The 57,671-nt window shown below is 31.6% G+C and carries 50 protein-coding genes and 1 pseudogene (2 of these 51 only partly in view); 13 read left to right on the plus strand and 38 right to left on the minus strand.

The genetic code is table 11. The features are described 5' to 3' along the window. On the minus strand, positions 1 to 638 hold the 5' portion of the coding sequence (locus CLCY_RS06620; protein ID WP_048570332.1) for a hypothetical protein. 55 nt of this gene lie to the left of the window's left edge; 638 of the gene's 693 nt are visible here — the first part of the coding sequence; the start codon lies at positions 636 to 638; its stop codon lies off the left edge, out of view. A gap of 157 nt (positions 639 to 795) precedes the next feature. Here CLCY_RS06620 and CLCY_RS06625 point away from each other — a divergent pair, with 157 nt between their 5' ends. After that, positions 796 to 1,644 carry a DegV family protein gene (locus CLCY_RS06625; RefSeq protein WP_048570333.1) on the plus strand — a complete coding sequence of 283 codons (849 nt, stop codon included), beginning with the start codon at positions 796 to 798 and terminating at the stop codon, positions 1,642 to 1,644. Between the two features lie 75 nt (positions 1,645 to 1,719). Here the strand turns inward: CLCY_RS06625 and CLCY_RS06630 are convergent, their stop codons facing one another. From CLCY_RS06630 to CLCY_RS06650, 5 genes are all read right to left on the minus strand, one after another. Continuing rightward, positions 1,720 to 2,010, minus strand: coding sequence for a hypothetical protein (locus CLCY_RS06630; RefSeq protein ID WP_048570334.1), 291 nt, complete (start codon positions 2,008 to 2,010; stop codon positions 1,720 to 1,722). Positions 2,011 to 2,036: 26 nt separating this feature from the next. Further along, positions 2,037 to 4,130 carry a sensor histidine kinase gene (locus CLCY_RS13330; protein WP_053083283.1) on the minus strand — a complete coding sequence of 698 codons (2,094 nt, stop codon included), beginning with the start codon at positions 4,128 to 4,130 and terminating at the stop codon, positions 2,037 to 2,039. Positions 4,131 to 4,478: 348 nt separating this feature from the next. After that, entirely contained in the window at positions 4,479 to 6,572 is a 2,094-nt protein-coding gene (locus CLCY_RS13335; protein WP_053083284.1) for a sensor histidine kinase, read from the minus strand. Between the two features lie 283 nt (positions 6,573 to 6,855). Next, on the minus strand, positions 6,856 to 7,710 hold the full coding sequence (locus tag CLCY_RS06645) for an N-acetylmuramoyl-L-alanine amidase (RefSeq protein ID WP_053083285.1): 855 nt from the start codon (positions 7,708 to 7,710) through the stop codon (positions 6,856 to 6,858). 4 nt (positions 7,711 to 7,714) lie between these two features. After that, complete coding sequence (locus tag CLCY_RS06650) at positions 7,715 to 8,395, minus strand: YARHG domain-containing protein (protein ID WP_048570335.1); 681 nt, start codon at positions 8,393 to 8,395, stop codon at positions 7,715 to 7,717. A 233-nt stretch (positions 8,396 to 8,628) separates the two neighbouring features. Between CLCY_RS06650 and CLCY_RS14120 the strand changes: the two genes are divergently transcribed. Together CLCY_RS14120 and CLCY_RS14125 are read left to right on the plus strand one after the other, a co-directional pair. Beyond that, on the plus strand, positions 8,629 to 8,931 hold the full coding sequence (locus CLCY_RS14120) for an ECF transporter S component (protein WP_341372098.1): 303 nt from the start codon (positions 8,629 to 8,631) through the stop codon (positions 8,929 to 8,931). Between the two features lie 11 nt (positions 8,932 to 8,942). Further along, positions 8,943 to 9,194 (plus strand): hypothetical protein, encoded by a 252-nt coding sequence (locus CLCY_RS14125; RefSeq protein ID WP_341372099.1) that lies wholly within the window; start codon positions 8,943 to 8,945, stop codon positions 9,192 to 9,194. Positions 9,195 to 9,285: 91 nt separating this feature from the next. On the opposite strand, the gene CLCY_RS06660 is transcribed toward CLCY_RS14125, so the two are convergent. The 7 genes from CLCY_RS06660 to CLCY_RS06690 form a co-directional block, all read right to left on the minus strand. After that, positions 9,286 to 9,840: a CD3072 family TudS-related putative desulfidase gene (locus CLCY_RS06660; RefSeq protein ID WP_048570336.1), complete on the minus strand. Its 555-nt coding sequence runs from the start codon at positions 9,838 to 9,840 to the stop codon at positions 9,286 to 9,288. Beyond that, positions 9,819 to 11,948, minus strand: coding sequence for a molybdopterin-containing oxidoreductase family protein (locus tag CLCY_RS06665; RefSeq protein WP_048570337.1), 2,130 nt, complete (start codon positions 11,946 to 11,948; stop codon positions 9,819 to 9,821). The genes CLCY_RS06660 and CLCY_RS06665 overlap by 22 nt, the downstream gene beginning before the upstream one ends. A 246-nt stretch (positions 11,949 to 12,194) precedes the next feature. Further along, positions 12,195 to 13,412 (minus strand): alanyl-tRNA editing protein, encoded by a 1,218-nt coding sequence (locus CLCY_RS06670; RefSeq protein WP_048570396.1) that lies wholly within the window; start codon positions 13,410 to 13,412, stop codon positions 12,195 to 12,197. A 131-nt stretch (positions 13,413 to 13,543) separates the two neighbouring features. Beyond that, the gene (locus CLCY_RS06675) at positions 13,544 to 14,380 is read right to left on the minus strand and encodes an MBL fold metallo-hydrolase (protein WP_048570338.1); all 837 of its coding nucleotides are present in this window, start codon (positions 14,378 to 14,380) and stop codon (positions 13,544 to 13,546) included. 82 nt (positions 14,381 to 14,462) lie between these two features. Further along, positions 14,463 to 14,735 carry a hypothetical protein gene (locus CLCY_RS06680; protein ID WP_048570339.1) on the minus strand — a complete coding sequence of 91 codons (273 nt, stop codon included), beginning with the start codon at positions 14,733 to 14,735 and terminating at the stop codon, positions 14,463 to 14,465. A gap of 8 nt (positions 14,736 to 14,743) precedes the next feature. After that, entirely contained in the window at positions 14,744 to 15,121 is a 378-nt protein-coding gene (locus CLCY_RS06685) for an SHOCT-like domain-containing protein (protein WP_048570340.1), read from the minus strand. A gap of 14 nt (positions 15,122 to 15,135) precedes the next feature. Next, positions 15,136 to 15,504, minus strand: a complete 369-nt coding sequence (locus CLCY_RS06690; RefSeq protein ID WP_048570341.1) for a DUF2089 domain-containing protein — start codon at positions 15,502 to 15,504, stop codon at positions 15,136 to 15,138. 272 nt (positions 15,505 to 15,776) lie between these two features. Here CLCY_RS06690 and CLCY_RS06695 point away from each other — a divergent pair, with 272 nt between their 5' ends. Then, on the plus strand, positions 15,777 to 17,072 hold the full coding sequence (locus CLCY_RS06695) for a nucleoside-triphosphatase (protein WP_048570342.1): 1,296 nt from the start codon (positions 15,777 to 15,779) through the stop codon (positions 17,070 to 17,072). 209 nt (positions 17,073 to 17,281) lie between these two features. Here the strand turns inward: CLCY_RS06695 and CLCY_RS06700 are convergent, their stop codons facing one another. Together CLCY_RS06700 and CLCY_RS13340 are read right to left on the minus strand one after the other, a co-directional pair. Then, a complete protein-coding gene (locus CLCY_RS06700) occupies positions 17,282 to 18,367 on the minus strand; it encodes a helix-turn-helix domain-containing protein (RefSeq protein ID WP_048570343.1) in 1,086 nt (361 codons plus the stop codon). Between the two features lie 256 nt (positions 18,368 to 18,623). After that, on the minus strand, positions 18,624 to 19,379 hold the full coding sequence (locus tag CLCY_RS13340; RefSeq protein ID WP_053083286.1) for an alpha-helical endospore appendage domain-containing protein: 756 nt from the start codon (positions 19,377 to 19,379) through the stop codon (positions 18,624 to 18,626). Between the two features lie 304 nt (positions 19,380 to 19,683). Here CLCY_RS13340 and CLCY_RS06710 point away from each other — a divergent pair, with 304 nt between their 5' ends. Then, complete coding sequence (locus CLCY_RS06710) at positions 19,684 to 20,448, plus strand: alpha-helical endospore appendage domain-containing protein (protein WP_048570344.1); 765 nt, start codon at positions 19,684 to 19,686, stop codon at positions 20,446 to 20,448. Positions 20,449 to 20,499: 51 nt separating this feature from the next. Here the strand turns inward: CLCY_RS06710 and CLCY_RS06715 are convergent, their stop codons facing one another. The 3 genes from CLCY_RS06715 to CLCY_RS06725 all read right to left on the minus strand — a co-directional run bounded on the left by CLCY_RS06715 (position 20,500) and on the right by CLCY_RS06725 (position 26,860). Continuing rightward, entirely contained in the window at positions 20,500 to 22,491 is a 1,992-nt protein-coding gene (locus tag CLCY_RS06715; RefSeq protein ID WP_048570345.1) for a methyl-accepting chemotaxis protein, read from the minus strand. Positions 22,492 to 22,767: 276 nt separating this feature from the next. After that, entirely contained in the window at positions 22,768 to 24,618 is a 1,851-nt protein-coding gene (locus tag CLCY_RS06720; protein ID WP_048570346.1) for an ABC transporter ATP-binding protein, read from the minus strand. Next, a complete protein-coding gene (locus CLCY_RS06725; RefSeq protein ID WP_048570347.1) occupies positions 24,611 to 26,860 on the minus strand; it encodes an ABC transporter ATP-binding protein in 2,250 nt (749 codons plus the stop codon). Before CLCY_RS06725 ends, CLCY_RS06720 begins: the two co-directional genes overlap by 8 nt. Before the next feature lie 170 nt (positions 26,861 to 27,030). On the opposite strand from CLCY_RS06725, the gene CLCY_RS06730 reads away from it, so the two are divergent. From CLCY_RS06730 to CLCY_RS06745, 4 genes are all read left to right on the plus strand, one after another. Further along, positions 27,031 to 27,471: a MarR family winged helix-turn-helix transcriptional regulator gene (locus tag CLCY_RS06730; protein ID WP_048570348.1), complete on the plus strand. Its 441-nt coding sequence runs from the start codon at positions 27,031 to 27,033 to the stop codon at positions 27,469 to 27,471. Positions 27,472 to 27,636: 165 nt separating this feature from the next. After that, entirely contained in the window at positions 27,637 to 28,287 is a 651-nt protein-coding gene (locus CLCY_RS06735) for a hypothetical protein (protein WP_048570349.1), read from the plus strand. 192 nt (positions 28,288 to 28,479) lie between these two features. Beyond that, a complete protein-coding gene (gene putP, locus CLCY_RS06740) occupies positions 28,480 to 29,955 on the plus strand; it encodes a sodium/proline symporter PutP (RefSeq protein WP_048570350.1) in 1,476 nt (491 codons plus the stop codon). Positions 29,956 to 30,132: 177 nt separating this feature from the next. Next, positions 30,133 to 30,960, plus strand: coding sequence for an MBL fold metallo-hydrolase (locus CLCY_RS06745; protein ID WP_048570351.1), 828 nt, complete (start codon positions 30,133 to 30,135; stop codon positions 30,958 to 30,960). A gap of 97 nt (positions 30,961 to 31,057) precedes the next feature. Here CLCY_RS06745 and CLCY_RS06750 read toward each other — a convergent pair whose 3' ends face one another. The 4 genes from CLCY_RS06750 to CLCY_RS06765 all read right to left on the minus strand — a co-directional run bounded on the left by CLCY_RS06750 (position 31,058) and on the right by CLCY_RS06765 (position 36,768). After that, positions 31,058 to 32,770, minus strand: coding sequence for a methyl-accepting chemotaxis protein (locus tag CLCY_RS06750; RefSeq protein WP_048570352.1), 1,713 nt, complete (start codon positions 32,768 to 32,770; stop codon positions 31,058 to 31,060). A 338-nt stretch (positions 32,771 to 33,108) separates the two neighbouring features. After that, positions 33,109 to 34,821: a methyl-accepting chemotaxis protein gene (locus CLCY_RS06755; protein WP_048570353.1), complete on the minus strand. Its 1,713-nt coding sequence runs from the start codon at positions 34,819 to 34,821 to the stop codon at positions 33,109 to 33,111. A 306-nt stretch (positions 34,822 to 35,127) separates the two neighbouring features. Beyond that, on the minus strand, positions 35,128 to 35,283 hold the full coding sequence (locus CLCY_RS06760; RefSeq protein ID WP_048570354.1) for a zinc-ribbon domain-containing protein: 156 nt from the start codon (positions 35,281 to 35,283) through the stop codon (positions 35,128 to 35,130). A gap of 189 nt (positions 35,284 to 35,472) precedes the next feature. Then, positions 35,473 to 36,768, minus strand: a complete 1,296-nt coding sequence (locus CLCY_RS06765) for a hemolysin family protein (RefSeq protein WP_048570355.1) — start codon at positions 36,766 to 36,768, stop codon at positions 35,473 to 35,475. 405 nt (positions 36,769 to 37,173) lie between these two features. Here CLCY_RS06765 and CLCY_RS06770 point away from each other — a divergent pair, with 405 nt between their 5' ends. Beyond that, positions 37,174 to 39,942 carry a cation-translocating P-type ATPase gene (locus CLCY_RS06770; protein ID WP_048570356.1) on the plus strand — a complete coding sequence of 923 codons (2,769 nt, stop codon included), beginning with the start codon at positions 37,174 to 37,176 and terminating at the stop codon, positions 39,940 to 39,942. Positions 39,943 to 40,047: 105 nt separating this feature from the next. On the opposite strand, the gene CLCY_RS06775 is transcribed toward CLCY_RS06770, so the two are convergent. From CLCY_RS06775 to CLCY_RS06805, 7 genes are all read right to left on the minus strand, one after another. Beyond that, positions 40,048 to 40,275: a hypothetical protein gene (locus CLCY_RS06775; protein ID WP_048570357.1), complete on the minus strand. Its 228-nt coding sequence runs from the start codon at positions 40,273 to 40,275 to the stop codon at positions 40,048 to 40,050. A 218-nt stretch (positions 40,276 to 40,493) separates the two neighbouring features. Continuing rightward, complete coding sequence (locus CLCY_RS06780; protein WP_242844950.1) at positions 40,494 to 41,876, minus strand: RNA-guided endonuclease TnpB family protein; 1,383 nt, start codon at positions 41,874 to 41,876, stop codon at positions 40,494 to 40,496. Between the two features lie 562 nt (positions 41,877 to 42,438). Beyond that, entirely contained in the window at positions 42,439 to 43,071 is a 633-nt protein-coding gene (locus tag CLCY_RS06785) for a nitroreductase family protein (RefSeq protein WP_048570359.1), read from the minus strand. 1 nt (position 43,072) lies between these two features. Next, entirely contained in the window at positions 43,073 to 43,504 is a 432-nt protein-coding gene (locus tag CLCY_RS06790; protein WP_048570360.1) for a hypothetical protein, read from the minus strand. A 102-nt stretch (positions 43,505 to 43,606) separates the two neighbouring features. Continuing rightward, positions 43,607 to 43,810, minus strand: a complete 204-nt coding sequence (locus CLCY_RS06795; RefSeq protein ID WP_048570361.1) for a heavy-metal-associated domain-containing protein — start codon at positions 43,808 to 43,810, stop codon at positions 43,607 to 43,609. A gap of 19 nt (positions 43,811 to 43,829) precedes the next feature. After that, the gene (locus CLCY_RS06800; RefSeq protein ID WP_048570362.1) at positions 43,830 to 46,256 is read right to left on the minus strand and encodes a heavy metal translocating P-type ATPase; all 2,427 of its coding nucleotides are present in this window, start codon (positions 46,254 to 46,256) and stop codon (positions 43,830 to 43,832) included. A gap of 11 nt (positions 46,257 to 46,267) precedes the next feature. After that, on the minus strand, positions 46,268 to 46,534 hold the full coding sequence (locus tag CLCY_RS06805; protein ID WP_048570363.1) for a metal-sensing transcriptional repressor: 267 nt from the start codon (positions 46,532 to 46,534) through the stop codon (positions 46,268 to 46,270). A 156-nt stretch (positions 46,535 to 46,690) separates the two neighbouring features. Between CLCY_RS06805 and CLCY_RS06810 the strand changes: the two genes are divergently transcribed. Then, a complete protein-coding gene (locus CLCY_RS06810; protein ID WP_048570364.1) occupies positions 46,691 to 47,887 on the plus strand; it encodes a CynX/NimT family MFS transporter in 1,197 nt (398 codons plus the stop codon). A 351-nt stretch (positions 47,888 to 48,238) separates the two neighbouring features. Here CLCY_RS06810 and abc-f read toward each other — a convergent pair whose 3' ends face one another. The 7 genes from abc-f to CLCY_RS06845 form a co-directional block, all read right to left on the minus strand. Continuing rightward, positions 48,239 to 49,879, minus strand: a complete 1,641-nt coding sequence (gene abc-f, locus CLCY_RS06815; protein WP_048570365.1) for a ribosomal protection-like ABC-F family protein — start codon at positions 49,877 to 49,879, stop codon at positions 48,239 to 48,241. 467 nt (positions 49,880 to 50,346) lie between these two features. After that, positions 50,347 to 50,910, minus strand: a complete 564-nt coding sequence (locus tag CLCY_RS06820; RefSeq protein WP_048570366.1) for a cyclase family protein — start codon at positions 50,908 to 50,910, stop codon at positions 50,347 to 50,349. A 55-nt stretch (positions 50,911 to 50,965) separates the two neighbouring features. Then, positions 50,966 to 51,514, minus strand: coding sequence for a TVP38/TMEM64 family protein (locus CLCY_RS06825; protein WP_048570367.1), 549 nt, complete (start codon positions 51,512 to 51,514; stop codon positions 50,966 to 50,968). Positions 51,515 to 51,574: 60 nt separating this feature from the next. After that, entirely contained in the window at positions 51,575 to 52,582 is a 1,008-nt protein-coding gene (locus tag CLCY_RS06830) for a hypothetical protein (RefSeq protein WP_048570368.1), read from the minus strand. 1 nt (position 52,583) lies between these two features. Next, positions 52,584 to 53,645: a threonine-phosphate decarboxylase CobD gene (gene cobD, locus CLCY_RS06835; RefSeq protein WP_048570369.1), complete on the minus strand. Its 1,062-nt coding sequence runs from the start codon at positions 53,643 to 53,645 to the stop codon at positions 52,584 to 52,586. Further along, entirely contained in the window at positions 53,636 to 54,586 is a 951-nt protein-coding gene (gene cbiB, locus CLCY_RS06840) for an adenosylcobinamide-phosphate synthase CbiB (RefSeq protein WP_048570370.1), read from the minus strand. Before cbiB ends, cobD begins: the two co-directional genes overlap by 10 nt. Positions 54,587 to 54,788: 202 nt before the next feature. Beyond that, a complete protein-coding gene (locus CLCY_RS06845; RefSeq protein ID WP_048570371.1) occupies positions 54,789 to 55,274 on the minus strand; it encodes a hypothetical protein in 486 nt (161 codons plus the stop codon). 187 nt (positions 55,275 to 55,461) lie between these two features. Here CLCY_RS06845 and CLCY_RS06850 point away from each other — a divergent pair, with 187 nt between their 5' ends. Next, positions 55,462 to 55,824 carry a hypothetical protein gene (locus CLCY_RS06850; protein WP_048570372.1) on the plus strand — a complete coding sequence of 121 codons (363 nt, stop codon included), beginning with the start codon at positions 55,462 to 55,464 and terminating at the stop codon, positions 55,822 to 55,824. Positions 55,825 to 55,953: 129 nt separating this feature from the next. Here CLCY_RS06850 and tnpA read toward each other — a convergent pair. Beyond that, a pseudogene (tnpA, locus tag CLCY_RS06855) lies at positions 55,954 to 56,421 on the minus strand (IS200/IS605 family transposase); the annotation flags it as partial. A gap of 290 nt (positions 56,422 to 56,711) precedes the next feature. After that, a complete protein-coding gene (locus tag CLCY_RS06860) occupies positions 56,712 to 57,212 on the minus strand; it encodes a hypothetical protein (protein ID WP_048570373.1) in 501 nt (166 codons plus the stop codon). Positions 57,213 to 57,402: 190 nt separating this feature from the next. Here CLCY_RS06860 and CLCY_RS06865 point away from each other — a divergent pair, with 190 nt between their 5' ends. Next, on the plus strand, positions 57,403 to 57,671 hold the 5' portion of the coding sequence (locus CLCY_RS06865) for a hypothetical protein (RefSeq protein ID WP_048570374.1). The gene runs 196 nt beyond the window's last position; 269 of the gene's 465 nt are visible here — the first part of the coding sequence; the start codon lies at positions 57,403 to 57,405; the stop codon falls past the right edge of the window.

Below are 57,671 nucleotides of genomic sequence, written 5' to 3' on the forward strand. Positions count from 1 at the left end.
TGTTCATTAAGAAGTTCATCTAAAGTTTTACCCTTTATCTTTTGAGTTTTAGCTACACTTAAACATGGAATATTATCAGCAAGCATCATGAAAATAGTCCTAAACCCATCAACAAATAAATCCATTGTCTGCTCAGGAGATAAATCCCTTGTCATATCTACAACTTTTAAGAAGCCAACTTTAAAATCTTCTAAAATACTATCCATCTCTATTTTAAGCTTATCAGAACTAATAGGTCTTTTTGGAGGAGTAGAATACTTATCACACTGGAAGGTATTATAGTGAACTCTATATACATCCTTAAATTTATTAGTATGAAAAAGTAATATATCATCAAGGCCTAACCCTTGAACTCCTTCAGTTCTAATCTTTTTCATACATGGAATATTATCAACACTTAATTCAATAAATCCTCGAAGAAGCTGTATATGCATATCAAGTAACTGCTCATCTGTTACATAATCCTTATACCCTTTAGCTCTAGTAAATAAATATCCAATCATTTTCTCAAGACTTAATTTAATATCCTCTAGCTCATTTTGACTAACTTCCCTATACTGAGATAAATTAATTTCAAACTCTTCTATATCTATATAAGCAGCTGGAACAATTAACTTTTTTGGAATACTATAAAACATCCTATACTCCTTTTACATAATGACTTACATAATTATCATATTCATTCAAATTATATTATGTGAAAGAAGAGCCCTTAGATGTTACTTAGTTTTATGTTATATTAATAGTATTTAGTAATATGTTTACAGTTTTAAAAAGAGAATTGGGGGTTATTAAATGCCTGTAAAAATAGTAACTGATAGTACATCCTATATTCCAGAGAGTCTAGCTTTAGAATATGATATACAGGTTGTTTCTTTAAATGTTATTTTAAATGGGGTAGGTCATAGAGAACTTGATTTATCAAATGAAACCTTCTATATAGAAATGGAGAAGGCAAGTGAAATTCCAACCTCATCGCAACCTAATCCATCGGATTTATATAGCATATTTGAAAATATAGTTAAAGACGGAGATATAGCACTTGGAATATTTATATCCTCTAGTATGAGTGGTACATTCTCTAGCGCCCACTTAGTTCGTGATATGATTATAGAAAATTATCCAGATGCACAAACTTATATAATGGATTCCAGAACAAATTGTATGCAAATGGGGTTTATTGCACTTGAATGTGCAAAGGCTGCAAAGAATGGCAAGTCAATTGATGAGATAATATCTATTGGTAATAATGTCCTACATAATAGCAAATTCCTTTTCACACCTGATACACTAGACTACCTAAAAAAAGGTGGAAGAATAGGTGGTGCCGCTGCTTTATTCGGAAATCTTCTTCAAATTAAACCTATACTAACAGTAGTAAACGGGGAAACATCGGTATATTCAAAGGTTAGAACTAAGAAAAAGGCAGTTGAAGCAATTATTAATTCCCTTTTAAAGGATATAGATGGAAAGTCCCTTGGAGGAGTCATAGTTCATCATATTAATTGCTTTGCTGAAGGGGAAAAGATAGCAGCTAAACTTGAAGATATACTAGGAGTAAAGGTAGGCGTTCAGTCTATAGGACCTGTTATTGGACTTCATGTAGGTCCAGGAAGTGTAGGTATTGCATATTTTAAAAAATAAATCTTAATGTAACTTAAAGAATCTTTTACTTAAAAAGCCTGCTAATAAGATTAATACTTATTAGCAGGCTCTTTTTTACTTTTTCTGTTCGAATACGTAATATGTTAAATTATTAAATTCTGTTCTATATAGTTTATAATCACCTAAGGTAAAAATGATTGCTCCAACTGCCTTGCCACGGTTATCTCTTAATTCTAGATTTATCTTATCAGAGATACTAGCAATATTTATACTAACAATATCTGTATATGTAGCACCCTCTTGTACACTATTCATTATAGTAACATAGAAATATCTACTTTTTTTCATGAATTCCTTAATGTCTTGTATCATTTGTTCCATATTTTCAAAACTAGCACCTACCACAATCTACACCTCTTAAAATTAAAATTTTAATTATATATATCTGAAAACTCAATGCTAATTCTCTCTACACTACTTTGATACATTGAATTTTCAAGTCTCTCATCCTCTATATCAGTAATATAAGCTGGAAGCTCTATGATAAATTCACTTCCCTCACCGAATTTACTATTAACAGTTATTGTACCATTATGCATATCTACAAGTGACTTTACAAGTGATAAACCTATTCCACTTCCTTCTTTATTTCTAGCAAGTGTTTTGTCTACTTGTCCAAATCTATCAAATATTAGGTTTAACTTATCCTCTGGAATACCTATACCTGTATCTTTAACCGATATTTGAACCTTGTCACCTTTATCATATAAACTTACTAGAATTTCCCCGTCACTACTAACAAACTTTATAGCATTAGATAGAAGATTAAGTATTATTCTCTCAATTTTATCAGCATCAAAGGCCATTAACTTTTCCTCTATGTCAGTATCAAATATCATCTCTATACCCTTATTTCCCGCATAATCGGCTACGGATAAAGTAATATTCTCAACTACATTTACAATATCCAGGTTCTTTAGGCTAAGCTTTAAATATCCAGAGTCAACCTTTGATTGGTCAATTAAATTATTAACGAGCCTTAATAATCTATAACAGTTTTGCTTCATAGTCTTTAAATATTTACTTAAGTTTTCTTGAAATTCATTTGGAAGTTCCACTTTCTTAGGTAAATTTAATATTTGTATAGCTCCTAAAATAACATTTAAAGGAGTTTTTAGCTCATGGGATATATTTGAAAAGAACTCCATAAGTACTCTATTATACTCCTTTGTTACCTCAATATCCTTCTTTAGCGACTTTACTTCCTTGATATAACTTATATCTCTTACTATAGTTAAAATTGCTGGCTTACCCTTAAATGAAAAGTAAGCTGATCCAGACTCTATATCTAAAACTTCACCATCTGCCCGTATAATCTTCATTTGAACAAATGGTAAACTACATTTCTCATTATAAATCTCCATCGTACGATGACTGACTAATTCTTTATTATCAGTGTGCATAAAGCTAGATGTTGACATACCGATCAAATCATCTGCACTCTCAACTCCTAAAAGCTTTGCAGCTCCTTCATTAGCAAAAATATACCTTCCATCTCTATGTACCATAATAGCATCTCTTGAATACTCAACAAGCATTTCATAGCACTTTTCATTACTAATAAGAACTTCCTCTACATCTCTTCGTTTAAAAGACTCTCTTTTTAACATTTCATTTATAAATTCTAATTCCATCTCTTTAGACTTTAGGTTATTACCCATGACGAAATAGGGCCTTTTCAAACCTATTTCAACTATACCTTTATACATATAGTAGAAAGAAATAACCATCAAAATATGTCCAGTAGTATTAAACCAACTATGTATACTTTTAGAGAAAGCTAGAAGTACTTCTGATATCATACTAATAATACATGTAAGCATTATATACTTAAGTTTAAGATATTCTCTCTTCCTTCTAACCTTAAAACAAAGAATCGCTGTTAAAATATATATACTAGATATAATAACATCACTTATAATCTTAAAAACTGTTACTCCCTTTCCCACAACATAACAGCTTGGAAATATCCTAAAATAATATATAGAAAGAATCAAAGAAATAGCGATTAGTGAATAGATAGAGAAAATTGTGCTAAATTTAAATTTTTTGATAGGCTTATATAGTACTATAACTGAAACTAACATTGTAATTGCCCCAATGTATCTTCCTACAATCCAAGACTGTGTATGTACATCTGGTGATATATATCTTATTATTCCAATTCCTTTAAATGAAGCTGCATGAAATAAATTTACTATTGCTGACCAAAAGAAACCAGAACCTAAAGTTAAAAAATAATTATTACTTGATATGTCATATGTATTTACACACATTATAAATATGAATAACGCAATTACTGAAACGAAAAGCTCCACTATACTATGAAATAGTAAGTAATTCTCTATACTTATAATGACTAACCCAACTATGAAACAAGCTAAAATCCCTTGGCTAAATACTGTCTTACTACTTATAGTAATCGTACTTTTTATATTTTCCCTAGATGTTACTATAGAATTCATTGTGCCCCCCCAAAAGTCATATTACAGTGTTTTACATTAAAACACTATTAACTACCCCAAATACCTTTAATCTCACCTAAATTACATACTCTTAATACCAAATATAACATTTAATGACATCTTCATATTTTAACCTTAAGTATATCGTCTTTAAAATTATGAACTTTATGTTAATACTTACATAATACATGAATATCCATAAAAATTACAACTATAAAATTCCAATAAATATAAAAAGGTGCTTATAATATCATATTTTATCGACATTATGAGCACCTTACTAACCTTTAATAAATATTTTAATTGATCTAAATTTAATTTGTAATTTTATAATTTCTTAACATTCTATTAACTATATATATCTGAAAACTCTATACTAATTCTCTCTACACTACTTTGGTACATTGAATTTTCTAGTCCCTTATCCTCTATATCAGTAATGTAAACAGGAAATTCTATTATAAATTCACTTCCCTCACCAAATTTACTGTTAACAGTAATTGTCCCATTATGCATATCTACAAGTGACCTTACAAGTGAAAGGCCTATTCCGCTTCCCTCCTTATTTCTAGCAAGGGTCTTATCTACTTGTCCAAATCTATCAAATATTAAATTTAGCTTATCCTCTGGAATGCCTATACCAGTATCTTTAACAGAAATTGCAATAGCATCACCTTTATCATATAGGTTTACTATTATTTTACCTCCATTAGAGATAAATTTTATTGAATTAGATAAAAGATTAAGTATTATTCTTTCAATTTTATCTGCATCAAATGCCATTGTTTTTTCCTCTGTATCCGTATCAAAGATCACTTCAATTCCCTTATCATATGCATAATCTGCAACAGACAGTGTAATATTTTCAACTACACTTACTATGTCTAGGTTTTTCAAGTTAAGTTTTAGATATCCTGAATCAAGCTTTGATTGATCTATTAGATTATTTACAAGTCTTAATAATCTATAACAATTCTGTTTCATAGTTTTTAAATATCTACTTAACTTGGCCTCAAATTCATCTGGAAGCTTACTTTTACTAGGTAACCCAAGTATTTGTATTGCCCCAAGTATAACATTTAGTGGTGTTTTTAATTCATGGGATATATTTGAAAAGAATTCCATAAGAACCCTATTATATTCCTTTGTTACTTCTATATCTTTCTTCAAAGATTTTACTTCTTTTATATGACCTATATCCCTTATAATAGTTAAAATGCTAGGTTCACCTTTATATGCAAAATATGATGATCCTGCTTCAACATCTCTAACTTCTCCACTCGCTTGTAAAAGCTTCATTTGAGCAAATGGCATGCTACACTTTTTATTATAAATCTCTCTAATCCGGTGACCTGCTAAATCTCTAGTTTCTGTAGGTGTAAAATCTGATACAGCCATACCAATTAAATCATCGGAATCATTAACTTCAAAAAGCTGTGCGGCACCATCATTAGCAAAAACATATTTATCATTTCTATGTACTAAAATAGCATCCCTTGAATACTTAACAAGCATTTCATAGCATTTCTCATTACTAATAAGAATTTCCTCAACGCCTTTACGCTTACTTGATTCCACTGTTAGCATTTCATTTATAAACTGTAATTCCATATTTTTAGACCTTAAATTATTATCCATACTTAAATAAGGTCTTTTCAAACCTACTTCAACTATACCTTTATACATATAGTAACAAGCAACAGCCTTTAGAATATGTCCTGTTGCGCTTAGCCAATGACTAACACTAATATATATACTGAAAAACAATTCTGATATAACACTAATAAAGCATGATATCATAATATACTTAAGTCTTGTATCCTTTTGCCCTTTTCTCATTTTATAACAAAGAATAGCAGTTACAAAAAATATGCATGATATTATAATTTCACTATAAACTTTAAAATTAGTTAAAGTATTTCTACCGGTAAAGCACTGTGGGAATATCCTAAAATAATATATAGACAATATTAAGAAAACAGAAATTAGTGAGTATACTCCGAAAACTATACCAAAATTTAATCTCTTCATAGGTTTATTTACTAATACAACAGAAATAAGCATTGTAAATGACTCAATATATCTTGCTAAAATCCAGAACTGTGTAGGTATATCTGAAGATGTGTAACTTAATATTCCTACTCCTGGAAACACTATAATATGTAACAAATCCAAAATTGCTACCCAAAAGTATCCAGAACTTAGAACTAAAAAGTAATTATTATTTGAGATGTCATATGTGTTTATACACATGAGAAATACAAATAAGGCTATTATTGAACTAAAAAGCTCAGATGTGCTATGGAATAACAAGTAATTTTGTGTACTTAATATCCCTAAAGCAATTACAAAACAAATTATAAACCCCTGGTCAAATATCCTCTTCCGCTTAATGTTAGCAATATCCTTTAACCTTTCCTTAGATGTTACGATAGAAATCATTGTACGCCCTCCCTATAAGTCTTATTATAATAGAACTTAATCTATTATCTAATCTAAATATCCTTTTCTCATATCTTATAAGCATTATACTATTTATGGCATTATTTGTAACATTGTGTATTACTTGTATAGTTATATCGTCTTAACAATAGTAGACTTTATTATACAACTCTGACTTCTGAGTATAAGTCAACCTATAATAAATTAAAAGCTAGTACTTAATATATTTAATACATTAGTACTAGCCTTAAAAATGCAAAACTTCTTCCTACATAGCTAAAAGTTATTTAGAGTTACTTAGATAGCTTTCAACTCCCATTATAATCCCATTTGTTATTTTATCTTGATAATTTTTATCAGACATTAATCTATCCTCATTAGGATTTGATAGGAATCCCATTTCAACAATAACAGATGGAACCTTACTCCAGTTGAATCCTGTCATATCACTTCTCGGAACTATACCTCTAGATAATGAACCTGTACTTTCTTTCATCTTCTTTTCTATAAATTCAGAAGCCTTCTTACTTTCCTCTTCAATCCCCTTAGCATATTCCCCTGATGGATAGAGAATAGAGAATCCTGTAACAGCTGATGATTCATTTGAATCCGCATGTATCCTAACTACAAGATTTGCATTACTTTCGTTACCTATTTTAGCTCTATCTATATTAGTTAAGGAAACATCGTTTGTAGTTCTTGTCATAACTACATTATATCCTTTAGCTTCAAGCTTACCCTTAAGAATCATAGAAACCTCAAGGTTAAGTTCATACTCTTCCTTCTTAGTTGAAATCCCTGTTGCACCTGATGATACACCAGGCTTTTTTTCATTTGATCCAGGTGCTAATGGCTCTGGAGTAGTTATCTGTTTTCTTTGATGCCCTGGATCTATACAAATAGTATAATTTATATTTTTCTTCTCATTTGTTTGTGCTTTATTCTCTATATTTGTTACAGCATTTATTTCCGTAGCCTCACTTGCTGAAAGCTTTTTACTATTTGCTTTAGCCTTATCAAAGGCAGACATAGAATCTTCTACCTTAACATATTTATCATCCTTTTTAGAATCTAAGTCTTTACTTGAACATGATACTAAGAAAATAGCTAAGAATATAACTATAATAAATTTCTTCACAATACTACTTCCTTTCCAGTGACTTAATTAGCTTTATATTTGCTTTTTCATAGGTATTAAGTCCACTTTCATCTCCAGCAAAGTTAGGGTTTTCTTTGTACCAAGTTTTTGATGCAAAGTACTCTCTATACATTTCTGATTTAAATACATATCCATGTCTTGCAAATATCTCATTTCTTATAAGTGCAAGCTTGTCCTTATCAAAACCTGAAAATTCACCTTCAGTTAGATACTTTGAGCTACTTTCTGGGATTAAGTATCCTTCATCACTATCAATATTTTTCGATTTGTTATCATCACTATATTCCATATTGCTTGGTTTCTTATCTTCATTTACTTTATTTTGAGTAATAGTAGCTGTATTATTTTCACCTTTAGAACCTGAACCTGCTATCAGCTTATAACCTATAAAGCCAGAAGTACATGCTAGAACTAAAACTACCGCAACTATACTTAAAACCTTTATTACCTTACTTCCATCATTCACTTCCTCATAACTGTGAACATTATGTTCCTTATAACTTTGTCCTTTATTACTGCTCATTTTCATAGTAGACTCAATATCTCTATCTGAATACCTTGCTTCTTCTCTCACTTTATCTGAAGTTCTTCTTATAGGGGTTCCGCATTTATTGCAAAACTTTTCTTGGTCCTTGCTTTTTGACCCACAGTTAGTACAATACATATTTTCTCCTCCTTGTATATAATAAAAAGAGAATTAAACCTTATAGCTTAATCCTCCTTATATTATCCTAGAAAAAGTTACATATATCAATAATATCTACAATACTTCTTATATTAGTCATTTATTATTCCTATAATTCTTTACAAATATATTCTTAATTCCTATTAGTATATTCTACATTTTTCTACTATAATCTCAATGTATAAAGTACAACATGAGAAAGGAGAACTATTATGCAGGCTAAAAAAACCACTATTATGGTATTTTGTGGAATTGCCATAGCATTAAACATTGCACTTGGAACTGTTGCAAGTAGTCTTAAATTACCTGTATACCTAGATGTTATAGGTACAATATTTATTGCTGTATACTATGGGCCATATTATGGTGCAGTAACAGGAGGTCTTACAAATTTTCTTTGGGGATTTATTCTTGGACCAAAAACTATTCCATTCTTAATAGTTAGTGTAGCAGTAGGACTTATCGTCGGATTTATAAGTAGAAAATTTGAATTTAAAATGATAACTGCAATTTAACAGGACTTATATTGAGTATTGTATGCCCATTAATAGGGACTCCTATAGGGGTATGGGTATATGGTGGCCTTAGTGGCACAGGATTTGATTTCTTATTTTTATGGTTACAAAAATCAGGCCAAGACATCTTTGTATCTTCATTTATAGCAAAAGTAACAGGTAACTTTTTAGATAAGATTATTTCTTGCTTAATAGTATATTTTATTGTTAATGCAATGCCAAATATGTATAAACCAAGTAAAGATAATAATATCGCTGTATAAATAACTAAGCTGATGGCAAATATAAGTTGTCATCAGCTTTTCTTTATATATTTTCTTATTACTATCTAATTCCAAGGCATGCTCAAGTTATCTATTTAAATAATTTATTTTTTATATCCTCAATTGACCTTACCATATCATCCTCAAGCAAAGCTACGAAGGGTATGTCTAATCCTTTTTCATTTAAAATAGACTTTAACTCCTCAATAAACACGCCTTCTTCATTAACCATTTTCAAGGTATCGATGCATTCTTTATAGTTTTCTATACATGAGAACTCTCCACCAAAGTTTCCTCTATATGTTAAATTAACTCCACAGCTCGGACTACCATCTATCCCTACAACTCCAAGAACATCGTAGCCATTATCCATGTAATTTTTAACCTGATTTACTGTAGGCTCAAGTATTATCCTACATTGCTCCCTAAAAAATGGAGTATCAAATTGATCCTTTACATGTCCCCATCTTTTGATTCCATACACATGCATTTCTGGGCATGGAAGTTGGATTACTCCAACATCTTCACTATGTAATATATCAACTAAATTCTTAATCATTGATTTAAATGTACTTAATCCCTCAACCTTTGAATTACAGTTTAAGATGCAATGACAAAGTAGGATTATTTTTCTGCCTCTTTCCATTTTTTCACCTCGCAAAGTAGTGCTTTATAAACAGGGAATCCTGATATAGGGTCTCTATTATCTATATTTATTAACTTATTTGTATTTGCAAGTCTCCAGCTTTTCTTTTGAGTAGGGTTTCCTCCACCCATATTAACTTCAACTCCACCGTTTTTCATATCACTTGATACATTAGCGTAAAACACAACTTCTCCATATTTGGTTTTAACTAACACTTTATCTCCATCCTCTATGCTGCGTCTTTTAGCCTCATCTAAACTTATCATAACCTCTGGATTTGGTTGATACTTTAAAAGCCCTGGTATATTAAGATGTTGAGATCGAAATGTGTTTTGGATTCTAGCACCTGTATTTAGAACTAGGGGATACTCTTTATGTACATCAGGTGTACTTATAGGGCTCTCAATAGGTTCAACATATTTAGGTAGTCCATCATATCCGTAGCTTTTAAGTAACTGTGACTTTATTTCTAGCTTTCCTGATGGGGTATCAAATCCAGATTTTCCATCCTCTCTAAGCTTTCCTGATTGGTATTTTTTATAATGAATTTCTGGCTTCGGTAGCTCAAATCCATTGGGATTCTCATTTAGCGCCCTTATTATGTTTGGCGCCTTTGCAAATGCCATTTCAAAAAGCTCATTTTCATCCCTTGGATAAAGTTTTCCATATCCTAGTCTTTTAGCTATTTCATGTAGGATGTAAAGATCATTTCTCGCTTCCCCTATAGGCTCTATTATTCTCTCCCTTTTTAGTATGAGTCCTGGATAGGTAACATATGATTCATCCTCATAATGTGTCGTTGAAGGAAGTACTACATCAGCATATAGTGCATCCTTTGTCATAAATCTATCTACAACACATAGGAAATCTAATTCTCGAAGGGCCTCTTCATACTTTTCTGGATTAGGGTAAGATGTTAATATTGATGAACCTATATTTAAAAGTGCCTTAATTTTGTATGGGTCCCCATTTAGAACTGCATTTGGAAACTCCATAAAATGAGCCCCTCCTACAAGTTCATAAAATAATGGATATTTATCTGCTCCAATTGGCTTAACCCTAGGCTTTTCACATTTAAACTCCTTTATAGTTGGATTAGCCTTAGGACTTATTAATAGTCCCCCTTTAACATCAAGGTTCCCAGTTAAAGCCCATAATATATAAAGGGCTCTTATACATTGAACTCCACAGTTTGAATATTCAAGTCCTGTATATGTAACTATAGCAGCATTATTTGCTGTAGCTATTTCACGTGCAAGGGAATATATATCTTCCTTTTCTATTCCTGTTATTTTACTTACCCTATCCAGGGTAAATTCCTGTACATAATCTACAAGTTCCTTAAATCCATATGTATAGTTTTCTACGAAATCTATATCATATAATTTTTCATCTATTATTATTTTTATAATAGAAAGTATTAAAGCACCATCTGTACCTGAACGTACTGGTATGTATTTATCTGCTCTTTTTGCTATGTCACTTTTATAATGGTCTATGGCTATTATTCTAGTACCTTTCTCTTTTGCCTTAAGAACTCTTTTAAATGTAAACTGTGGAGAATCCGTGGATGGATTTGCTCCCCAAACAACTAATAAATTCGTGTTTTCTATATCTGGAGTAAGCCTTGCTCCCATAATGCCATATGTAGTCATAGGAGCAATAACTCCAAATGAGTTATAACAAACAGACCCTACACTTGCCATATTAGGTGAACCTAAGGGTTCAAATATTCCCGCTGTAGGACCTGTTAGAAAATCACGTGCAGAATGCTCGAAAACTCCTCTACCTGTATGGCTCATAACCGACTCTGGTCCATACTTTTTGCTAATATCTTTAATACTCTTTCCTATATAGTCTAATGCTTCTTCCCAGGAAGATTCACGAAATTTTCCTTCTCCCTTTTCTCCACTACGAATAAGGGGTTTTTTAATCCTATCATTAGAATAAACAACATCCTTAGAATGTTTTCCTCTTAAACATAGGGAAGAAAATCTTGCTCCCTTTAATGGTTTTACATCGGATATCTTACCATTTTCAATTTCCACTTCAACTTGACATCCTCCTGGACATACTCCACATATACCTTGCTTTATTTTTGTATTCATGAAGATACTCCTTTCAAAAACTTATTTAAATTATATAAGATACTACCTTAAGTATATTATTCTACAAAGTATTTACATTTCTATCTTATCATTACTAAATATTCAATGTATAATAGATAAAACATTTAAAAAGTTATAATTCTATAATATTTATCTATAAACTTAATCAGTTCATTACTACTAGATAAACTAATAAAAGCCTAGGCAGGATACTTCCTACTTAGGCTTCATAATCTTAAAAGCAATTTATAAATTGTCTCTTAATCTTCTTAATGCATAATCAAGGGCATTATCTACATTGTTAATTCCCTTTCCTGCACCCTGTGCTAGATTGGCATTTCCGCCGCCTTTTCCATCTACTAAGGTTATTGCATCCTTAAGTAGATCATTCATACTAACTTTCTTAATGTTCTTAGATGATGTAAATATAACACTAACCTTATCCTCATTTATAGATGCAAATAATATAATTCTATTATCCTCTTCTATAAGCTTTGAAGCAAGCTTACTTAGATGTTTAGCATCTTCTCCATTATAAACCTTCTTTATAACATTAATATCTCCAAGGCTTTCTCCACTATCAATAAGTTCCTTAATCTGATAACTAGATAACTCATTTTTAAGCTTCTTATTCTCTTCATTTAAATTTCTGCTACCATTTATAATATTATTAACTGTATTAACTATACTGTCTTCCCCAGCATTTAATATACTACTAATCTCACGAACAATCTTCTCTTTATTGAATAGGTCTTCTATTGCCCTCTTACCTGCAACATATTCAATTCTAGTGTTTCCCTTATTCTTTTCCCATCTTTTTATCTTAATTAATTGAAGTTCTATGGTATTTCTTGGGTGAATTCCACAACAAGCATTTATATCTAAATCCTCTATTTTAACAACCCTTATCTCCTCATTAGTCTTTGGTAGGTCCCGTCTTAGCTTTAATTTCTTAAGCTCCTGCTTAGATGGTGAGAAACTATCAACTACTAATCCCTTTATAATAGCATCGTTAGCAAGCTTTTCAGCCTCATGGATTTTATCCTCTTCTAGAAATCCAATTATATCAACTGTACTTATTTCATTACCTAGATGAAATCCTACAGTGTTAGAATTAAAATACTCATAAAAACATCCTGAAAGAACATGTTGTGCTAGATGCTGCTGCATTCCATCAAGTCTTCTTTCCCAGTTTATAGTACACTTTAATTTCTCTTTTCTCTTAAGGTTAGTCTCTAGAACATGGAATATAACTCCATCCTCCTCATAAACCTCCTTAACCTCTATACCTTCTATAACTCCAGTATCACAGGGCTGTCCTCCCCCTCCTGGGAAAAATGTTGTTTTATCTAATGCTACATGAAAGTCTCCGTTTTTCTCCACAACATTAATAGCATTTGCTTTGAATTCCTTTAAATATCTATCTTCATAATATAACTTCTCTGTTTTACTCAAGTTTATCATTCCTTCCTCATATGCCTTATTATACATTAACAGACTTCTAAGAATATATAATTAATCATTAAAGCATTTTCATCACTTTTTATTATTATAGGCAAAAAATAGATTTATATTTTGCAAGGATTTATCTAAAATTAGTTATATTCTAGAACAAGCCCTACTCCTACTTCCTTTACATCACATACATTTGATAACTCTATTTTGGACTTTAAATCTGTACAGTGACATGGATGCATAACCTTAATATTATTATCTTTAATGTACTTACATGTATAGTCAATTACATCCTTTTTAGGACTCAGCAAATGAAAACCACCAATTACATCAGCTACTCTATTATCTTTACATACTTTCTTAGCATATTCAATTATGTTACATATTCCTGAATGTGCACATCCAGTTATTATAACCAGTCCCTTAGAAGACTTGTACACTAGTGCAGAATCATCAAGTAAATAATCATCTACTTCTCCACTTTTCATTTTAACCTTACCTATAGGAGTTTTATTTTCTACATTATTACTTCTTTCTATTTCTCCAAGGTAAATTAGTTTACTTGTTACCCAAATAGGGTCAGCACTAAGCTTTAAATTAAAATGTTTAATTAATGTATCCTTAGAAATTAAAGATCCTATATTTTGATTATTATGCCTCTTATCTAGAAATGAGTTTGGATGTGCTATCATCTCAGGCTTTGTATAGCTTGTTCCTTCAATAGTATATTCAGAATAATGGTTAATCAAATGGGATAACCCCCATGTGTGGTCAATATGACCGTGTGAAATTGCTATATAATCAATTTTCTTAAGATCTATGTTCATTTTCATACTATTTTTTAAAAATATATCAGAATATCCAACATCAAACAAAATACTTTGTCCCTCTTCTTCAATATAGAAAGAAAGACCTGGTTCACCTGAAAAGTATCTATCAATATATGTATTATTATCTACAACTACAGTTAACTTCATATCTTACCCTACCTTTTAGTATTTATATCATTATATCAAAAAAAGACCTAGAAAATCTCAAGGTCTTTTTATAAATATATAACTACACTTTTACTAAAACATAGCTACCATCTTTTCCTTCTACTTCAACAAGTGTTAATCCCTTATATCCCTTTAATTCCTTTAAGGCATATGCAATCATATCCATATCTAATGCATTTAGTATCTCATTTGCCTTTTGTGCACTTTCGTCCTTCATATTACTATTATTCAAACACTTTTGTATGAATTTAGTTAATCGAACCCCACTAGTTAGAATAAACATAGGTACTGGTATACTTAAATTAATACTTTTATTCCTTATTACTACCTTCATTGCACTACCTACTCAACTACAACTCTAACTTTATCGCCTTTACTTGAATCAACTGTCACTATTTCTCCTAGTGTTTCGTTTTCTAAGGCAGATATAATTGCTACTGATAGGGCTTCAAAGTCAATCCCCTCAACATATTCATTTTTAATAGGTAGTTTACCAGTTGCTCTAAGTATAGATGTAATTACCGGAACAGGTAAATTAACTCTTACATTATCTCCATCGATAGACTCAACTAATACCCTAAGCATTCTTTCACTGTACTTCTTTAGTGTAAGTTCTGCACCATGCTTTTCATACATTGCTTCAATAAGATCCGAGCCCTTTTCTATATCTAGCTTTCCCTCTTTAACCATAGATAGTACCCTTTGTAATTCTTCTCTCATTTCAATTCCCTCCTTTAATCCTTCAATCTTTTCACTGCTTCCTCTGGAGAAACTTCTCCCTTTTCTAATGCATCTATTATGTCCCTTGTAGAACCTGTATTTACTACATCCTTAGTATTCTTACCTCCAAGAGAGCTTATAACTTCATCAAGCTTCGCTCTAACTGTTGGATATGATATTCCCATTTCCTTCTCAACGTCCTTAATACTCCCTCTGCATTTTACAAAAACCTCTATAAATTTAAGTTCTTCATTATTTAAATACTGAAATCTTGAAAACTCAAAATCATTCTCTATAGTAGTTCTACATTCATTACATTGAAGTTTCTTTATTTTTAACTTACCCCTACATACAGGGCATATTGTAATTGCTTTATATGTCATTTTATTCCTCCTAGTACTTTTATATTATACTTGTTTTATAAACAAGTCAACACAATATATTAATATCTTTAATATTAATATCAATTATATCAATGTATTTTTTAATATAACATTAATATAATTCATTTATACATTAACTATATTAATATATATTATTATCTTTATAATTCATAATTATATATCTTTTCAGTTAAGTCGTTATTCTTTATAGATTATTTCGCTTTTAAAATATATTATTGTATTATACTATATTTAAATCTGAGGTGATTATTATGAATAATATATTCTTAACTGGAGAGATACAAGTTGGTAAAACCACTCTTTTAAATAAAATTCTCGAGAAAATCAACCTTTCTATTGGAGGGTTTCAGGTAGATAGAACAATTGAGCAAAAGGGAAGTTCATATATAAAGGAATTTTTTATTATTTCATTAATAAATGGACAAGATTCATTTAAAATAGCAACAATTAAATCAGTTAATGATGTTTGTGACGTAAAGGTTTTTACTGATTCCTTTGAAACTGTAGCTAACACTATTATTAATGAAAGTTTAAACTCTAGAAACTTAATAGTTCTCGATGAGCTTGGTACTATGGAAAATGAAGCTACTTACTTTCAAGAATCTGTTTTTAGTGTTCTTAATAGCCCTAAACTAACCCTTGGAGTTATAAAAAAGAAGCCTGGAAAATTCATAGATAAAATAAGAAAACGAAATGATGTAATGCTAATCGAAGTAACAAAGGAAAATAGAGATTACCTACTTGATGATATTTTAGAAATTATAGAAAAGCACTTCCCTGGAATTATAAGAAAAAACTACTTTTCATCAAACACTAATAGAATCAAGTGGTATGATCTTGCATTAGGATACAAAGGATGTGAGTACCCTCAGGTATTCCTAGATAAAATATACTCATATATAGATAACATGGACAACATGACAATTCTTGATATGGGAAGTGGTACAGGTGCATTTACAATACCTCTTAGCCAAAAAGCAAAATCTATAACTGCCCTAGACTCTTCAATAAATATGATTAGTCACTTAAAGAACAAATGTGAAAATGAGGGAATCAAAAACGTTAATTATCTAATATCTCCATTTGAAGATATAGATATTCCTCCCCATGACATAATCATCAATGCCTTTTCAGTAGGAGTTACCAAAGACTACGAAGTACTCCAAAAGCTTTGTGACACTACTAAGAAATTCGCCTTTATAATATCACATCATGAAAATGATACATATAAATTTGGTGAAGAGGAGCTTTCAAAAAGACTTGGCCGTAAACTTACAGAAAAAAGGCACAGTACTAACGAGGGTATATTCCCTATGCTTGATAAATTAAATCTGGATTATGATTATAGTGAGGTAGAGTTTAGCTTTCCCCAATATTTTAAGGATATGGATGATGCCATGAACTTCTTTATAACCTACTTTAATATAAATGAAGAGAGAGAAATCTCAATCCTTCAAAACTATTTAGATGAAACTTTAATAGCAAAGGATACTGGATATATTCATCCCGAGGATAGACTTTCAAGATTTATAGTTATAAAAAAGTAGGTAGGGCTTTGATGTAAGTTAGCAGTCCTGCAGGTCGTGGTGTTATTAGTTAAAACTACGAGACTGACAACACCATGGCCTTGCAGTGAAACTACTTCCACATAACAAAGTCTGATTACCTTTAGGTGAAAGTTCTTCTTTTAGTTTTAATAACGTTTTTCATAAATATAGATTAATCCTTCTTAGTGAAAGACATCATATATACATTTTTATAGCTTTTCTTTAATTTCTTTTATCATATTTTTAAATTCTTCATTGTTATGAACTAGAGCAAATTCCTTCAACTCTAGTGATGCTATTAGCATTTCTACAAAGTTTACAGTTACAATCTCTTCTTTAGGAATATCAATTTTACTTAGAAACCATACATTACTGTAATCAATAGGCCTACCTATATTCTCTAAATCAATAAAGTTTAATGTTTCCTTTAAGGCATTAATACATTTATCTTCTAAGTTATTTTTAGCATATAATTGGGCTAGTGCTAAATTCATATCCATACTTATATTTGGGTATCCTTCATTTTCAAAAACCTTAATAAAATTAGATACTAATTTTATATATCTTTCTGATATATAAATATCCTCATCAAAATATGAACACCCTAAGCTTGATATAGTACCATACATCTCATTAATTTGAACTATTAGTTTTTCTTGAAGTAGTTTCCTAGCTTCTTTAACCTTGCCCTGTTCAGCATAAATGCTAGCTATTATAGCAGTTGTATCACAAATTTGTTGCTGTATTCCTTTGTAAAGTTCAAGCGCCTTATCAAAGTCTTTAAGAACTGTATATCCTACACCTAGTTGCATAATTGCACCATTTACTATGTCCTTATCTGTACAGTTTTCTACTATATCTTCAAAGATAGGTATAGTCTTTCCTAGAGTATCTTTTTGCCTTTCCTCACCTTTAGTTAATCCACATGAAAAGTTCAGCATAACAGCTAAGCTGAATTTTAAGCTATAACTTGAAGGATACTCTTCTATATACTTCATACATAAATCATATCCCACTTCTTCCTGTCCTTCATTAAATAGACTTTGGCACTCCCTAACTATAGCTTCCTCCTCTTCCTTAGATAGACTATTATTATAGTTTAACAACTTATCTATACTCACAGAAAAGAATCTTGCAAGAATAGGAAGTAGGGTTATATCCGGGTATGAAATTCCACTTTCCCACTTAGATACAGCTGGAGTAGAAACCCCTACAAAGTTTGCAAGTTGTTCTTGGGTTATACCTTTTTCCTTTCTTAACTTACTTATAACTTCTCCTATTTTTAGCTTTTCCATTATCAACACTCCAATTGCTTATTAGTAGCATCCTCTAGTTAGAGTATAGTTTAATCTTTTATCACAAACAATGGATTAATAGTTAATGTTTTGAAATAGGTATTAACCTATAGTTAATACACACCTACTCATCATATTGTTTATGACCTTGTACTCTCAATTTTAATACCCCCATTTGATATAGCTACCAAATGGGGGTATTATTACTTAGTTTATATTAAATTTATAACATTGAACCTAATAATAAATCTAAGACTTATTCATCTCCGCATGAATTAGCTAGGAAGCTACCTTGTTCAACAACAATTCTTCCAGAGTTGTAGTTTGGTTCACCTTGTTCGTCTGATATAAATCTTAAGCGGAAACTTTGATTATTTGTGTTATTATTTCTATGAGTTATTCTTAATACGAAAGTTCCTTCTGTTTGTTCAGTACCTCTTACAAGTGTACCAGTACCTTCTATTATAGTAACATTTCTATTTCTACATATTACGTCTGTAACTTCTGCATCTATTAACTGTGCTACGCCTGCTTCTTGATATACTACTAATCCATTCTCTAAATCATCATTACAATTACCTTCACTACATACATCTACTGTCAATGTAACCACATTTCCTTCTGGAGTAGTTGTTCCAGTAACTGGTCCTGGTTGATTATTTTCGCCACGTGATATTACCCCACATAAACCTTGGCATGTTCCTTCACCTGGAGTTGGTGGACAAGGACGAGTTCTTATAAACTCTAATATATCTTCTAGTTGGAACTCTATTAGCATTTCTTTTTTGATAATACTTCTTAAAGTTCTCTCTACAGATCTATCAATTCTCTCTAAGTCACTAATTGATGCAGATCCCTGTGCACCTACAATTTCTTCTACTTTTCTTGCTTCAGCATTTATTAGTCTTCCAAGTCCAAATTGTTCTACTGCAAGTGATGCAAGAAGAAGTCTAAGTGCCTCATTTCTAGTTGGTATTTCTCCATTTTGGAATAAATTTTCATCTAGTGCCATGTTTTTACCACCTCATATATATATTTTTAAGATAATAGTTATTAATTATCATCCTAATTTCTACTTTGACTTTTTTCTAGTCCATAATATTCACAGTGTCTATCTTATGTGAATATCTATAAATAGTTTTTTGATCTTTATTCATCTTATCTTTTTGTCTATACATACTATGTTAAATTGTAAATTTTTGTGAGTACCAAATAACAAGGACATTATGTAAACATGTGTAACAAAACCTTAATGTTTTTAATATTATGAATTACAAAGTTATGACCATTTGAAATATCCCTTTGGAGGTGAATATATGAATTATCCAGATGATTTTAACGATATACTAGATGGTAATTTAGAACTGGATGAAGTTCTTAAGTCACTTTTAGCTTCAATAGCCTATGAACAGAAAGCACTTGGAAAGCTTATCTTAGCTGAATCGGAAAAGATTAAATATGCAGTTGAGCTAGGAAAAAAAGGCCATGCTACTCCTGAAGAGGTAAAAAGCATTAATGACAGCGTAAATAGACTTTTAAGAACAATTGCTAAAAAGGAGATGCTAATAGAGTTTCAGCTTGAGGACATAATGGACTATATACCAAAACCATGCCCTAGACCTTGTCCTCCAAAGCCATGCCCACCGAAGCCATGTCCTCCAAGACCTTGCTCACCAAGGCGTCATAAACATTGCAAGAGAGATAAAGAATACGATAGATGTGATTCATATGAACATGAAGAATATGATGAATATGAAAAATGTGATTCACATGAGCATGAGGAATATGACGAATATCAAAAATGCGATTCATATGAACATGAAGAATATGACGAATATCAAAAATGCGATTCATATGAACATGAAGAATATGATAAATATCAAAAATGTGATTCATATGAACATGAAGAATATGACAAATATCAAAAATGCGATTCATATGAACATGAAGAATACGATAAATATCAAAAATGTAATTCATTTAAAGGTATAAAAAAAAATTGTAATAATGGATACTCATCAATTGAAGCAATAATTATATTATTATTGTTATTTTATGGCTTTAATAACAGATGGTATTAAAAATATAAAGAGAGACCTTTAAATTAATTAGTCTCTCTTTCTATTTTTTTATTATATTTTAAATTTCTCAATTATATCATAAACTTCAGTTGCGAGTCTTTCTAGATTTTGTGATGATGAGTTCAGTTCGCTTATTCTTTGAAGCTGAGTATCTGTTGATGCATTTACCTCTTCTGTAGCTGCTGCTGCTTCTTGAGATACCGCTGATATGCTTTGTAGCTTATCTATAAACTTATCCTTAATTTTCTCCATGTTTGTAATATTATCATTTACTTCAACTATAAATCCCTTTAATAGGTCTATTTCCTTATTTATATCCTCAAACTGTTTATAGGTTTTTTCTACGTTTTCAGAGGTCTTCTCTACAATATCCCTTGAGTTATTAACCTCTACTACTACCATATTTATATCCTCTATGTTTGAGTTTATTATGCTCTCAATTTCCTCAGCAGATGATGATGTCTCATTAGCGAGCTTTCCTATTTCATCAGCAACAACTGCAAAGCCTCTTCCTGCTTCTCCTGCTCTAGCAGCTTCAATACTTGCGTTTAGTGCAAGTAGATTGGTTTGCTGGGATATTGATTTTATAGTTTCTATGATATCATTTACCTTATTAGCATTTCCCTCTAATATGTTAGACTTATTAACTACATTAGATATCGATGTGTAATTATTCTTTTGAATTTCTTTAAGCTCCTGTGCAACTACCATTCCTTCACTTACAGTATTTTGAACCCTTTGAGAATTATTTATAACTTCCCTTGAGCACTCTAGTGTTTTACTTATTTCATCCCCAATGTCTACGGATAAGTTTACTCCTTCTTCTAGGGAAGCTGATTGTTCTAATGTCCCCTGTGCAAGTTGAGTCATAGCCTCTGCTACATCTTTGCTTCCATCATAGAACTCATCAACTACTACATTTAAACTCTCTGATTCTTTTCTCATAGATCTAGATGCATTACCTGCACTACTTAAAACCCTAACCATATCATCCATCATAAGATTTGCACATTCTGCAATCTCAATAAATTCCTTAGTAGTAACATTATTAACTTCTATCCTACTTGTGAAGTTACCATCTTTACACTCATTTAAAATATCTACTATTTTTCTAGCAACTCTAGATAACTTACCTGATACTACTATCATAACTCCAGTTGCAAATATAATGCATATTGCAGAGAATATTAATGGTACTACTATATTTCTTAATGTTAGTGAAAATACTTCACTTTTATTTACAAATCCGTATGCAGTATACCCATTCTTGTCATCAACAACCTTTTTAACTATATATTTGCTACCATCTATCTCTATCTTATCTCCATCTTTTATAGCTTTAAGCTCATTTCCAAATGCTTGCTTACTAATATCCTTGCCTACATAGTTCTTATTGCTACTTGCAATTATATTTTCATTATTATAAGTAACGAATATAAACCCTTTATCACCTATCTTTGATTTCGATACAAGTTCTGATAACTGAGCTAATTGAATATCAATAGCTACCACACCTACTAATTGATTACTAGAATTTTTTACGCTTTTAGATATAGTTATTATATCTGTAGATGTAAATGAATCTAGATAGGGAGGTGTAACTACAGCTTCATCTCCACCCTTTACACTAGTATACCAATCCCTTTTTCTTGGGTCATAACTCTTATCTAATGACTTACTTGGATAAAGCAATGTCTCTCCATTTTCTCCACCCATATAAACAGATAATATATTCTTCCCTGTATCCTTTAGGCTCTTAAATACCTCTACAGTATTCCCCCTAAAATCACCTTCTTCAAATGACTTTTTTATATATGGATTCTTAGACAATACCTCTATATGTTCTTTATTAGTTGAGATTAACCCTTCTATCTGCTCATCCACATCTTTAATGGTGCTATATGCAGAATTCAAGAATATCTCCTGTGATTTTTGATACTCAGAATCCGTTAATCTTAATCCAAGTATAACTATAGGTAATATACTCGTCACAATTAAAATAAGCATAAGTTCACTTCTTAATTTTAATTTAAATTTATTCATTTTATAAAGTTACCCCCTTAACCGAAACCTCACCCATTTATTGTCATCACAATAAATATATTCCTTTTATTTCTATATAATGTCAATCCCTTCCTTGTTAAGTTCTCTTTAAAAATAATAAAAACCCCTTAACCTTAGTAGACACCGTATGTTTGAGGCTTTACGCCGAGTTTTCGGTGTCCCTTAGGCTAAGGGGGTTTTTGTTATTTAGAATATCTTTCGAAATCTTACCTTGAAGCTAGTAAAAGGTAAAACCCTGGTGATCTGTATTCTACCCTATGATGCTTCCACATCATCAAACTGACTATTATAAAGTGAAGCATAGAATCCATCATTTGCAAGAAGTTCAGTATGACTTCCTTGCTCTATAATGTCTCCTTCTTTCATAACTAGTATAAGGTCAGCGTCACGAATAGTTGATAGTCTATGTGCTATTATAAAGCTTGTTCTTCCTTCCATAAGTCTTGCCATAGCTTTTTGTATAAGCACCTCTGTACGAGTATCAACAGAACTTGTTGCCTCATCTAGTATAAGAATCTTAGGATCAGCTAGTATCGCTCTAGCTATTGTTAGAAGCTGCTTTTGTCCTTGAGATACATTACTTGCTTCTTCATTTAACTCCATATTGTATCCATCTGGTAGGGTTCTAATGAAACCATGTGCATGTGCAGCCTTTGCCGCTTCAATAACTTCTTCCTCTGTTGCATCAAGTCTACCATACTTTATGTTATCCATAATTGATCCATTAAAAAGCCATGTATCTTGAAGAACCATACCAAACATACTTCTTAAATCATCACGATTGAAGTCATTTATGTTATGTCCATCTATTTTAATCTCACCACTATTTACATCATAGAAACGCATAAGTAGCTTCATGATTGTTGTTTTACCTGCACCTGTAGGTCCAACTATTGCAACCTTTTGACCAGGTTTAACATTTGCAGTAAAGTTATTTATAATTGTTTTGTCTTCATTGTATCCAAAGTTTACATTTTCAAATGAAACACTTCCTAAAAGCCATTCAGGAGATACAGGATTATCACTTAACTGTACTTCTTCCTCTTCTTCTAGGAATTCAAATACTCTTTCAGCTGATGCTGCAGTTGATTGCATTAGATTTGCAACCTGTGCCACTTGAGATAGTGGTTGTGTAAAGTTTCTTACGTACTGTATAAATGATTGAATATCTCCAACCTGAATACTTCCCTTAATAGTTAGGTATCCACCTAGTATAGAAACTACTACATAACCAAGGTTCCCTATAAGGTTCATCATAGGCATCATAATCCCTGAAAGGAACTGTGACTTCCAAGCTGAATCATAAAGGGTATCATTTACATCATTAAATGTTTTGCAAACATCATCTTCCTTATTAAAAACCTTTACGATGTTTTGCCCTGAATAAACCTCTTCAACTTGACCATTTATATGACCTAGGTATTCCTGTTGAGTCTTAAAGTGCTTTTGTGAATTCTTAATTATAAATGATATAAACATCATAGATATTGGTAGTACTATAAGTGCAGCTAAGGTCATAACCCAGCTTATTGAGAACATCATTATTAGTACACCTATCATTGTTGTTATAGCAGTTATAACTTGAGTCATACTTTGATTTAAACTTTGTCCTAGTGTATCAATGTCATTAGTAACCCTTGAAAGTACTTCTCCATGACTCTTTTTATCGAAGTACTTAAGTGGCATACGATTTATCTTTTCAGATAGTTCTTTTCTTAGATTGTATGAAACCTTTTGAGTTACATTTGCCATTATAAACCCTTGAACAAATGCAAATAGGGTACTTACAATATATAATCCAAGAAGTATTAACATAATATTACCTATATAGGTAAAGTCTATTCCAGTTCCTGTTCCCTGTACCTTCCCTACTAATCCTTCAAAAATCTTAGTAGTAGCTTTTCCAAGTATCTTTGGTCCAACTATTGAAAATGCAGCACTTCCAATAGCAAGTATTATTACTGAAATAATAGCTACCCTAAATGGTTTAAGATATATAAGGAGGTTTTTCATTGTACCTTTAAAGTCTTTTGCCTTTGGACCTGGGGCCCCAATAGGTCCTGGCCCTGGGCCTCCAAAGCCTCTTCTTTTACTATCTTTACTCATGGGATAATTCCTCCTTTGAAAGTTGTGATAGTGCTATTTGTTGATAAACCTCACAGTTTTCAAGAAGTTCATTGTGTGTACCATGACCTACAATCTTTCCTTCATCTAGAACGATTATTTGGTCTGCATTTAATATGGTACTTATTCTTTGTGCAACTATTAAAACAGTGCTATTTGCTGTCCCTTCCTTAAGTGCTTTTCTAAGCGCTGCATCTGTTTTAAAGTCAAGTGCTGAAAAGCTATCATCAAATATATATATATCAGGATTCTTAGCTATAGCTCTAGCAATTGAAAGTCTTTGCTTTTGTCCGCCTGAAACGTTACTACCACCTTGAGATATATCAGTAGAGAATCCTTCAGGTTTTGAGCTTATAAATTCTGTAGCTTGGGCTATTTCAGCTGCTTTTTTAACATCCTCTATAGATGCTTCGGAATTTCCGTACTTTATGTTGCTTTCAATGTTTCCTGAGAATAAAACTCCCTTTTGTGGAACATAGCCTATTTTTCTTCTTAAATCATGTTGATTTACTTCTCTAACGTCAACACCATCAATCATAACCTTTCCATTTGTTACATCGAAGAAACGTGGTATTAGATTAATAAGTGTAGACTTTCCACAACCAGTACTTCCTATAAATGCTGTTGTCTCCCCTGGCTTTGCAGTGAAACTAATGTCCTCTAATACATATCCTTCAGCATCTGGATATTTAAATGAAACATTTTTAAATTCAACAAATCCCTTCATGTCCTTGTTAAATTCTTTAGCTACATTTGGATCTTTAATTGAAAGATCTGTAGTTAAAACCTCATCAACACGGGCAGCTGCAACTGTTGCACGTGGAAGCATAATTGATATCATTGTTAGTAATAAGAATGCCATTATTATTTGCATAGTGTATTGAATGAAAGCCATCATGTCACCAACTTGCATTGTCCCATCATTTATTTTATGGGCACCGTTCCATACAATTAGAATGGCAACTGCATTCATAATGAACATCATCATAGGCATCATAATAACCATAACTCTATTTACAAATAGGTTAGTTTTAGTAAGGTCTGTATTCGCCTTATCAAATCTCTTTTCTTCATGCTTTTGAGTTCCAAATGCACGAATTACAAGCATACCTGTTAGTATTTCACGTGTTACAAGGTTCACCTTATCAACTAGTTTTTGCAGCGCTTTAAATCTTGGCATTGCAACCCCAAATAACACTACAACAAGCGAAAGGATTGCCATTACTGCAACAGCTATAATCCATGCCATTGATGTTTGTGTGTTTAAAACCTTTATAATACCACCTATAGCAAGAATAGGTGCATAGAATACTATTCTAAGAATCATAACCATTAGCATTTGTATCTGCTGAATGTCATTTGTGCTACGAGTTATAAGTGATGCTGTAGAGAACTTATCAAGTTCAGCATTTGAGAATCCTACTACCTTAGCAAACACCTTTCCTCTAAGGTCACGACCTAGACTCGCTGCAACTCTTGCACCAATATATCCAACGATAACAGTTGCTACCATACTTAAAAGTGATACAGCAAGCATAAGTGCCCCAGAAGTTAAGATATACTTAGTTTGCATACTATCAGTATCTATTCCTATAGCCTTATACTCTGATCTTACATATGAAACTGCTCCTTGAGTTATAATACTATCAGGCATTTTACTAATCTTTTCATCCATTTTACCCTTTATACCATTAAATTGTTTTTCTGGCATACTTTTAAGGATAGTCATAGTATCAGTATTCTCAGGTAATTTCGCACCCTTAGGAAGGCTTTTTATAATCCCTGCCTTAATCTTTTGTCCTTCTTTACCTTCAATTCCCGATGCCATAAGCATTGGTTTACCCATTACATTGCTTATTTTAGCAACTAAATCCTTGTCCTTAGTGTTTAACTTGTATAGTGCTTCATTTTCTAGCTTAGGATAATCTTTTAGATACTTTTCATATTCCTCACTAGAAAGCTCCTTTTTATCAAGCAATATATAATTATCATTAATTAGTTTTTTATCCTCTTCATTCATAAATAACTTAAGGTTATCAAACTTTGACTTTCTGATAATCTTAGTTGCTGCATTTTCAACTCCACCTTGTTGAATTCCGATATTTACTATCTTGGACGTATAATCCGGTAGAGATAAATCGCAGGCCGCCTGTAAAACTAAAAGGCCAACTATCAATATTACTGGAAAAATTGAGTTCTTCAAATACTTTATTAGCTTAAACATCACCTAGTCCCCCCTTTGACTTATTCATTAATAACTAATTCTTCAAATTAATTATGATTTTATATTAATTATATTTTCATAACTATTATAAGTCAATAACCTTTTTATTGTATTAAAAAATATTTTAGTTTATAATAAAGTTGAATTTTGATTGTAAAGGAGTAATGAATATGGATGGTATAGATCTAAATAAAATATCAGATGAACTATTCGACTTAATAATACAGTTTCATAAAAAAACATTTCATCAGGAAGACATAATTAAATGTTCACCTATTCCGCCATCTCATTTTAAGGTGATATTTTTCCTTGCTCATCATGGTTCTTCTTCAGTTTCAAGAATAGGACAAAATCTTAATATATCAAAACCTAATATGACTCCAATTATAGATAGCTTGGTGCAAAATGATTATGTAAGAAGGTTTGAAGACCCTAAGGATAGAAGAAAAATAAGAATTGAACTTACGAATAAAGCCTATGAGCTTCTACATGAAAAGAAAAAAAGAATGACAAGCAAATTATGTGATCAAATATCAGCTTTATCAGATGAGGATATACGTATTTTAGACGAATCAATTAAAAATCTTAGTAATATTATCCCTAAATTATGATATTGAAATTATAAACTACTTATATATAAAAAACTCATTAACCCTAATATAACAAACAGGCTATTACTCTTTTGTAATAGTCTGTTTTACTCTATTTTTGAATAGACATTTAATACCTTGAGCAAAATAATCTTAAATTATTTACATGTTACAAGGAGAATACAAATGAAAAAGATTACATCCTCTTTATTAGCACTTCTTTTCATTGCTGTTGTTATGGTTGTACCTAATGATAGTACAAAGACTACAAGCACGACCCCTATAGAGTCACACATAACCAAATCTCAATGCAAACTTAGAACCCTTCAAAGGAAGTTATGGAGTGATCACGTAATATGGACTAGAGACTTTATAGTAAGCGACTTAGCATCACTTGAGGATACAAGTACTGTGCTTCAAAGACTTCTACGTAACCAAGATGATATCGGAAATTCCATTAAGCCCTACTATGGAGAAGAAGCAGGAAATACATTATCTAAGCTTTTAAGAGAGCATATTGAAATTGCAGGTCAGGTTGTTAATGCAGCAAAAACTAATAATAAACTTGACCTTGATAAGTACAATAAGCTATGGTACCAAAATGCAGATAAAATAGCTGACTTTTTAAGTAGTGCTAACCCAAATCTTTCAAATAAAGAGCTAAAGGATATGCTTCATAAACATCTAGAGTTTGTCACTAATGAAGCTGTATCTAGATTAAATAAGGACTGGAATTCAGATATTGAAACATTTGATAAAGGTTATGATCATATGCTTATGTTCGCAGATACTATTTCAAAGGGAATAATTAAACAGTTCCCTGATAAATTTAAATAATTACTTTTTATATAAAAGTGCTATAACATATTAGTTGTAGCACTTTTATTTAGTAGATAAATGTACACAAAAATACATTTGTGCAACTTATAGTAATATGGTAAAATATCAATTGTTATTTTTAAAAATTTTGCAATTTTATTAGTTAAATTGTATAAATAATAATTATTTATTTGAAAGGAGATTTTTCATATGGAATACAGTGCTTTTGCCGCTATTGGGTTATATTTAGTCGCACTACTTGCAATTGGATATTACTCATACAAGAAAACATCTAATATCTCTGACTATATGCTAGGTGGAAGAGGACTTGGTCCTGCTGTTACAGCACTATCCGCTGGTGCAAGTGATATGAGTGGATGGATGCTTATGGGACTTCCTGGAGCAGTTTATGCTACTGGAATCTCAAGTCTTTGGCTTGCAATAGGTCTTACAATAGGAGCTTACTTTAACTACATACTATTAGCTCCTAGATTTAGAGTATATACAGAGGTTGCAAATGATTCTCTAACAATTCCTGATTTTCTTGAAAACAGATTTAAAGATAAATCAAATATGCTTAGACTTATCTCTGGTATCGTAATACTTGTTTTCTTCGTATTATATGTTTCTTCAGGAATAGTTGCTGGAGGAACACTTTTCGAAAGTACATTTAAACTAAGCTATACAACAGGGGTTGTTATTACTCTATCAGTTGTTGTACTTTATACGTTTTTCGGAGGGTTTATAGCAGTAAGTCTTACAGACTTTTTCCAAGGATGTCTAATGTTTATCGTTCTTATAATGGTACCTGTTGTAGCTTATATGAACATTGACTTAACACCAGGAAGCTTTGTTAGTCAAGTTACCGCAATTGACCCACATCTATTTGATATACTTAGAGGAACAAGCTTTGCTACTATTATAGGATTTTTAGCTTGGGGTCTTGGATATTTTGGACAACCTCATATTATTGTTCGTTTTATGGCAATAAAATCATCTAAGGAATTAAAATCAGCAAGAAGAATCGGAATAAGCTGGATGGCACTTGGTCTTTTAGGTGCAGTAGCAAGTGGTCTTATAGGGCTTGTTTATTTCACTCAAAAGGGAACACCACTTTCTAATCCTGAAACAGTTTTCTTAAAACTTGGAGATATACTATTCCATCCATTTATCGTAGGAATTATACTATCAGCTGTACTTGCAGCAATAATGAGTACTATATCTTCACAGCTACTTGTTTGTTCAAGTTCAGTAACTAAGGACTTTTATTTAGCTTTCAGTAAGAAGGAAGTATCAGACAAGAAGCAAATGCTTGTAGGAAGATTCTCTGTTCTTGCAGTTGCACTTATAGCTACAATCTTTGCTTATCTTCCAAATAAGTCTATACTTGATATAGTTGGACAAGCATGGGCTGGATTTGGTTCATCATTTGGACCTGTTCTTCTTTTAAGTCTATACTGGAAGAAGATGACTAAATGGGGAGCACTAGCTGGAATGGTTACAGGTGGAGCTACAGTTATACTTTGGATAGTTACAGGACTTTCAAAGGGACTATATGAAATGATTCCAGGATTCATACTTTCACTACTAGCTGTTTTGATTGTAAGTCTTCTAACATACACACCTGATGAATCAATCGATAAAGAGTTTAAAGACATGGAAGACATACTTAAAAACGAAAAATAATAACTATAGGTCGCTTACAAATTGTAGGCGACCTTTTTAATTGAGCTAACCTCTAGCTACACTAGAAGATTTTAAAACAAGAGTTATCTTTAAATTATAAGATAAGATTATTTGCACATACTATTTAATGCAATTTAGTGCTTTTAAAATCATTTATTAGCTAGGAGGTTTTTAAAAATGGGTAATAAAATAGTTGAAGGATTGTCTGCTATAACAACATCCCTTCAAGAACCAACCTCAGATATATTAGTTATGAATTTTACCATTGTAACTGCTTGCTTAGTTGGAATTCCTGATAGTAATGAATGGGTTCTTGTAGATACAGGTCTTGAAAATTCAGAAGAATTTATATTAGAGTGCGTAGAAAAACGCTTTGGTAAAGATAGTAAGCCTAAATCTATAATACTTACACATGGACATTTTGATCATGTTGGTTCAGTTATTAAACTCTCAGAATTATGGGATGTTCCAGTATATATTCATGAACTAGAGATTCCCTATGTAACAGGAAAGAAAGACTACCCTCTAGCTGACCCTACTGTAGATGAGGGACTTGTAGCTAAGATGTCTCCAAGTTTTCCTCATACAAGTATTGATTTAGGCTCCCGTGCTGAAGTTCTCCCAAGAGATGGTAGTGTACCTGGAATGCCTGGATGGAAGTGGATACATACACCTGGTCATACTGAGGGACATATTTCCCTATATCGTGAGAAGGATGCTACGCTTATACTTGGCGATGCTTTCTCTACTACTAAACAAGAATCTCTATTCTCTGTAATAACGCAGCGTGAGAAGATAAGTGGCCCACCAAAATACTTAACTACAAACTGGAGGGCAGCAGAAACTTCAGTAAAAGATCTTAAGGACTTAAACCCTTCACTAGTTATCCCAAGCCATGGAAAGTATATGGAGGGTGAAGAACTTACAAAGCATTTAGAACTACTTGTTAGAAATTTTGATGAGATCGCCATACCAGGTGAAGGTAGGTTTGTTAATCAAGATTAATAAACCATGATTACACATCTTATCTTAACTTATTTTTATCATAAAACTTAAGACCTGCGGACATAATCAGCAGGTCTTTTGAATCATAAATATTAAATTATACCTTAAACTTTGAAATCATCTCATTAAGTGATTGTGCCATTTCAGCCTGACTTTGAGCAGTATTTGCAATTTGCTCCATTGCCATACTTGATTCATTAACTCCCTCTTGTATACTTTCAAGATTGTTAGATGACCCTTGAGTCATTTCAGCCATGTGCTGAATAGCATCACTTACTTGATTTATAGTTGCAGTAATTTCTTCAGACATTGAAGCTAAGTCCTCAGACATATTACTTACAAAGTCCGCATCCTTTTGGTAGTGCTCACCTACTCCTATAAATCCCTCAAATTGCTTTGCAACATTATTGCTCATAAAACCTAGTAATTCATTACTATTATTAGATAAGCTTTTAAATGCCTCTTGAACATCTTCTATAGTTGACTTAACGTTTATTACCTCTGATGCTGATTGTTCAGCAAGTTTTCTAACCTCATCTGCAACAACTGCAAATCCGCGTCCTGATTCCCCTGCTCTAGCAGCTTCAATTGCCGCATTTAGAGCTAAAAGATTTGTCTGTTCGGAAATCGATGCTATAGTATCAGCCATTGTTTTTATCTGGTCAACTACCTTTCCCTTTTCTATGTCATTTAAAATTGCCTTTTCTACTTCTACATATACCTTGGCTGTATTATCATATGCCTCTTTACTTTCTCTTTGGATATTAGTTGCTCTTTCCTTAATATCTACTGCATTACTACTGCCCTCCGTAGCTTTACTTGAAAGTACATTAACACTAGCATCTACTTCCTCTGCTGAAGCTGCTATTTCCTGTGCTGCACTACTTGTTTCATGTACCACTGAATTTATCTCTCTTGTTGATTCATTTATAGATTCTAGCTTAGATGCCATTTCTTCAACAGTTGCTGACAACTCTTGGCTTGAAGCCCCCATGTTCTCAGCACTAGACATTATATTTCTTATTAATGAAGCAACGTTTTCCTGAGACTTATTAAGTGCAGTAGCCGTTTCTCCAAATTCATCCTTTGTATGAATATCTAGCGAAGTAGAAAAATCATAATTTGATAGTCTATCTGCCAATGCCTTTGTTTTATTTAAAGGTCTTGTTATGGATATTATTAACAAGTAAGCTAGTAGACATGATAATGCTACTGCAAAAATTATAATAGATACTATGACCTTAGTTGATGCACTATACATAGCGTTATTATTACTCATAGTATCCTTTATACACTTATTATTAAAATTCACTAACTCACGAAGATTAGAATCTATATCTTCTTTTATCTTTGTTACCTCTGGAAGTTTTGCCAAGGCTTCTGCTTTCTTTCCTTGAACTACTAATTCTTTAATTTTATCCATATTACTTTGATATTCACTAAAGTGCTTTTGGAACTCATCAAAAAGCACTCTGTCCTGTTCTGTTGTAATAGTTGGCTTATATTTCTCAACAGTACTATTAATTTCCCCTATTAAACCACCTACAAAATCCGTTACCTCTTTTAAATGAGCAGCATTATCTACATAAATCATTAGCTTTACATTTGCATATATACGTGAAACATCTTTATCAATAATGCTAATATTAGAAAGCCCTGAAATATTCACACTGTAAAGATCCTCTAGCGACTTATTAAGCTTACTGCTGTTCATTATACCTACAACCCCTACAACTATAAGTAATGTAATAATCACTAAAAAGTTACTAGCTAGTTTAATCGACACCTTTAAATTCCTAAAAAAATCCATAATTTTCCCCCTATATGTTTAATCATAATTTTTTAGTTATATCAAAAATATTTTGTATATAAATTATACTTCGTCTGAATATTAAGCTTTTTTATACCTTTCCAATAATTGCTATAGTGTATTTTGTAGAAAATTGATGAACTTCATACACAAACTGAATATTTATTGATATATAAATAAAATCTTTAGGGCATACTTCCATATAGGTGGACAAATCTTTTTACACATGTATTAATTATCCTCTAGCTATTTATATATTAATAATTTTTATTATGAAATCTAAAGAATACAAAAGGATTACTAGATAACCTAGTAATCCTTTTTAACTATTTATAGAATTAAACCTTAAACTTTGAAATCATCTCATTTAGTGATTGAGCCATTTCAGCTTGACTTTGAGCAGTATTTGCAATTTGCTCCATTGCCATTGTTGATTCATTAACTCCTTCTTGTATACTTTCAAGATTGTCAGATGACCCTTGAGTCATTTCAGCCATGTGCTGAATCGCATCACTTACTTGGTTTATAGTTGCAGTAATTTCTTCAGACATTGAAGCTAAGTCCTCAGACATATTACTTACAAAGTCTGCATCCTTTTGGTAGTGCTCACCTACTCCTATAAATCCTTCAAATTGCTTTGAAACATTATTGCTCATAAAGCCTAGTAATTCATTACTATTATTAGATAAGCTTTTAAATGCCTCTTGAACATCTTCTATAGTTGACTTAACGTTTATTACCTCTGAGGCTGACTGTTCAGCAAGCTTTCTAACCTCATCTGCAACAACTGCAAATCCACGCCCTGATTCCCCTGCTCTAGCAGCTTCAATTGCCGCATTAAGTGCTAAAAGGTTTGTTTGCTCTGAAATTGAAGCTATAGTATCCGCCATTGTCTTTATTTGGTCTACTACTTTCCCTTTTTCTATATCTCTAAGAATAGCATTTTCTACTTCTACATACATCTTATTAGTATTATCATATGCCTCTTTACTTTCTCTTTGGATATTAGTTGCTCTTTCCTTAATATCTACTGCATTACTACTTCCATCTGTAGCCTTAGTTGAAAGTACATTAACACTAGCATCTACTTCCTCTGTTGATGCCGCTATTTGCTGTGCTGCACTACTTGTTTCTTGAACTACTGAATTTATCTCTCTTGTTGATTCATTTATAGATTCTAACTTAGATGCCATTTCCTCAACAGTTGCTGATAATTCTTCACTTGCAGCACCCATATTTTCAGCACTATTCATTATATTTTTTATTAACTCGGCTACATTTTCCTGAGATTTATTAAGTGCATTAGCTGTTTCTCCAAACTCATCCTTAGTATAAATATCTAATGGAGTTGAGAAATCATACTCTGATAACCTTTCTGCTAATTGCTTTGTTTTATTTAAAGGTTTTGTTATTGATGCTATTATTAGATATCCTAATAAACATGCAAATGCAACTGCAAAAATTATAATAGATACTACTACCTTAGTTGAGGCACTGTATATAATATTACTTTCATCTATAGTATCCTTAATCCACTTATTATTAAGGTCAACTAATTCCTGAAGTTTAGCTGCCATTTCTTCCTTTGCCTTTGTAAATTCAGAGAATTTTGCCCATGCTTCTACTTTCTTACCTTGAATTAATAAATCCTTAATCTCTAATCTAATACTTCTATACTTTTCAAGGTTATCCTTAAACTCATTGAATTTTTGTCTATCTTCTTCCTTTGTAATAGCTGCTTCGTATTTATTAACTCCAGTATCCGTATTAACCTTTAGTTTATCTATGAAACTAGCTGTTTCTTCTAGTTTAGTTGGGTTTTCTGCATAAAGCATAAGCTTTACATTTGCATAAACCATTGATGTATTTTTATCGATCATATCAATACTAGTAAGCCCTATAACATTATCATTATATAATGTTTCTATTGACCTATTAAGCTTATTAGTATTTAAAATCCCCATTGTCCCTACAATTACTAATAATAAAATAATAATTACAAAATTACTCACTAACTTAACTGATACTTTTAGATTCTTAAAAAAATTCATATATCTCCCCCCTCATATTAAATAGCTATAATAATTTATATACTAAAAATTTCACTCACTAAATAATATGTCGTCTATATATCAAATTCTTTTATATATAATAACCAGACATTATAACACAAACTACTAAGATATAATATATATGTTAAATACTATTCACTTTTTATTAATTTTTTCTATTTTATGTAAATACTTTATTAATAAATATAATAACTTATTTAATTTATTAACAATTCATTTATAATTAATTCTACGCATTAAAAAAGAGCTATAAGAATAATTCTTATAGCTCTAAAAATTCAATTTTTAGTATCTGTTTCTTTGTTGCTTTCTTGCTCTTCTGCAATCTGGGCATCTTACTGGTTCGTTTTCGAATCCTTTTTCTTTGTAGAATTCTTGTTCACCTTCAGTAAATACGAAATCGTTTCCGCAGTCTTTACATACTAGATTCTTATCTGCCATTTATAAAACCTCCACTTAAAGACTCATTTCGAAAAAACAATCCTTTAACGAGGAAGTTCATTATCTCATTCATCTTTAATAAATTTATTTTGTGTGTTATCCACTACCTTAGTATAACACTACAATTGATTATACGCAAGCCTATCCTTGAAATTTTTAACATACAAATTTTTCAGTTTATAAACATATTTAGTCATTGGATACTTTTTTTATTAAAACCTTGCTTACTCTCTTACTATCACATTCAAGTACAATAAACTCATATTCTCCATATGTAAACTTATCATTAACCTCTGGATAGTCATTAACCTGTGAATAAACCCATCCTCCGATGGTATCTATATTCTCTTCCTCAATATTAATTTCAAGGAGTTCATTTATATCATCTAGAAGAACTACTCCCTCTACAATATAGTCACCTTCTTGGGTTTTTGTTATTTCTTGATCTTCTTCATCAAACTCATCTTGGATATCTCCAACTAATTCCTCAAGAATATCCTCAATAGTAACAAGACCAAATGTTCCGCCATATTCATCAATGATTATAGCCATTTGAGGCTTTTCCTTTTTAAATAAATTAAAAAGTTCACTTATTAACATTGATTCCTCTACAAACTTTATTTCACGGATTATGCCCTCTATATTTGCGTTATTCCCTTGGATTTTTTGTCTATATAAATCCTTAGTATGAATGAATCCTATAATGTTATCCTTATCCTCTCTGCATACAGGATATCTTGTAAATTGCTCATTAAGTGTAGTTTCTATAATCTCATCAAATGAGTCCTCAATATAGATACACTTCATATCTGTACGAGGAACCATTATTTCTTTAACTGTTCTCTCTGAAAAGTTAAACACATTATCCACAAAATCTAATTCATTTTGGTTAATAAGTCCATGCTTATAACTTTCTTCAACAAGTAGTTTTATTTCCTCATCTGTATATGCTGTATCATGTTCGTCTCTTTGAGACAATCCAAATATTCTAAGTATAAGTTCAGTACTGTGATTAAAAGCCCACATTACTGGATAGGTTAACTTATAAAATATAATTAAAGGAAATGCTGTGTACAAAGATATCTTCTCTGCACTTATAATCGCTAGAGACTTTGGAACAAGCTCCCCAAGTACAATATGAAAAGTTGTAATAATCGCAAAGCCTACAACAAATGCTATTGAATGTACAGCACTTTCTGGAATATCAAAAAGCTTAAAAACCGGTGTTAACATATGAGAAACAGCAGGCTCACCTACCCAACCAAGTCCAAGGGATGCTAAGGTTATTCCTAACTGACACGCTGAAAGATATGCATTAAGATCTTTTACCACCTTCAGAACATGTACTGCACTTTTGTTCCCCTCTAATAATAATGTTTCTATTCTAGACTTTCTTACCTTTACAACTGCAAACTCCGTAGCAACGAAGAAGGCATTCATAAATACAAGTAAAAGTACAATAATAATATTAATCAAAACAACCATATATCGGTAATTCCCTCCTAGATAATCACGTCTATTTTCTAAACGATGCCTTATAACCTATTAATTAACATTATACCATATATGGTTAATTTATATTACAATAACAGTAATGAAATTATAATCTATTTCCGAGGATTTTATGAATAAGCTCAAAGCAATATGTAATTGACATCATACATAATCTTCATTATAATTCTAAAGGGAAATTATAATATTCTTTTGTTAAGAGGGAGTAACTACCCATAAGGGAGATAAAGTCAACATGCTGGTTATTTTAACCTGGCTTTATCATGGCATTTGTCACAGTGAGACTTTTAGCACAATAACACCTACTGGTGTTTTGTTGTGCTGGGAGTCTTTTTTATTTTGTGTACATATCAAAACTTTTAGAGAGGAGACAGTTTAATGGAATTTTTTCAAAAGTCATTTAAAGAAACCCTAGAGGAGTTTCAAGTAGAGCCTGATAAGGGCCTAGGCGAAGTACAAATTAGGGAAAACCGTGAAAAACATGGTAGTAATGAATTTTCTAAGGGGGAGAAGGTTACTTTACTTAGTAAAATACTAGAAGCCCTAAAGGAGCCTATGATATTCATACTTATTATAGCTGCCTTAATAACTATAGGCATGAATGTTTATAAAACATTCCAAGGTCTACATGCAGAATTTACAGAAAGCATCGGTATACTAGTTGCTATCACTCTTTCTGTAGGTATCACAATAATAATGGAGGGCCGTTCTGAAAAGGCATTTGAAACCTTAAATAGCATTAACGATGATGTTAAGGTTAAGGTACTTAGAAACGGAATTATACAATATGTAGGTAAGAAGGACCTAGTTGTTGGTGATATTATCAAAATAGAAACTGGAGATAAGATTCCTGCTGATGGAAGACTTATAGATTCCCTTCAATTAAAAATAGATGAATCAATGCTAACTGGAGAAAGTATAGCTGTTAGTAAAAACTTTAATGAAGTTTTAGAAGATCCTAAAACTTCACTATCACAGCGTATAAACATGGTTTTTTCAGGTACATTTGTAACCTATGGTCAAGGAACTGCTATAGTAACCTCTGTTGGTGATAAAACAGAAATGGGAAGTATAGCAAACGAACTAAAGGATACAGATTCAAAATCTACACCACTACAAGAAAAGCTAGATAAGCTAGCAAGATCAATTACTACACTAGGTGTTATTGCAGCTGTATTAATCTTTGTATATGAGATATTCAAAATATATATAAGTAATACATTATCCTTTGACACTATACAAAGTGCATTTATGACAAGTGTTGCACTTATAGTTGCAGCGGTTCCAGAGGGACTTCCTACAATTGTTGCTATGACACTTGCACTTAATATTATAAAAATGGCTAGAACAAATGCACTAGTTAGAAAGCTTATTGCATGTGAAACAGTAGGATGTATTAATGTAATTTGTTCAGACAAAACAGGAACACTTACTAAGAATCAAATGACAGTTATAGATGTATATAGCAATGGTGAAATAGTAGAGCCTAAAAATCTTAAAAATAGTTTCATGATAGAAAACTTTACAATTAATAGTACAGCAGATATTAATATTAAGGATGGAAATGTAAAGTTCATAGGTAACCCTACAGAGTGCTCACTACTTAAGGCATTTAGTGATACAATCTGTTCAATGAATCCTAGTAATTGTAAGAATCTTGCTGAGGTGAGCTGTACATGCACTGAAAAATGTACACCTATAGCTATCGGAGGAGAAAACATTAGCTACACGGATATTAGAAATTCATATAACATTGCATTTCAATATCCTTTTAGTTCAGACAAGAAATCAATGACAACAGTTGTTGATGAAACCTCAGCATATAAAGTTTACACTAAGGGAAGTCCAGAAAAGATAATTTCCCTTTGCAATAGAATAATAATAAACAATAGAATAGAAGAATTTACAGATGAACTGAAAATCCTAGTTGGTGACAAAATAACAAAGCTTCAACAGGAATCAAAAAGAATACTTGCCTTTGCACATAATATAATTGATACATCCTACTCAGAGTGGGACAAAGTTCAAGATGAAGTTGAATCTAACATGATTTTTGATGGATTTGTTTCTATTGCAGACCCACTAAGAGATGATGTATTTGATGCAGTTAAAAAATGTAAAAAATCAGGAATAAACTTAAAGATGCTAACTGGAGACAACATAGTAACTGCTACGTCTATTGCTAAGCAGCTAGATATAGTTAAGAAAGATAGCATAATTGTAGAGGCACAGGAAATAGATGAAATGCCTGATGAAAAGCTTCTAGAAATTATAGACAGAATAGTTGTAATCGCAAGAAGTAAACCTATTACCAAAATGAGAATAGTAAACCTTCTTAAGAAACATGGAAATGTTGTTGCTGTAACAGGAGATGGTATAAACGATGCCCCTGCACTTAAAAACGCAGATGTAGGTATAGCAATGGGTATAACAGGTACTGAGGTTTCAAAGGAAGCCAGCGACATTATACTACTTGATGACTCCTTCTCAACAATTGTAAAGTCAGTTGAATGGGGCCGTGGAATATACGAGAACTTCCAAAGATTTATACAGTTCCAGCTAACAGTTAACCTTGTTGCTGTACTCACTGTATTTGTATGTGAAATTCTTTCCCTACCACTACCATTTACAACAATGCAGCTTCTATGGGTAAACCTAATTATGGATGGACCTCCTGCACTGTCACTTGGTCTTGAATCACTAAGAAAACATCTAATGAATCAGGAACCAGTAAAAAGAAGTGCAAATATAATAACTAAAAATATGTTATCTACTATAATATTAAATGGTACATATATTGTTATTATGATGATGCTTGTTATAAAGGGTAATATACTTGGGGCATCAGAGGCTGAGCATACTAGCGTAATATTTACTACATTTGTAATGTTCCAGCTATTTAACGCCTTTAATGCAAGAGAACTTGGAAATGAAAGTGTATTCACCAACCTACTTAAGAATAAATCAATGGTAATCATTATGATAGCAACCTTTGCTCTTCAAGTTCTTATAACAGAGTTTGGTGGAAGTCTATTCAAAACAGCACCACTACCACTTGATATGTGGATGAAAGTAATAGCATATTCATTCTCAATTGTAATATTCTCTGAAATAATAAGACTTATAAAAAGACTTTTCAAAAAATAAAAAAGAAGTATAGGGAAAGAGCTTTTCACTTCCCTATACTTCTTTTTCATACCTTTCATATAATTACTCTCTTAACACTTTAAATATATCTTTTATATTGGACTTTTACTTAATCCATGAAGTTACGTATTCATATTTGCCATAATCTTTTATATTATTTAAGATTTTAAATCCACCACTTATCTTTTCTTCAACACATGTTAAATGGAAATGACAAAGTGCAATTCCTATATCAATCTTGCTTACATCTCCAACTGAAGTATCTCTATAGAAATGAACTTTTAGCCCATCTACTACTACTCTGGTTCTAAAAATATATACAAATGTACTCATTTTAGATAATTCGCACTTTTGCTATCTAATTGATAACTTTAAAGCCTTGGATGTACCAGTTAGTAAATTAAATATATTAATTTTTTAAGTATATTAAACTTACTTATCCTACAACCGTATTTATAAAGTTTATAATTTTAAAGCTTATTCAACCCTCATTTCTGATAAAATATAGGCTTCATATTTCAGAGGTACCTGTATTTGTGATTAAATATTCTTTATTTTAACCTATTTTCTAAAATTTCTTTTACTTTCTTAAAGTTAGTATACAAGTCTATATCTTTATCATATTTTCTATTTAATATGTTTTTGCTTGCATTTATATCGGCATGAATTTCTTTACATTTAGGGCAAGTAAATACGTCTCCTATTCTTTCTCCAAAACTTCCACATACATTACATATCTTACTTGTATAAGCTGGATTTATATATGTGTAAGCTATACTATATAAATTACATTTATACTCAAGTCTTTGTCTTATATATCCCTTTATCCATCTAGATAACTTTCTTTTAACTACTTTAGGATATCTATTATTCCAATTAACAAAATCTAATTGTTCCATAACTATTTCAGTTGGCTTTTCTTCTTTTATTAACTGGTTTAATGAGTAGTTTATATAAGACTTTATCCTACTATCATATTTACTTTTATTATAATTGTATTTTACTTTTCCAAGATTATTTTCTAATATATTTTGAGCTTTTTTAGCATTTCCTTTTTCTAGGTAACTATTGCATAATGCCCAAAGTCTATTTCTATTAGAATTAACCCTATTTAATCTTTCAGTTTCAATGCTTAGAAATTCATTTAACTTTTCACCATAAAACTTCCCACTTGATACAGCAAATAAATATTTATAGCCTTTATCAATTCCAATTACATTTTCACTATTATTATTTTTTCTAGCCTTAATTTTTAAAGGACAATGGATTTCTACCTTTTCTTTAAATAATTTAACTATCATAGTTCTATCATAAACATTTTTATCAGTTAACTTAATAGGTAGCCTTTTACCCTTCTTGGTAGAGGTTATGTTTATACATCCATCTTTATATGAATATAGTCCTGTATCTACTGAAAAGGTAGTTCCCCTATATGAATAAGGTATCTTCCCTTTATATCTTCTAGTGTATCTTTTAATAAGACTATTTAGATATTTATAGTTTAACTTCTTATCTTGAAATATCTTTAGAATATCAAATTCTATATTATTTAAAACTTTATAGTAAAGCTCATTTGCCTTTAAAATATAGTTAATATAATGCTTATCACCATTAGATAAATTAAGATTTTTCTTAATCTGAATTTTAACTTTTAGCTTAATATTACTCCATTTAGATTTAATATTTCCTATAGCCTCTGATAAAGCAAGCTTCCAGTACCTTGCAGGTAATTTCCATTGCTCCGCAAACCCAAATTTAACCCATTCATCTCTAATATCTCTATTTTTAGCAAGTAACAGTATACTTTTTATTCCACTGTATCTTGAGTAAACATAGTTTCTCACATTTTTATATTGGTTAGCTATAAAGGATAATTCTTTAAATGTTTCACTATCTAATTTGTAGGAATGTTGTTTTATAGTTTTTATTATCATTTCCACTTATATCACCTATACTTAGTATTCCCTAAGTATAGAGCATTATCAAGTGGTAAAAATAGGTGTTATAAACTTTATATATACGGTTGATTTTCAATTATCTAAATTACATTTGTATTATTTTTAGATTGTTCAATTAGGTTCGTTACTCCTAACCAGTTCTCTCATGAACTTCTTATACTTTCATATAAGCACAGACTATATCACCATCCATTTTTGGATGCTCCCCATTTCCCCTCACTTGAAGGTACGAGATTTCTCTCTAGTCGTTGAAGGTTCTCCTACTCGGAGCTTCCCTGCTGATTATCCATTATATTAGCACTTAGGATTTAACCCTATGCCATACTAACTATTTTTTCTACTTTCGTAACCGTCACACTCACCTATATTTCATGGTCATGTTGTGGTTAGTTAGGCTTTAGGAACTTCCAGCAATTAAAGGAGTTTTGGATGAATTAAATTCACCACTCTGTACTCTTTAGGAATACAGGGAGCTTTTTATTAACAAAAATACATTTAAGTATACTTGACTATACTTGTATATACTTTTTACAACTATTTAGTTGCTCCATGGTTGTTTATTTACCGCAGATGGTGCAAGTCTAAACATTTCAAGTGGTGTGTAGTACTTACCTGCTGCCTCCTTAGTAAGGGCCATATTAAAGTTACTCTTAAAGAAGCCTTCAGAAAAATCACGACGCTTAGAAGACTTAGCAGTAAATTTAACAATAGATTCAAAAACAGACCTTGAATCCCCTTTGTAACCTATAGGTGAAACTATAGGGAAAACCTCACCTTCTTCAAGTTCCATCACCTTGCTAAACTGACTCTTATTAAAGGTTCCTCCCATCCAGCAGGTTCCAAGTCCTAGTGATGTAGCGTAAAGAACTAAACATTCAAACTCATACCCTAATGCTACCTCAGCTAGTTCCCCTTCTTTATGTGTGATACCGATAAATGACTTCGCTCCTTTAATCATTCCATAGGTGCCTAATTTTTGCTTCCCATCAAGTTTATCCATGTTAATCAACTTAATTCTAAGGTTCTTATTAAAAGGATTACGAATCTCCTTAATATAATTCTCAATTTTTTCACTTATATCTTTACTTAGGCTTTCAGAATTATAAGTTCTAACAGAAGTCCTTGCTTTAATTATCTCAGTAATTGGCTTATTAAAAATATAATCTCCCATTCTAATCTCCCTTATATACATTTTTACTAAAAATATTACTTTTATGTTTTGATTTTATATTATGAAAGACTTCACATAACCTACCATAGTTCTCATCCTTTAGGAATGATCTTGAAAAACATATTATATCTTCTATGGACTCAATTGTGGATTCACGTATCATTAGAAAGATATGCTTAATTATATATAACTCTTTTATTGTAAATTCATCTAAATTATTATTTCTTATTATCCTTTGTAGATCATAATCCAAGTAAAAGTTTATATTTTCTATAGGTCTTCCATCCTTGACCAAATCCACTGCACCTTTTAAATACTCATAAGTAAACTCATTATTCATTTTCACAACCTGTGACTCCATAAAACCTTTTTCAAGAAAATCACTTGATAACCTAACAAGAACTGTAAATATATAATAGAAGTCTTTACACATATTGCTTCCCCCATAAAGTATTTTAGATAAATTCTAACATAAATCAAGAAAAAACATTGTAAAAAAAGGCTATTGATATCTACATCAACAGCCTTAAAAATTCTATTCTATTCCTACAACATCGTATCCTTCTTCTTCTATAACTTCCTTTATAGTAGCATCATCTGCTGAAGTTTCAAGTGTTGCATACTTTCCTTCTAGGTTAACTTCTACCTCTGAAGTTCCGCTTATTCCTTCTAGCGCTTCCTTAACGTGGTTTACGCAGTGACCACAGCTCATTCCTTCGATTAGTATCTTCTTTTTCATATTGTTACCCTCCTTAAATCTAGGCTTTAAATCCCTTAAGTCTTAGTGCATTTAGTAGAACTGAAACTGAGCTTAAACTCATAGCTCCAGCTGCTATCATAGGATTTAGTAGTGGTCCTCCAAATATATGAAGTAGACCCATAGCTACTGGTATTCCAAGTACATTGTACCCAAATGCCCAAAATAGGTTTTGTTTTATATTCTTAATGGTTGCACGACTTAGCTTAATTGCAGATATTACATCCATCAAATCACTTCTCATAAGAACTATGTCAGCGGATTCTATAGCAACGTCTGTACCTGAACCTATTGCTATTCCGATGTCCGCCATTGCAAGTGCTGGAGCGTCATTTATACCGTCTCCAACCATACCTACCTTACTACCATTTGCTTGAAGTTTTTTAACTTCATTAGCCTTATCCTCTGGTAGAACCTCAGCAAGAACTATATCTATTCCAACTTGCTTTGCTATTGCATCTGCTGTTTTCTTATTGTCCCCTGTAATCATAGCTACCTTAATACCCATTTTATGAAGGGCTTCGATTGCCTTTTTACTAGTTGGCTTAACAGTGTCTGCAACAGCTATTATTCCTTCTAATTTATTATCTATAGCTATATACATAGGAGTCTTTCCTTCATTAGCTAGCGCGTCTGATTTCTCTCCAAGTCCCTCTATATCTATACTTCTATCTACCATTAGCTTCTTATTTCCAAGTAATATATTCTTCCCATCAATTACAACTTCTATTCCATGACCTGGAACAGCCTTAAATTCACCAATTTCCTTTAATGTAAGTCCTTTATCCTCAGCTTCCCTAACTATTGCCTCACCTAGTGGATGTTCTGAACCCTTTTCTGCACTAGCAGCAAGAAGTAATACCTCATCCTGTGAACTTGAATTTGTTATAATGTCTGTTACCCTTGGCTTTCCTTCAGTTATTGTACCTGTTTTATCAAAAACAATAGTATCAAGCTTGTAGGTAGTCTCAAGTGCTTCTCCACCTTTAATAAGTACTCCATTTTCTGCACCTTTACCTGTACCTACCATTATTGCTGTAGGTGTTGCAAGACCTAGTGCACATGGACAAGCAATAACAAGAACTGCTATAAATATAGTCAAGGCAAAAATGCTACCTTCACCTGCAATAAGCCATGCTACAGATGCGATTATTGCAAGACCTATTACTACAGGTACAAAGTATGATGATATAACGTCTGCAAGTTTTGCTATAGGTGCCTTTGACCCTTGAGCTTCTTCAACAAGTTTTACTATTTGAGATAATGCAGTATCACGACCAACCTTAGTTGCTTGGTACTTGATAAATCCTGTTTTATTAATACTTGCACCGATTACACTACTTCCAACTGTCTTGTGAGACGGAATACTCTCTCCTGTAAGCATAGATTCATCAATAGTAGTTTCACCTTCTATAACATCTCCATCTACAGGTAGCTTCTCACCAGGCTTCACAATTACAATGTCACCAACTATAACTTCCTCTATAGGAATTGTTATTTCCTTATTATCTCTTATAATAGTTGCTGTTTTAGGCGCAAGACCCATAAGAGTCTTTATAGCCTGTGATGTTCTTCCCTTAGAAAGCGCTTCAAGGTATTTACCAAGAGTTATTAGTGTAAGAATTACAGCTGCTGACTCAAAGTATAAATGCTGAGCATATTCAGTCTCACCATTTGCTATCTTATATATAGCAAAAACTCCATATAAAAACGCTGCTAAAGTTCCTATTGATATTAACGAATCCATGTTTGGACTTAATGTTACTAGGTTCTTAATTCCAACCTTAAAGAACTTATACCCAACAAGCATTACTGGAACTGTTAATGCTAATTGCACTAGAGCAAATTTTAAAGGATTCATCATAGGATCTATCACTTCTGGAAGATGAAGTCCCATCATATGACCCATACTTATTATTAGTAGTGGAATAGTTAATACCACAGAGATTATAAATCTTCTCATAAGTCCCTTTGCTGGGTCTACTTCCTTTTCTTCCTTGATTTCTTCCTCTTTAACAAGCTTATATCCAGCCTTCTCTACAGCTGCCTTTATATCAACCCATGAAAGTTCATCTTCATTAATAGCAATAGTTAACTTTTCTGTAGCAAAATTTACTACTGAACTTTCTACTCCATTAAGCTTCTTCGTAACTCTTTCTACTCTGTTGGCACAGGCGCTACAAGTCATACCCTCAACCTTAAAGTCATACTTCTTTATGTTCTTCTTAACTCCATAGCCTGCCTTTACTACTGCCTCTTCAATATTTGTATTATTTAATTTATCCTTATCAAACTCTACATTTAGAGTTTCAGTTGCAAAGTTAACACTGGCTTTTTCAACACCATCTAGTTTCTTAATAACTCTTTCAACTCTGTTGGCACAGGCACTACATGTCATTCCTTCGATTTTAAATGATTTGTTTTCCATAGGTTCACCTCCTACTTAGAGAGAATCTTCTCTAAGATTTTGTTGATTTCTTCTATCTTCTCGTCACTATCATTACTTTTACAAGCTTCTTTAACACAGTGATTTAAATGTCTTTGTAGTATTATTAAGTTTGCTTTTTTTAGTAATGATTGTGAAGCTAATATTTGATTAGAGATATCTATACAATATCTTTCGTCCTCAATCATTTTAATAATTCCTTCAAGCTGCCCCTTTGCAGTCTTTAATGATTGAAGAGCCTTTTTTCTATCTTCATTCACCTTATCACCTCCCCACCCCCAGGGGGGGGGTGTCTTATAATTTCATTATAATCCTTTTAATTATTTTGTCAATAATCCCTTTTTTATATTCTAATTTAAAGATTATGTTATTATATATTTAGATTAACTTTAATTAAAAATGGAGATGAGCTACGTATGAAAAATAAAAAACAAGTATTAATTATTTTAGGAATTATCTTCACTTCTATTAACCTAAGACCAGCCATAGCCTCAGTTGGTCCCCTTGCTAACTTAATTTCTAAGGATCTTATGATTTCACATTCTATTATGGGACTTATTACAACTATACCAATAATAGCATTTGCTATTTGTTCTCCCTTTGTACCTAAATTAATCTCAAAGCTAGGTCCAGGAATAACAATGCTTTCAGGGCTTATTTCTATATTTGTTGGAATTTTAATTCGTTCATATACAGGACTTATAGGTGTTTTTATAGGAACTATTTTGATAGGACTTGGAATTGGGATAGGAAATGTTCTGCTTCCTAGTTTGATAAAACTTAGATTCCCAGATAAGGTAGGGGTAATGACAAGTATTTATACTACATCTATGGCAGGTTTCGCTGCAGTAGCCCTTGGCTTTAGTGTTCCATTAGCTACTGAATTAAACCTTGGTTGGAGAAACTCCCTAGGGTTTTGGGCAATGCTTGCTTTTATTGGTATTATTGCTTGGATGCCACAGGTGTTTTATAAAAACAATGTGGCTGTAGATGCTAAGAAAGTAAGCGAAAACCTTAAGAACACCCCGTCAATGTGGAAATCATCTTTAGCGTGGAAGGTTACCCTTTATTTTGGAGTTCAGGCTATATTGTTCTATTGTATATTAGCTTGGATGCCTTCTATTCTACAAAGCCATGGTATCTCCCCTAAGAATTCAGGCTATATTGCGTTATTTCTTCAATTAATAACAACTGCTACATCACTTATAATTCCTGTTATAGGAAGGCATTTTAAGGATCAAAGAGTTATTGCAGTTATTTTTTCTAGTATGTACTTATTAGGTACAATATTATTTTTGTTTAGTAATTATAAACCAATATTATTTATATCTATTGTACTTATTGGAATAGGAATAGGCTCTAGCCTATGTCTTGCAATGTTATTTATAGGGCTACGTAGCTCAAACGCTAAAGAGGCTTCAGAGCTTTCTGGAATGGCACAATGTATAGGTCATATGCTAGCTGCTGTAGGTCCAATACTCATAGGGGCAATATATGATTTTACTGCATCATGGACAGTACCTATACTAATATTTATAGCATTTAACATAGCTTTAATTTACTTTAGTATTTCCGCTGGAGCTAATAAGGTAGTTTTTGAAGATGAGATTTAAGACTATATTCTTCATAACATCTACACAACTTTTGATTATGATTTAAATATAATTTGTAGGAGGTGTTATAATGATAGGTCAAGCTTTAGCTCAATGCATACATATGTGTGGTGTATATGGACAGGACTTAGCAAATTGCATTACAATGATGCTAGGTGTTAAATAAAAATTCTTTAGATTATTATATAAAGAATTGTGATTTAAGTTAATCACAATTCTTTTCTACGGTAAATGGAATATTATTTTCACTCATAAATCCTATACATAATTGAGCCGATTATAAAAAGAGCAATATCCGCTAGTAATATTAGATAATGGCTATCTTTACTTGATAATTGACAAACTATATCCTTACCTCCTTAATTCCTTTAGTTCTAAAAGTACCGACCTGTATTCCTTGTCTAGCATCTCTACATTATCTTTTTTACTTGGCATAGATAATCTTCCTATAAGTTCACTAATCCTATTTTCAAGTATCAATATTCTCTTTTCTTTTTCCTCCCTAGAGTTATCTATCTTCTTCGTTTTGCTTTCAATAAATTCCTCATATGTTCCTTTGAAGGACACAAACTTCTTGTCTTCTATCGAAAGAACATTGTCAGCTATAGAACTTACAAATCCCCTATCGTGGGAAACAAATAGTATGGTTTTTGGATAATCCCTCAGTGCTTCTTCTAGAGCCTCCATAGAATATATATCTAAATAGTTTGTAGGCTCATCTAGTATAAGAAGGTTTATATCCCTTAGAAATATTTTTGCAAAGGAAGCCTTTACCCTCTCTCCTCCACTAAGAAGTTCTACCTTTTTATAGATATCCTCTTTTTTAAACAAAAGTCTTGCCAGAAGAGTTCGTGCAAAGCTTTCACTATATATAGACTCCTTCATAATATTTTCTATAATGCTAGAATTCTCATCTAATATATCAAGAGACTGACTAAAATATCCTATCTTAGCTACATTAGATATTTTAAGAGATGAGTTACCTTTCATTATCATATTTATCAAAGTGGTCTTTCCACTACCATTAGCCCCTATTAATGCAGTTTTAGATCCATTGTAAATGTCAAAGCTTGCACCTTTAAAGATAACCTTATCTTTAAATTCCTTATTTATATTTTTTCCACTTATGAGAATTTTGCTGTGAAGCTTACCACTACTTAAAGCATCTAGTTTTATTTTATCAACTTCACTTGGTTTTTCTTTAACCTCTAAATTATTAAGTCTAGACTTAATACTCTTTGCAGCTCTATCTAAATTTGCCTTAGCCCTTTGGTCTCCCATTTTGTGGAGCCTTGCTTCAGAATTCCCCATTCTTGAAGGGGCCTTTTTTATAGACCTTCCCTTTTCATTGGTTTCTACCATGACATTTTCAAGTCTTTTCTTTTCCCTTTGATACTTTTCATATTCGAATCGAGCCCTTTCATTCTCCTTTTCTCTTTGTTCCTTATAAGCTGTGTAATTTCCTGTATATATCTTTAACTTTCCTTTATCAATCTCTAGAATTTTATTACAAATCCTATCAAGGAAACTTCTATCATGAGACACTATAACTAAAGCACCCTTATAGGCTTTAAACTTTTCCTCAATAAGCTTTACAGAATCTATATCAAGGTTCGGGGTAGGCTCATCTGCAAATATAATTTCACTTCTTTCATCTAGCCCCTTAGCTAGCCTAAATTTAGTCTTTTCTCCTCCACTCATATACTCCTTTAGTGCTTCTGATATTCCAAATTTACTAGCTGTCTCGCCGCTAACCGCTTCCTCAATGGTCGTCTCTAGTTGTGATATATAACTAAAGCTTTTATATCTTTTGACAAAACCTTCATCTGGATTTAGATTCCCACACAATATATTGAGCAAAGTAGTTTTCCCCATACCATTCAGCCCAACTACACCTATACGGTCATTTGAGTAAATCTTTAGACCTTCTATATCAAGTATTAATCTATCCCCATAGTATTTTTTAATATTTGCACATTCAATTAATAGCATAAAAAAACCCCTCCTTATAACTTGGAGAGGATAGTAGTTCTCTTGTATTAAAATATTAAACCAATGTTTCCTATTAAATCACTTATACTCTATATATTGATAGACTATAAAACTATGACATAGAATATAGTCTTTTAAAATATAAAAGAGTAATAATAATTAGCACAAGGCTAATATAAACTAACTTCTTAAAATAAGAAAAGCCTTAGGTTTAAACAAAATACCATCCACTCACAAGTTTTTTAAAAAATGCATAACCTTAAAACCTTCTTTTAAGAAGATTTTTAATTTAGAGTTATTACATTTTAGAAACCTTTTAAAAGTGGATTACATCTTCATGTTTAAATACCTTTTCCTTTCTTTTTAGAAGGTTTTTACCTTCTTCAGTTTTTATTCTAACTTATTTTAACAATACATACAACTTGTTTATACATATTATGCATTTCCTAAGTACTAAGTGCCTTATCCTATATCTTTGCAACTACTCTGCAAGGAAGTCCTGTCACTCCTGTAAAGTTTACAGGATAGGTATTTACCTTGAATCCTACACTCATCTCTCCCTTAAGAACCTCTTTAAGGTTACACAGATTCTCAATAATAAATACCCCTTTATCCGCACAGTATTGATCCTTTGCAGTATGCTCTTTTCCTCTTCTTACTCCTGCAAAATCTATACCAATAATAGAGATTTCTTTATATAATAGTGCATCAATCAATTCATTTGAAATCTGCGGATGTTCATTAAAATACTTCTTACTACCATACTCTTCCTTCTCTATAAATCCTGTAAAAAATGCAACAAACATTCCTTTTTCAACCTTATGTAAATCAATATCTTCTGTAGATATATCCCTATCTTGAATTTTACTAACATCAAACACTATTCCATTACGTTCAACATAATCTAGTGGGAATTCCTTATTCATAACATCAAAGTGTGTTCCTAGATGTCCCACAAGTGACTTCATTCCATTCCCCTCTGCATCAGCTACCATTTTAGGTGTTATTTTTAAAGTCATATCAATTAACATTTTATTCCTCCTTATCAATTTATATATTAATTAAGTCGATGCTAATATAAATCTATTACTTTTTTCTTATTGTTATCATTAAAAGTAGGAGTCCAATAATAGTTATAATAAGTCTTATAAAGTTTTCCTGAATATTGATCACATCATAACTAACCAATGCCTCTAGTGCAATAGATGGTGCCTTCCCAAATATAGTGGCTATATTAAATACCGAAGCATTTACACTACTAATAGAGGCTGCTAAGGTAACAAGTCCTGAGGGTACAAAGGGTATCAACCTCCCTTGAAATATTAAAAGTCCTACCCACTTTCCGCTACTACTTGCTATCTTAGAAATAAGCTTGTACTTATCTGTAATCTTTTCTATCCTCTTTTTAAATCCAAGCCTATACACCTTAAATGTAATATAAGCACCTATCACTTCACCAAGTAAAGATATTAAAAAACCATTTATAGGACCAAAGAAAACTATATTCGCCCCTGTTACAAACACTGAAGGGAGAACCCCTATTAATGATATTATTATACTAACCAAAAGGCTTATCGGAATAGCAATTGTACTATTACTTCTCAAAACCTCTACCATATCATTTACACTAAACATTATTCCTCCTTATCCTTATATAAGTTAAAAATAGCTGACAACTTATATCTTGTCAGCTATTTAATGTATTCTCAAAATAGGAACATCTCCCTTTTCATGGGCTCCAGATAGAGAGTCCGTTCTATGATCACAGGTAATAGTTATATCACACTTACCATATGCCCTTAGTTTATTAATTAATGGTACTAAAAATTCTAATCTTACCTTTTTAACAAAATCTAACTTACCATTTAAGTCTTTCCTATGGGCTAGTTCATCAAATCCATTAATGTGAACTATAAGAAAATCAACACTCTTAATAAGTCTAATTGAAGCATCTAATTTTTTATTAAGCTTTGTATCATAGTCTCCATTACACTCTATTGGCTGAATAGCTTCCATTCCAAGTGCCTTACCTATACCTGAAACTAAATCAATTCCACTAACTATTCCTGCCACCTTTTTGTATTTACTATGAAATGGTTCTAAATCTACCTTTCTCGAAGGTCCCCATGGCCAAAGAATACATCCTTCCATCCCCTTAGATTTAAAAAACTCATAGGAATCATATATAATCTTCTTAATGTATTCATTCTCTGGAATTATCCTACCTATATCATCTCCTACATGGAAGTGAGGAGGATAAAATTTGCACCTAGTTAAATCATTTTTAGACGAATTAATAACTAGAAGATTTTTGTACTTATAGCATGGGTTAACATATCCATCTTCAACTCTAATTTCTCTAAGTATACTATCTATATTCTCTGAGAGATTTCCCCCTGTAAAATCCTCAAGTATCCCATTTCTAATTCTTACTATATTGCACCTTAGTATATACTCGTAATCTTTAATCCCTTGATTTAAGCCTTCATAAAAGGATCTATCCCCAATATCCTGTTCAAGTGCTGAATACCCTAGCATATTCATTATACAGTTTAGACTATCTATGTCTTTACCCTCTAGTGAGTAGTCTGTAACATCTAAGGTATAATCAATATCCATATCACCTAGTATTAAGGCCTTTAGATCTATTCCCTCAAGAGACTTTTCCATTAATCCATCTAAGATAATTAAAACTTCCTTCACCTTAAAGTACCTCTTTAAGTGCTTGAATTAGTTTAATATTTTCATCCCTTGTCCTTACCGCTACTCTATAGTACCCTACTTTAAGTCCTATATAATTATCACAGCTTCTAATTAAAACACCATGCTTTAAAAGACTTTCCTTAAGGTCTATTTCTTTATTACACTTAAAGAACATAAAGTTAACCGCTCCCTTATATACTTTAAGTTCAGGAAATCTAATAAGTTCACTATATAGAAATTCATTCTCTTTCTTAACGTAGGCAATGGAATCCTTTATGTAATCACTTTCACTTAAAGCTGCCTCTGCACCAAAGCTAGCTACAGTATTTACTGCCCAGGATACACTAATCTTTTCTAGATTACTTTTATATTCGCTATTACTTGTGATTCCATATCCAATTCTTATTCCAGGAAAGGCAAAAAACTTAGTTAAAGACTTTACTACTATTAGATTTTTATGAAGTTTAGTTAGGTCTATTACTGAATAATCTTCTTTATCCTCTACAAAGTCTAAAAAGGATTCATCTATAACAACAGTAGCGTTAAACCTTTCTGCCTTTTTTATAACATCTATTATGTAGTCTCTACTTGTTAGAATCCCCGTTGGATTATTAGGATTACATATAAATATAATATCAGTGTCCTCATTAATTTTACTAATGAACCTTGAATCTAATATAAAGTCTTCATTTAACTTATAATGTGATATGGTGCAGTTAACTGAAACTAATGCTTCTTCATATTCGATAAATGTTGGTGCTATAAGTAGCGCCCTACTTGGCTTTAGGGCACGTGCTATGTTAAATATCACCTCAGCTGCCCCATTTCCTAGAACTATATTATCTTCACTTATCTTTTCATAACCTGATATAGCTTTTTTAAGATTAAAGTATGTTATGTCTGGGTATCTTTCTACTTTATCTATAGCCTTTATCATTTCTTTCTTAACATTTCCACATAACCCTAGTGGATTTATATTAGCTGAAAAATCAATAATATCCGCTTCATTAATATTATATTTTCTTGATATCTCCTCTACATTTCCACCATGACCTATCCCCATAGTATACCTCCAATCACATTAAGTAAAAGTGCTACAATAAATCCTAAAACACTTACAACAAATAATATACTATTTGTTCTATAGCTATCTGAAACTTCTATAATCTTAGTTTCATCCCCAATAGTCGGCTTTTTTACAAGCTTTCCAAAGTAGTAATTAGCACCACCTAGTCTTATCCCAAGTGCACCTGCGGCTGCAGCTTCTGGATGAGCACTATTAGGGCTTGTATGATTATACCTATCTCTTATATATATCTTATAACTTCCTTTGTAGTCATAGCCTAGTATAAATGAAGCAATAATTATAAGATATGCTGTAATTCTCGCAGGAATATAATTAAAAACATCATCAAGCTTTGCAGATGCATACCCAAAGTCTATGTACTTATCATTTTTGTATCCAAACATAGAATCACATGTATTTATCGCCTTATAAGCCATTGCAAGTGGTGCCCCTCCAAGACCTGCAAATAATAAAGGTGCAATTATCCCATCAGACATATTTTCAGCTACTGTCTCAACTACAGCTCTAATAATTGATTTCTCATCAAGCTGTGCTGTGTCTCTACCTACTATGTATGAAAGCTGATGCCTTGCCTTCTCTATATCTCCACTTTTAAGTGTCTTTATAACCTTTAAACCTTCAACCTTTAACCCCTTAGCAGATATACAAAAATATATTAATATCCCCTGAACACCTACTCCTAGAATAGGATTAATAGCGTAAAAAGTCTTCACTATAGCAAGTGTTACTAAAAAAGTTACGGCAACAATTAAAATCCAACTTAAAGCTCCTGCAATTTTTAATTTATCCCTACAAATCCTTCTAAATAACTTTTCTACTAGATTTGCAAAGTTACCTATAATTCTAACTGGATGAAGTGGATTATGTGGATCCCCTAGTGCCAAGTCTAGTATAAAGCCTATTGTTAATGCTAACATATCCTAACCCCTTTATATTCGTATTCTTTAAGTTAACATATTTATTATACAACCTTCTTTACTGGAATTATATATAAGTGTTATCTTTTCACAATTTCTCTTTAAAGTTATGCACATTATTCACATAAAAAAGAAAAAAGACCCTTTGAAGTTAGACTTCTTAAATGGGTCCCTTTAATTAATTAATATATATTTATTACTATTAACATACAATTACTTCAAATAGCAATGCTATAGAAGCTACAGAATGTGGAGGTAAATCGAATTTTGATTGATCCCTGTATCTTACTCTAAGCTTATGAGTTCCCTCAGTTAATACTGTACCAGGTGCAAGTGGTATAAAGCTTCCTTGAGTACATTGACTAACTTCACCTATTTCAAAACATGGAGGAAGACTTAAGTCCCTTACTCTCAAAGTAACACCACTCGGAACAACAAACTTATCTTCCACGGTTGGTTGACTAGTTGCAACAAACTTACTATTACTAAAGTTTCCAAAAACTAATATAAATCCTATATCGTCACCATTATCAGCACATTCTTCTTCCTCTTCACCTTCCCAGAATCCAAACTTTCTTCCAAAAACCTTTACCTCACTTCTTACTGGGATGTTTACATCTGGTACATGGATATTCCCACAACATACAGGGTCAACTATAATACCATTTTCATAGTTTATTTTTGCCATTAATATCACCTTTCCTTTCTTAAATTCATAAATGAAAGCTTATTATATTTCTTTATACTCCATATTATGGTTTACATAAATTTTTGTTACCATAAATTATATAATAATCATAAATTATAGTTTGTAACATTTTTCAATAAATTTAATAACTTATATTATAAATAAATACTAGAAAGGGGTAATTCCTTTGGCAACTATAAATTTTTCAGGTGATATAAATAGAAATATTAAAAATAAAGCATTATCATCTCAGAGTTCTTTAATTAAAACAGCTAATAAAAATCAAGAAGATGAAAATAATACATCTGACTATGAAATTAATAAAAAAGCTGTTATTTCTAATGACAAAGAGGCTCTTTTAAATGAAAGAGCAGCTTATCTTAATGAAAAAGAAGCTCTTCTTTATGAAAGAGAAATTTCTCTTAATGAAAAAGAAGCTACTCTTGATAAAAGAGAAGCTTCCCTTAATGAAAGAGAAATTTCCGTTTGCGAAAGACAAAATAATTTTCACAATAAACAAAGATCTTGTAAAAGAAAGAGGTACTACTAATCATGACCACCAGTAAAACTGGGGGTTTGCTCTAGCCCTATAAGGGCATCTTTCTGACTGTGTCTTTAGACACACTGAACGGTTTGCCAACCGCATATTTTTCACAGAATGCCCCTTAAAGGGGCTTTTTTTTCCTCTATTTACTTTTTCATCTGTAAATGGATTTATATATTCTTTCATACTAATTTGATCATATGTTATATCTTCTTATAGTTGATTACTTATATATTTTTCTATTGATTTTTTATTTCTTCCTACTGTATCTACGTAATATCCTTTACCCCAAAATTGTCTATTTCCGTACTTATACTTTAAATTTGCATGTCTATCAAATATCATCAATGAACTTTTACCTTTTAAGCATCCCATAAATTGAGCTACACTTAATTTTGGTGCCATACTTACTAACATGTGTATATGATCTATACATGCATTTGCTTCAATAATTTCTACTCCTTTGTGCTCACATAGTTTTCTCAATATTTTTCATATATCTACTTTTCTCTTCCCATCTAACGCTTATCTTTTATACTTTGGTGTAAACACTATATGATATTTACAGTTCCATTTGCTATTTGCTAAACTACTATTATCCATTTGGATACTCCTCCTTTTTTGGTTGTGGTCGGCAAACCTACTTCCATTTTACAAAGGAGGTTTTATTTTTTCTAATCACCGCTAAAAGATATTTAGAACCTGTGGTATTCAAAAAACAAAAAATTTGGGACAAGGTAATTTTTTCTTGTCCCATTTAAAACATAATTTTAAATTTTTATTATATAAAATACATAATTTATTAATATTAAATAAAAAGAACCCCTTTAATATAGAATTAATTCTAAAACTTAAAAGGGCTCCTTAATACTAATTAATAAACATTACTTAGACTAGATACCAACTACATTTAATAATAATCCTACAGAATATACTGAGTTTTCAGTCAAAGCAAAATTTGGAACCTCATTACTTAAAGGTCCTTGTCTCAATTGAAGTGTATAAACTGTACCATTAACAGGTGCTCCAACAAATGTTTGCCCAAGTGTTAATGGTGTAAAAGCAACACCATCCCAGGTACCTATTATAAAGCTTGGAGGAAGACTTACACTCTTTAATTCTAAAGTAACTCCTGCTGGAACAGTTAGTGTATCTTCTACTGTTGCATCTACCCCACCTGCTGGAAAGTCAGTTTCACCATAGTTTCCAAATACCAGTGTAAAACCTAAATCATCTCCAACGCCAGGATTTGTCGGTTGACCCTGCCAAAACGTAAACTTATTTCCGAAAACTTCTGATTGTCCTTGTATATTTATAGTTTGTGGAGGTACAGCTACTGGACCACTAGTTCCTGGACTAATCCCTATATTGTCTTGATATGAAATAATTGACATGTTCATCACCCTTCTTTTATTTAATTATTATAGCTAAAGCTCTAATGTCTTTATCTATGCTATATACTATGAGATACATAAAAAATTGTTACTTAACACATGAAAAATACTATAAAATAATTTTGTAACACTTCATAATATATTTTAATAAATTATAGTATAAGTAAATAATGTAAAAGGAGTAATTGTAATGGCAATCATAAAATTTGGAAGTGGCATAAATAACCCAAATAAAAATGAAACTTCGTCAAATCAGCCTTCTTCTAACTCACAAAATAGTAATGCTGAATCAAATGACTTAACAGATAAACTAACTAGTGAAATAGAAAAGAAAAATCTTGAGTTAAAGGAAAAAGAGCTTTCTCTTAAAGAATTAGAACTTACTTTAAAAGAAAGAGAATTTTCTCTTAAAGAAAAGGAACTTCTACTTAACGAAAGGGAACTATCTATCAACCAAAG

Source organism: Clostridium cylindrosporum DSM 605 (assembly GCF_001047375.1).
Classification (GTDB): Bacteria; Bacillota; Clostridia; order Clostridiales; family Caloramatoraceae; genus Clostridium_AB; species Clostridium_AB cylindrosporum.

Bases quoted from the DNA above. Each gene is read 5' to 3' on its own strand.
- CLCY_RS06780 (WP_242844950.1), bottom strand. From the start codon at position 41,876: ATGATAATAAAAACTATAAAACAACATTCCTACAAATTAGATAGTGAA.
- cobD (WP_048570369.1), bottom strand. From the start codon at position 53,645: ATGGGGATAGGTCATGGTGGAAATGTAGAGGAGATATCAAGAAAATAT.
- CLCY_RS06715 (WP_048570345.1), bottom strand. From the start codon at position 22,491: ATGAATAAATTTAAATTAAAATTAAGAAGTGAACTTATGCTTATTTTA.
- CLCY_RS06770 (WP_048570356.1), top strand. From the start codon at position 37,174: ATGGAATTTTTTCAAAAGTCATTTAAAGAAACCCTAGAGGAGTTTCAA.
- CLCY_RS06775 (WP_048570357.1), bottom strand. From the start codon at position 40,275: ATGAGTACATTTGTATATATTTTTAGAACCAGAGTAGTAGTAGATGGG.
- CLCY_RS06750 (WP_048570352.1), bottom strand. From the start codon at position 32,770: ATGGATTTTTTTAGGAATTTAAAGGTGTCGATTAAACTAGCTAGTAAC.
- CLCY_RS06685 (WP_048570340.1), bottom strand. From the start codon at position 15,121: ATGAGAGAAGAATTACAAAGGGTACTATCTATGGTTAAAGAGGGAAAG.
- cbiB (WP_048570370.1), bottom strand. From the start codon at position 54,586: ATGTTAGCATTAACAATAGGCTTTATACTAGACTTGGCACTAGGGGAT.
- CLCY_RS06860 (WP_048570373.1), bottom strand. From the start codon at position 57,212: ATGTCAATTATTTCATATCAAGACAATATAGGGATTAGTCCAGGAACT.
- CLCY_RS06810 (WP_048570364.1), top strand. From the start codon at position 46,691: ATGAAAAATAAAAAACAAGTATTAATTATTTTAGGAATTATCTTCACT.
- CLCY_RS06800 (WP_048570362.1), bottom strand. From the start codon at position 46,256: ATGGAAAACAAATCATTTAAAATCGAAGGAATGACATGTAGTGCCTGT.
- CLCY_RS06660 (WP_048570336.1), bottom strand. From the start codon at position 9,840: ATGGAAAGAGGCAGAAAAATAATCCTACTTTGTCATTGCATCTTAAAC.
- CLCY_RS06725 (WP_048570347.1), bottom strand. From the start codon at position 26,860: ATGTTTAAGCTAATAAAGTATTTGAAGAACTCAATTTTTCCAGTAATA.
- CLCY_RS06695 (WP_048570342.1), top strand. From the start codon at position 15,777: ATGAATAATATATTCTTAACTGGAGAGATACAAGTTGGTAAAACCACT.
- CLCY_RS06735 (WP_048570349.1), top strand. From the start codon at position 27,637: ATGAAAAAGATTACATCCTCTTTATTAGCACTTCTTTTCATTGCTGTT.
- CLCY_RS06845 (WP_048570371.1), bottom strand. From the start codon at position 55,274: ATGGCAAAAATAAACTATGAAAATGGTATTATAGTTGACCCTGTATGT.
- CLCY_RS06755 (WP_048570353.1), bottom strand. From the start codon at position 34,821: ATGAATTTTTTTAAGAATCTAAAAGTATCAGTTAAGTTAGTGAGTAAT.
- CLCY_RS06730 (WP_048570348.1), top strand. From the start codon at position 27,031: ATGGATGGTATAGATCTAAATAAAATATCAGATGAACTATTCGACTTA.
- CLCY_RS06720 (WP_048570346.1), bottom strand. From the start codon at position 24,618: ATGAGTAAAGATAGTAAAAGAAGAGGCTTTGGAGGCCCAGGGCCAGGA.
- CLCY_RS13330 (WP_053083283.1), bottom strand. From the start codon at position 4,130: ATGAATTCTATAGTAACATCTAGGGAAAATATAAAAAGTACGATTACT.
- CLCY_RS06745 (WP_048570351.1), top strand. From the start codon at position 30,133: ATGGGTAATAAAATAGTTGAAGGATTGTCTGCTATAACAACATCCCTT.
- putP (WP_048570350.1), top strand. From the start codon at position 28,480: ATGGAATACAGTGCTTTTGCCGCTATTGGGTTATATTTAGTCGCACTA.
- CLCY_RS06680 (WP_048570339.1), bottom strand. From the start codon at position 14,735: ATGAAGGTAGTAATAAGGAATAAAAGTATTAATTTAAGTATACCAGTA.
- CLCY_RS06710 (WP_048570344.1), top strand. From the start codon at position 19,684: ATGAATTATCCAGATGATTTTAACGATATACTAGATGGTAATTTAGAA.
- CLCY_RS06820 (WP_048570366.1), bottom strand. From the start codon at position 50,910: ATGTTAATTGATATGACTTTAAAAATAACACCTAAAATGGTAGCTGAT.
- CLCY_RS06665 (WP_048570337.1), bottom strand. From the start codon at position 11,948: ATGAATACAAAAATAAAGCAAGGTATATGTGGAGTATGTCCAGGAGGA.
- CLCY_RS06650 (WP_048570335.1), bottom strand. From the start codon at position 8,395: ATGTATTGTACTAACTGTGGGTCAAAAAGCAAGGACCAAGAAAAGTTT.
- CLCY_RS13340 (WP_053083286.1), bottom strand. From the start codon at position 19,379: ATGGCACTAGATGAAAATTTATTCCAAAATGGAGAAATACCAACTAGA.
- CLCY_RS13335 (WP_053083284.1), bottom strand. From the start codon at position 6,572: ATGATTTCTATCGTAACATCTAAGGAAAGGTTAAAGGATATTGCTAAC.
- CLCY_RS06690 (WP_048570341.1), bottom strand. From the start codon at position 15,504: ATGACATATAAAGCAATTACAATATGCCCTGTATGTAGGGGTAAGTTA.
- CLCY_RS06760 (WP_048570354.1), bottom strand. From the start codon at position 35,283: ATGGCAGATAAGAATCTAGTATGTAAAGACTGCGGAAACGATTTCGTA.
- CLCY_RS14120 (WP_341372098.1), top strand. From the start codon at position 8,629: ATGCAGGCTAAAAAAACCACTATTATGGTATTTTGTGGAATTGCCATA.
- CLCY_RS06795 (WP_048570361.1), bottom strand. From the start codon at position 43,810: ATGAAAAAGAAGATACTAATCGAAGGAATGAGCTGTGGTCACTGCGTA.
- CLCY_RS06700 (WP_048570343.1), bottom strand. From the start codon at position 18,367: ATGGAAAAGCTAAAAATAGGAGAAGTTATAAGTAAGTTAAGAAAGGAA.
- CLCY_RS06625 (WP_048570333.1), top strand. From the start codon at position 796: ATGCCTGTAAAAATAGTAACTGATAGTACATCCTATATTCCAGAGAGT.
- CLCY_RS06790 (WP_048570360.1), bottom strand. From the start codon at position 43,504: ATGTGTAAAGACTTCTATTATATATTTACAGTTCTTGTTAGGTTATCA.
- CLCY_RS06675 (WP_048570338.1), bottom strand. From the start codon at position 14,380: ATGAAGTTAACTGTAGTTGTAGATAATAATACATATATTGATAGATAC.
- CLCY_RS06825 (WP_048570367.1), bottom strand. From the start codon at position 51,514: ATGTTTAGTGTAAATGATATGGTAGAGGTTTTGAGAAGTAATAGTACA.
- CLCY_RS06670 (WP_048570396.1), bottom strand. From the start codon at position 13,412: ATGATAAACTTGAGTAAAACAGAGAAGTTATATTATGAAGATAGATAT.
- CLCY_RS06785 (WP_048570359.1), bottom strand. From the start codon at position 43,071: ATGGGAGATTATATTTTTAATAAGCCAATTACTGAGATAATTAAAGCA.
- CLCY_RS06765 (WP_048570355.1), bottom strand. From the start codon at position 36,768: ATGGTTGTTTTGATTAATATTATTATTGTACTTTTACTTGTATTTATG.
- abc-f (WP_048570365.1), bottom strand. From the start codon at position 49,879: ATGCTATTAATTGAATGTGCAAATATTAAAAAATACTATGGGGATAGA.